Below are 57671 nucleotides of genomic sequence, written 5' to 3' on the forward strand. Positions count from 1 at the left end.
GGCTATCGCGCCGCGTGGCGCCGGCCGGGCTATCGCGCCGCGTGGCGCCGGCCGCAGCGTCGCGAYGATTTCGGGCCTGCGGTCCGAAGCAGCCGTCGCGACTATGGCGACGGCGACAGCCAGGGGCAGGCCGGCTTCGGCGACAGCACCGCGGGCAATGATGGCGGCCTGGCCGGTGGCGGCAGCCGCGACCTGGATGACGATGTGCCTTTCTGAGCCGCATCGACATGGACCGGGGGAGCCTGCTCTCCCGGTCCTTTTTTCATTCCCCCGTATCAGGAGGCTGTCATGACCCGTGCCCAGCAGCGCCGGGCGCGACAGGGGCGCCTGTGAGATCGCGCCGCTCGGGCACATCACGAGGGCAATCCTTATTATGCCTATGCTGATCGTTGGCGGGGTTGGCTGGCGACGTGACGCACCGGCGGAGCACCACTTGCTCGCGCCCGGCGAGGAAGGCGGCGAACTCTGCCTCGCGCCAGGCATTGCATTGCATATGGCGGCTGTCCGGGCCTTCGTTGGTCCACCATTGGGGGGCAGCCCTTCCGGGCAGCAGGGCGTTGATCACCCGCTCGATCTCGTGGAACGCCATCGGCCACTGAGCCACGTCGCGCCGCTTCATATCGGCGCCCATTCTCATCCAGGTAGAGCTGGACATCGTATTACCCCGCACCAGCAAGCCCGGGCTCCAGGCTTGCTGGCCCGGGAGCAGGTCGTCGAGTTTGACGACCAGCTCTCTGCGCTCAGCCGTGGTCAAGTCTGATCGTGTCTCGCACGTCCCGCGGGAGATGAATTGCCGGTACGCCTTCGATCAGCGCTGCGCTCGGCGGAAGCGGCTCCAGTTCGAATTGCCCGACTGCCACGAAGATCGTCCAATCGGGAGGCGAAACGATCCAGATGATGTGGTTAATATGCGGTGCCCGCAATGGTAATAGCGGGCAAGTCCGCCGATTAGTGGCAGCGCCGTGGCACCGCCGCAAGGCAGCCTGATCGGGCGCGAGATGAGCCTGTGGGGCTCGGTCGGTTCTTCAAAATATTCTCTCTCAACAATGCCGAGTCTGGCACGGGTACGCATCGGCCTCAAGGACGACGGGGCCCCACCATTTTCTTCGGCGAACGGCGGCAGCACGTTCCAACTGGCGTGTGCGCGCGCCGAAGAAAATCGTGACCCCCATCGCCGCTGACGCGGTCGCTGACGCGATCCTTGACCCCGAGGCTCGGAGCCCGTGCCGTGAAAAAGGTCTCTTCAATTCAGAAGAAGAAGGAGACCGTCATGACCAAGCCCGCCCGTTCCATCGCCCGCTTCGCCGACATTGCCGCTTTCCTTGCCGAGGAAACCGCCCAGCCCGCTGACAGCTTCGCCGAGGCTTTTGTCGAGACGATCGACCAGGTCAGGATCGACTGCGGGGAGGATCCGGTTTCAGTAGACATGCCTGATCCCCACCAGGTCCAACTCGGGGTGGAGATGCTGGTGACGACCTTGTTCGACCTCCTGCGCGACACGCGACTGGACCGGGTCGTGGACAGGTTGGCCTGGGGGGTGGTGCACACCTTCCACAAGGTCGCCGAGCAGGTGGCGGGTGAGGCCGATCGCGCCGCTGTCCAGGTCCAGGGGCTTATCCGCGGCGCCGATGGCAGCGAGGTCGCGGCAACCGAACTCGAAGAAGCGCAACTGCTCTGCCAGTCGCTCGACGAGGTGCAGGATGCACTCGCCTGCATGCGCGATCATGCGGCGGCCATGTTCCATGCCGAGACCGGACGTCCCTGGTCGGCGGTTCGGGCAACTTTGGTATCGAGCAAACGCACCGCTTCGGTCATCGCTGCGACCGACTTCCTCGCGGCGCGACGCGACCGGCGGATCGACGCGCATGCGCCCAAGGGGCCGGTGGTGGTGTTTTCGGGAGGTCAGGCCTGGCAGGATTACCGTCAGATCTGGGACCGGCTCGACCAGATCAGAGCGCGCGTGCCGGCGATGGTGCTGGCGACGACGGCGCAGGACAAGGGGTGTGACGCGATTGCCGCTGCCTGGGCTGCGAGCCGCGGTGCCAAGGTGATTGCATTCGGGCTCGACCGCCGGCTTGGGAATCGGGCGGGATTTGCGCGTAACGAGCAACTCCTGCGACTCCAACCGGTGGAAGCGGTAGTCTGCGAAGGGTCGGGCTTGCAGTCGCATCTCGCGCGGGCGCTGAAAAGTGCTAGGGTGCCGTCACACTTCCTGACGCTTGCGGGACAGGCACGGGCCGTGTGACTATTAGGGCCGGTCCGGGGGCAGCCTCGGACCGGCCCTTTTTTTGTCGAGAGGGAAGATTCGCCCGGCTCGGGAACCCGGCTTTGGCCGGGTCCGTCGCCGGGCGAGGCAATACCCGAAAAGGGTATTGGCCTCCTGCGCGTGGCTCCGCCATGCTCGCCGCTGGGGCGCCCTGCGGGCGACACTTTGAGTCAGGCAGGGGCAGCGGGCAGGGGTTTCAGCGCGGCCAGCGCGGCGGGGCCGCCGGCGCGGATGGCCTGGGTCAACAGGTCGCGAAACTCGCGCTCGGTCAGGCGTTCGATGCCGAGTTCGGGGACGATGGCGGCATAGCGGGCGCGCAGCGCCTGGCGGGCATTGGCGAGTTCCTGCGCCAGCTTGCGCTGGCGGGATTCGAGGTCGGCGAGCTTTTCGCGTTCGGTGAGTTTGGGCATGGACCAGTTCCTTTCGAAAAGGTCTGCCCGCCGATCCTCTTTTCCTGCCGACCGCACGTCACGTCAACCGGGATCGAAAGAAGAGCCCCCTGCCGGGGAGCCCCGCGCCTTCCGGCACGAGGCTGGGCTGCGACCTTGGTCGCAGCTTTGAGGGGACGCACGGCCTTGGCCGTTTGTAATGCACCGTACGCACAGGTGCTGCTCAAAAATGGTGGAATATCAAACATTTACGAGGCGTTCTTAAAAACGCCCAGGGCACATTTTGAATCGCTTCGGCTCGTAGATCAACCCCTAAGTTGATGATCGGGCTCAATAATCCGTATCTAACATGGAGCGGCGAAAACATAAATCCCAGCGGGCAAGTTTTGAGAGATTCGCTCCGGTGCCCACTATCGTATGTGACGTGGCTGGCCGGCGATCTCGTCGCGCAGAGACTCTCGTCTAGCAGTATCCGGTGAGCACTTCAGATCTCCCACTGGTCGATCTTTAACGGAGAAAATCGCCCAGCAGACACGCCCGCTCTTCGCTGTTGAATGCTCCGGCGCGTCTCTCGAAAGCCGAAAGAATCTGGCAACAGCCGTCGACGGCGGAATGACGACATCTGGGACAAACCAGTCGTTCCGGAGCGATAGGTCGAACGACAGCTATCGTCAGGAGCGGCCGGTCACCTCCAACTGAATGCAACTGACCCCGGGGCGCTCAATAGCGGACCGAGACCGAGAGTTCCAATCGCCGCCCTCTCGGGTCGCCATAAGTGCTGTAACCAACGCCATCCGGATTCGCGACGATCGGCGGTCGATGATCGGCAAGATTCACTACTCCTAACGCTATCTCCCCCGACCTGCGTGACCTTGACCCGCCGGCCAATGAGAAGCGCCATCGCGCATCAAGATCGAGATAGAACTGCGCAGGAATCTTCGAGGCGCCCTGATAGGCGACGACCTGCGGATTGGCGGCGGTGGCATTGTATCCGGAATTCGCGACGAGGTAGCTGCTGAAATACTGGCCATTGAGCCCGACCGAAATGGGACCTCGTTGCCAGTCGAAACCGACATTGCCCCGCCATTCGAGAGGGCCATCCATGAACCCGACCAGATTGACGGCAGGGAGATCGGGAGCCTTTCGTCGCCACAATTGCGGTTCCCAGGTCAGCTTCGCATGCGATCCAAAGCTGCTTGTAGCGCCAACAGGCACTTGCCAGTCCCATTGAGCATCGATGGCTTCCACGACCGTGCGGCCACTGTTGAACGAGCGGGTATCGATTTCGGTAATGCGGCCCGCCGTGAAGCCGAGCGAGGCGTCCTCTGGGGTCAACGGCGCTCTCAGAACACGATCGGGGTATTTGGCCTCGTTTGCCAGGAAGTAGTTCAGATTGCCCGAGTAAACGGTCGAAATCTCCGCCCGCTTATCGATCCGCGTGAAGTCGAGGGAAAAGCGCGGCCCACTTCCGCTCGGGTTGATCACGAAACCGAGCGAAATGCTTCGGGCCCGTTCGGGACGAAGGGTCGGTGAACCGCCCGAAAACAGGATGACCGAGCCTTCCTCGCCGATCTGCCGGCCTCCGCGCTTGGGATCGCTCAAACCGATATCGAAACTGGCCTGAAATTGCGCGAAACCGACTTGATCGACGGTTGGCGGCAGTTGGCCCGTCGCCAAGCTACCGCGCACCATCAACCATGGTCGCGGGAAGGCGCGAATGCCTGCCGTGAAAACGGTAGCGTTCTGGCGAAATGTAAAGGCGCTATTGCTGGTGAGGTCAGATCCCGAGCCGCCAAGCGGCACCCGTGTCGCTTGTGCGTCGAACCTTCCTGCGAGCTGCAGTTCGAGCCCACGGAGCGGCGACAGCCCAGAGTCCAACGGCACGAGTGGCGCTCGCAGCTCCGCATAGGCGTAGCGATCGTCTTGCGTGAATCTCGGAGCTGGGTTCGAAATCAAAATCGAGCCAGACTGAAATTGATAGTTGGATCCAGGGACCTGTTCTCGCCACGCGCCGACCAGCCCGGTAAGGGTCAGCCTTCCGCCGGGGAGCGATAGGAGAGGCCCCGAGACGCGTAGCGATCCCTCGGACCGCCGGTCGGCCCGGTGGATAATCAATGCGGTGGTCTCAAGATATTGGGGCAAAGCCTGGATGAAGCCGTTCCAATCTCCTATTGGATCGAGCGGCGGCTGTCCGTTCGGGCCCGGATTTCCGGTGCCGATCACGCTGTAGAAATCGCCACTGACGCCGGTGAAGCTCGCGCGGAAGTCGAGGTTCGTTTGGGCGTAGCTATAGTCGAGATTCGCGCGCCATCGGTCGAACAACGGAATGATCAGCCCGGTCGTCACCCGAAATTCAGTGATATCGGTATGCGACGCTGGACCGACCGTCGGAATGGGAAAGGTCAGGATTATCGGTTGAGCAAACGGATTGCCCGCCGCGTCGGCGTCAAGCGGCGCAGAAGTCGCTATCGCGCGGCCGGTGACTGTACTGGCGTTTCGCAGATATAATCCGTCGACATACGCCTCGATCCCTCCACCAAACTGATGCCTGACATTCAGGAAGCCCGACGTGAGCGTCGGCCGGGTCAGCAGATCACCCCCGGCACCGCTTGCGTTTGCCGGCAATGCCGTAACGATCTGACCGGCACGGTTGACAAAGGAAGCGAGGCGATCCGATGCCGATGCAAAAGATGCTGCTGTCGCAGAAGTGATGGGAGAGCCAAGCGAGGCGCCGCCCAGTCCCGGATCGAGCGCAAGATTCCCCGCCTGGCTGAAGACATTCAGGCCGTTGCCGGCTGGATAGCGTCCGAGATAGGCAGCTGGTGAATTTGCGAGCGCCCGCAGCTCCGCTCGTTCAGCGAAGTCGCGGTCGCCGACATGGATCGGTCCCGACTGTGTGCGACTTACGAACAACATGACGTCGGTGCGCCCGCCGTCCGGCGTGAAGCCGATGCGCGCCTCGGCACGCAAGCGCTTTGCGTCGCCGCGCTCGGTGATCCCTCCGACAAGATTGCCCTCGGCACCCCGGTAGGTGCGACGGAGCACAACGTTGATGATGCCGCCGGTCGCGCCTGGTCCGTAAATGCCGCCAGCGGTCGACGGCAGTGTCTCGATGCGTTCGATCATCCCGATGGGAATGGCGTTGAGATCGGGCTGTTGCAGGCCCTGAAATGCGTTCGGTATCGATGGCATTCGATGTCCGTCGATCAAGACCAGGGTCTGTTGGGAGCCTAGCCCCCTGAGGTCGATCTCGGATTGGTTCGACCCGGTGCGCGTGAAGGGATCCTGGCTTGCCGAGAGGATTTGATCGTTCTGGGTCTCACGGGCACGAAGGACATCGTCGATACCATCGCGGTGGGTCTCTTCGGCGTCACGCTGGCTCACGACCCGATAGGGCTGGATGTCGTTTTCCGTACGGCGGATGTCCGTATTCTGTGTCAGTCGTCCGACCACGAGTATGTCGGCAACGGCTTCGTCCTCGGGCGCCTTCGTGACAGCGGACTGGGCAAAAAGCAGGATGACGTTGTCCGAGCTGTGCCGATACCCGATTCCCGTTCCGCCGAGCAGACGCCGCAATGCTTCGTCGATCGTCATGCGACCGCGAATTGCGACAGTCGTACGTTTGGCGAGAAGGCGTTCGTCGAAGATGAGGTCGAGGCGCTGAGACTGCGCGAGCTCGGAAAGCGCCGTCGAGAGCGGGCCAGCGCGAATACGGATCTCGGTCGGCCCAGCCTGCTGCGCACCGGCCGGGGCGACCGACCAGAGCGAGCAGTACAGGGCGATTACGGATCGCCTTGCGAAATCCCTCCCTGTCCGCATCGGAAAACACCCCCGCCGCGCATCGCTTTCCTTACCATTTCGGATGCGATCTGTCTGTACGGGGATGGTGCAATGCTCCGGTGCGTGCCCTCGGTTCAGCGGGGCGGCCTTCCCCTCGAAACCAGTTCGATGACGCTCGCGCTCTCGACGGTGCGGACGGGATAGATTTCCGCGATCGTGCGCGCGAACCGCCGGAGGTCGCCGGTATGGAACGATCCGCTGATCCGTATCGCCGCGACCTTGGGATCCCGGATAAGCAGGTGCTTGCCGGTGGAATAGCGATTGAGTTCCAGCACGGCTTGCGAAAGCGGCGTGTCGTGGAAGGAAACCAGTCCGTTCTGCCATTCGCTCACGCTGGCTAGATCCGCCTTTCCGACCGTCACGCCGGACCGGCTCGCAAGAAGTTGCTGGCCTGGCAAAAGATCGATCGGTTTCGCCTTGCCGGCCCAGGGCGCGACGACTTGGACGCGGCCTTCAACGAGGATCACGCGCATGCTCTCGTCCCCAGTCTCGACCTCGAAATGGGTGCCGGTCGCGGTTATCGTGCTGCCGGCGCTCTCGACGACAAAGGGCTTCGCCGCATCATGCGCGACGTCGAAATAGACCTGGCCGCGAACGAGCGTAATCCTTCGTTCCACTGGTCCGAACCGCACCAGCAGCGTGCTGCCGGTATTGAGGGTCACGACGCTCCTGTCCTCGAGGGTGAAGGAGCGACGCTCTCCCGTCAGTGTAGTGAGCTTTCGCAAGCGCGAGCCAGGGTCGTTCAGGGATGCGATCTGAGTGTGGGGCTGCTCGACGACATACGGTGTCCAGAGGAGGGCGCCGCAGCCGATCGCAATGGCTGCGATCGATGCTGCGGCAGCGCTGCGCCAATCGCGCCACCAGCCACTTCGCGACGATGATTTGTGCAGCTCGTCCATCTCTTCGGCGTCGAGCGCCGCGACACCCTCCCAAGCCTCGCACGCGTGGGCCCACTCCCGACCATGCGCGGGATCGGCTTGCAGCCATTGCTCAAAGACCAGGTCGTCATGCTCGCTCTCGCCACCATCCTGCCGGACCAACCAGAAGGCGGCGGCGTCGGCAGGCGATTTGGCGAGCACCTCCTCGAGTGTGATCACTGCCCGTACCATCACCACACCTCCGGCTTGAAGGACAGCAGATGGCGCGTCGCGCGCAGCATGTGCTTTTCGACCGCGCTCACCGAAAGACCCATTTGGACGGCGATGTCGGCATAGGGTTGCCCGTCAAGACGGCGAAGCAGGAAGATGGTGCGCGTCCGTTCGGGCAAAGCGTGCAGTAAAGCGATGACGGCGCGAAGGTCTTGCCGCCCCTCCACGATCCGCGAGGCGTCCAGATCGGCCTCATCATGCCGGGCGCTGTCGAAGGCGATGTGATCATCGGCGTGCCGCACGGTTCGCCGGCGGTGGCGATCGCTGAGCACGCTGGCCGCGGTCTGGAACACATAAGCACCGACATTGGCGACTCGCTCTGTCGACTGCCTGCCGGCGATCCGCACGAATACCTCCTGAGCGAGATCTTCGAGCTCGGTTGTATCAGCATGTTTTCGCCTGAAATAATGAACGAGCGCGGCCCGGAACTGGAAAGCCTCTACGAGGAGGGCGTCATCGCCGTGATCTCCGGGCTGGTTCATCGACGGAGAATGACCCATTGCCGGGAGCTGATCTAGTTTGGGAACGGGATACCGCTCCAATGGCATCGATGCTCGGCCTGTTCTGAGTGCACTCGTTGGGGAAAGACGCAAAGATCAGTCCAACCCACACGCGCCGAAGGAATTTTTCTTCCGCTGTAATCCAGCGTGCGGCTTTGCGGCGAGCGTGCGTCCCTGCAACTGAGCACCTGATCGGCATGCGGCCACCGCTCGCACGGGCCTAAGGTGATGCACGGATGCATTCTCGCAAGGGGGCTTCGATCATGCTTGAGCAACAGCACGAAGATGTCGTCGCGGATGACACGATTGATGTCGCGCCGCGCATGGCCGTACTTGCCCGCACGCCAAATGCGGCGGCAATAGGCGACGAGGTTCTCAGCTTTCGAGCCTACACACTATTGCCCGCTTCGCGCACGCTGCTGCGAAACGGCGAGCCGGTCTGCATCGGCGGCCGCGCTTTCGATCTACTGGTGATCCTACTGCGGAATCGGGGAACCGTGACGCCCAAGAACAAGATAACCGACTATGTCTGGCCGGCGACGTATCTGGAGGAAAGCAATCTGCGCTTCCAGGTAGCGGCATTGCGCCGCGCCCTGGGTCCAGACGCAGATCTGATTAAGACGGTGCCCGGCCGCGGCTATCTCCTCGCGGCGGACGCGAGCACGAACCCGGTGCGGTTGAACAACGACGGGGCCATTGAGACGCCGCTCGCCACTGGGATCGATTCCGCGAGAGCCGAGCCGGCTGCGCCCGGCACGCCCGCGGCGTTGCTCGAGGAACTCTTGCACTCGGTTGCCCTGCTGGTTGCGTCCTACGGCTCGCTCGAAGGGTTTCTGAGCGCGTTGGGATCGCACCAGGTGCCGGTAGCGAACCGACTCCCGCCCGGTCTGCGCGTGCTATCCTTTTCCCGTTCGCAGGCGGAAGCCGACGGAACCGGATGACGCGCGAGAGTGACGTCGCGAGTACGCGAGCGATCCCCTATCCGCTCTGCTCATTTCGCGGCGGCCGCCTGCTCTATGAGATTGGCGACCGCGCGGTGATGCGAGATCATAACCACGTGTGATGCGCCGGGCATTTCGATTGCCACGCGAGCTCCGGCGCGCTTCGCCATGAAGGCGTGGAGCGCGGCTGGAATGTTGCGATCGAGCGAGCCCCAGATGAACCAGGACGGCAAAGTCCGCCACGACTGCGAGGCGGCAGGCTCGCCAAGCGCAGTGCCGGAGACGGGACGTTGAGTCGATGCCATCTGACTGGCCTCTTGCTCCGGAACGTCGGCGGCGAACTGTTTCCAGTAGCGTGACTGGAGGATGTAGAGGTCGGTGGTGCCGTCCGCGAGCGGTACCGGCGGTGCGAGTGCCGTACCGAGCGTACCTGTTGGAAACCGAGCGCCAAGGCTCGCCGCGCTTTCCCCGATGTCGGGTGCCAATCCCGAGACGAACACCAAAGCCTTGACGTTAGGCCGCCCGGCCGCGGCGGCCGAGATGACTTCACCACCATAGGAATGGCCGACCAGCACGACAGGCCCGGGGATGCTCGCCGCCAAGCTCGCGACATAAGCGGCATCGCTTTTCAGGCTGCGCAGCGGCACCGCAGCGGCGATCACCGAATAGCCGTCGGCGTGGAGATCGGTGATGACGCGGTTCCAGCTCGATGAACCCGCGAACGCGCCGTGAACAAGCACGATCGTCGTCGGCTTGGGCGCGGGCGCGGGTGCAGTCTGCGCGAACGCCGCCGTGAGGTTCAGCAATCCAAACGCGGCGGCGACAAGTTTCAATTTGCGCATCGTCGTTCTCCAGAGTTTTGCAGCGAAAGGGAGCGGTCGATCGCGCGCATGAGACCCCGGATCGCTGCGAAAATCGCGTGATTGATTGCGAGAAACCGTGATCAAGCGTGGGCTAGTGATCGCGGCCCGGCCGCCGGAAGCCGCAAAGTCACCGTTGTGCCTTTGCCGATCTCGCTCTCGATGTGGGCGGATCCGCCCAGCCGATGAACGAAGCGGCTCACCATAGCCAGCCCGATCCCTGTCCCACCGTCGCCTTCGCGCGTCGTGAAAAAGGGCTCGAACACCCGCGCCAAGGTATCGGCCGACATGCCGCAGCCGGTGTCGGAGACCCGCAGGATCGCCGAATTTTGCGCGGACGGAATCTCCGCTGCGGTCAAATCTTCCTCACACGATATTGCGATCGTGAGACGCCCTCCCTCTGGCATCGCGTTCCTGGCGTTGGCGACCAAGTTGAGTACGACGCTCTTCAAATCACGCTCGTCGCACGCCACTGCCACGCCGCTATCGTCGGCGAAGAAGTCGACGAGGATATCGTTCCCGGCAGTGAGCATGACGAGGTTGCTGAAGCCGGCGAGCGCGGACCTGAGCTCGACGGTTTCCGGCGGCGCACCCGGCGGCCTGGTGAACTCGAGGAGCTGGTGGCGAAGCTCGGTCGCCTGGTCGAGGGCGAGGAGGGCGCCCGCGCAGCAATAGCCGATATCGAGGCCGGTCGGCTCCTTCAAGCTTCGGTCGATCAGCCGCAGCGCGCTCCCGATCACCTGGATGAGGTTGCCCAGATCGTGCGCGACCTCCACCGACATCAGGCCGAGATTTGCCAAACGCCTCATCTCCTCCGCCTCGTCGGTGGGGGTAGCGCCGCCGAGGTTCCGCATCATCGGGCCATCCGCGATTCTATCGGGTTCGACGCGGCGTTCCGCGCCGCCAGAACTGGGATTTACGATCGGCATGGACGTCCCCTCCTGCTGCTGGCGTGATCGTGAAGCGTCGCCGTGGCGCGCTGCCTCCCTCCGGAGAGACAAGTCTGCATAAGTCTCAGGGTTCGCACGGGCGCGTGAGGCACGGCAAAGCGCCGTGAGATGTGATGAGACGACGCTCAACAATTGGGCGCCGCGCCGCGACCGGTTCGGAGCGACTTGCAGCTTCTCACTCAGGTTCACGGCAACTTGCTCGGAGTGTCTCGGCGGCAAGCCTATTCTCGGCAGGACAAGGCCCAGGATCGCTGACGATCCTCGGCGCTCATCCGATCCCGAAGGACTAGCGAATGTGCCAGGACCAGACCGATCCCATGCTGACACGACGCCGCGTGCTGGGGTCCGCGATGGCCGTCGGGCTTGTCGCTGCTTCCGGCTTCAATCTTCCGGCGAGCGCCTCGCCGGTCATCCACGCGGCGACGCCGCGTCCCCTCCCGCGGAAAGGCAAGAGCATGAGCTTCATCACGACCAAGGACGGCGCCGAGATCTTCTACAAGGACTGGGGAACCGGCCCCGTCGTCATGTTCTCACATGGGTGGCCGCTCAACGCCGACGCCTGGGAGGACCAGCTCTTCGCGCTTGCCTCGAACGGATACCGGGCGATCGCGCACGACCGCCGTGGCCATGGTCGTTCCAGCCAGACCTGGAACGGCAATGACATGGACACTTATGCCGACGATCTCGCAGCACTTGTCCAGGCTCTCGATGTCCACGATGTGACGCATGTCGGGCATTCGACGGGCGGGGGTGAGGTGACCCGGTATATCGGTCGTCACGGCTGCTCCCGCGTCAAGCGCGCGGTGTTGGTATCGGCGATCCCGCCGACCATGCTCAAGACGGCGGCCAATCCCGACGGCCTGCCGATCGAGGTGTTCGACGGCTTGCGCCGGGATCTGCTCGCCGACCGATCGCAATTCTATCGCGACCTCGCCGAGCCCTTCTACGGCGCCAACCGACCCGGCGCCAAGGTCTCGCAAGGCGTGAAGGATGCCTTCTGGCAGCAATCGATGATGGCGGGCCTCAAGGGCGCGCACGACTGCATCAAGCAATTCTCCGAAACTCTCTTTCACGAGGACCTCAAGAAGTTCCAGATTCCCACGCTACTGATCCATGGCGACGACGATCAGATCGTCCCGATCGACGATGCCGCACGCAAATCCGTCAAGCTGATCAAGGACGCGACGCTCAAGGTCTACCCGGGTGCCCCGCACGGCCTCCCCGCGACCCACCGGGAGGAAGTCATCAGCGACTTGCTCGCCTTCCTCAGGACCTGACGTCGTCTGCGCCGCACCGGATCTGCCCCCGTCCGGTGCGGCGCCACAACTCCATCCAGCATCGTTTAATTGGGGCACGCGCATGCCCTGAGGAGGAAGTAGATGACGATCCGTCACTGGTCTCGCGTCGCCATTGCCATTGCGGCCGTCGGCTCACTCGCGGCAGCGCCCGCCGGCGCGAGCCCCTATTCGGACATCAACGCTGCCGCCGCCGCCAGCCCGGTGACGGTTCACCATGTTCGCGGGAACGTATCCATGCTCGACGGCTCGGGCGGAGAGATCACGGTTCTGTCCGGTCCAGCGGGCCTGCTGATGGTCGACGCAGGCATTGCGGTGTCCCAGCCCAAGATCGCGGCGGCGCTGCGTAACATCGGCCCGGGCAAGCTGCGCTATGTCGTCAATACGCACTGGCATTGGGATCACACGGACGGAAATGGCTGGGTTCGCCGCGCCGGCGCCACCTTAATTGCCAGCCGCAGAGCCTATGCCCGGCTAACCCAGACCAATCACATCGCGGAATGGGAGCACACCTTCACGCCCGTTCCGAAGGAAGCTCTCCCCAATGAGATCCTCGCGGGCGACAAGACGATGCGCTTCGCGGGCGAGACGCTTAGGATACGTCACTACCGAGCTGGGCACACCGATGGCGACGTGTCGGTCTATTTTGTCAACGCGAACATCCTCTCCACCGGCGATACCTTCTGGAATGGCGTCTATCCGTTCATCGACTATGTTACCGGCGGCAGCATTGACGGTGCGATCCGCGCCGCCAACGCCAACCTCGCTATGTCGAACGCGCGTACCTTGTTCGTGCCTGGTCACGGCCCGGTCGGCAATCGCACCGATCTCACGCAATGGCGCGACATGCTGATGGCGATCCGCAGCAGAGTCTCGGCGCTCAAGGCGCAGGGCAAGTCGATCGACCAAGTGGTAGCGGCGCATCCAACGGCGGCGTTCGACGCTCGATGGGGACGGGGCGTGATCAGCGGCGCGCTTTTTACGCGTCTGGTCTATCGCGGAGTCTGATCTTCAGCAGGTTTTTGGGAGAAGCGGCTTGCGCACGTCATCGGCGCCGGCGGCGGCGCACGTTCCAGTCGCCTTCTTCGGGATCGTGCTTGGTCTCGGAGGCCTGGCCAACTGCTGGCGGGCGGCACATGCGGTCTGGCGCCTGCCTGCTGCGTTCGGCGAGGTCCTGTTCGCTTGCGCCGCGCTGGTGTGGGCAACCGTCACGACGCTCTACGCACGCAAATGGATCGTCGCGCCCGATCAGGCTCGCGAGGAAGCCGACCATCCTGTCCAGTGCTGCTTCATCGGCCTCGCGGGTGTCGCAACCCTGCTGATCGCTCAAGGCGCGCTACCCCACTCGCGCGCTCTGGCGCTCTTGTTGTTTTTGGCCGGCGCAACTTTCGCGCTCTCCTTTGGTCTGTGGCGAACCGGTCTGCTCTGGCGTGGCGGCCGCGAACCCGGCACTTCGACACCGATCCTGTATCTGCCGATCGTCGCGGCCGGCTTCGTCGGCGGTACCACGGCTGCCGCGCTCGGCTGGGCCGATTGGGGTCAGCTCGCCTTCGGCGCGGCGTTCTTCTCCTGGCTCGCGATCGAGTCCGTGTTACTCCACCGGCTCTACACGGGTCCGGTCATGCCACCTTCACTGCGGCCAGCGCTCGGGATCCAGCTCGCCCCGCCGGCAGTCGGTGCGGCGTGCTATCTCGCGGTCGGCGGCACCAACGTCCTAGCGGCGCATGCGCTGCTCGGCTACGCGCTGCTTCAGGCGCTTCTGTTGCTGCGCCTGGCGCCTTGGATCGTCGAGCAACCTTTCGCCGCCTCCTATTGGGCGTTTTCGTTCGGGGCGACCGCGCTTGCCGGCGCTGCGGTGCGCCTGTCACGAGTGGAAGGCAGCGCCGCAGTCGCCACGATCGCGCCTGTCCTCTTCGTCGGCGCCAACCTGCTGGTCGCCGGGGTCGCTGTTGGTACGCTCTACCTCTTGGCGCGCGGCCGCCTGCTCCCTCCGATGGAGCAGGCGGCACCTGTCAGTCGCTGAGCGGCCAGGGTCAGATTTGCGCCGCCCCGCCATCCACGAAGAGTTCGCTGCCGTTCACATAGCTGCTCTCGCTCGAGGCTAGGAAAAGCGCCGCGGCGGCGATCTCGACAGCTTCGCCCAGTCGGCCGAGCGGAGTCGCCTCGCGGGTCAGGCGCTGCATCGTCAGATTCTCCTTTTCGGACGAGGCGAGCCCATGCCAGCCCGCGGTCGACGTCGAACCAGGCGAGAGGACGTTGACCCGGATGGCGCGGGGCGCGAGTTCAAGCACCCAGCTCCGCGCAAAGTTGCGCACCGCTGCCTTGCTCGCGCTGTAGACGCTGAATGCGGGCGTCCCCTTGCTGCCAGCGGTCGACCCCGTCAGGATCACCGAGGCGCCGTCGCAGAGCAAAGGCAGCGCCTTCTGCACGGTGAACACCATGCCCTTCACGTTGCTGTCGAAGGTGCGGTCGAAATGATCTTCCGTGACTTCTTCCAGCCGGCGGAACTCGCCGCCGCCAGCGTTGGCGCACAGGATGTCGATCCTTCCTGCGTGACGCGCGACGTCGCCATAGAGCCGGTCGAGATCGTCCAGGTTCGAAACGTCCCCTTGGATGCCAACTGCGTTCCCGCCGACCGCGCGCACCGCGTCGTCGAGGTTCGTTTGCCGCCTGCCGGTCATGAAAACCTGGGCGCCTTCCTGAGAAAAGCGTTGGGCGATCGCCAGCCCGATTCCGCTGTTGGCGCCCGTGATGACCGCGACCTTGCCCTGCAATTGTTGCATGACCTGTTCCTTCTCTGAGATTTGGTGGGAGTTCGAGCGCCGCTGGTCGTCAGCGGCGCGCGAGCGTGCGATCAAGGAAGTCGTGGATCAGCGGCTCGGCGACCTCGAACTGGTCCTCGAGCACAAAGTGGCCGCTATCCAGAATGTGGAACTCGGCGTGCGGGAGATCCCGCTTGTAGGGGTAAGCGCCGTCGGCCGGGAAAATCTTGTCGTTCTTGCCCCAGACGATGATCGTCGGGGGCTGGTATTTGCGGAAGAACGCCTGAAACTGAGGGTAAAGCGGGACGTTTGTTCCGTAGTCCAGGAACAGGTCGAGCTGGATATCGCGATTGCCTGGACGATCCAGCAGCGCCTGATCGTGATGCCAGTTGTCCGGGTCGATCCGGGCGACATCGCTCATGCCATCGGTATACTGGAACTTCGTGGTCTCAGGTGCGACCAGCACGCTTATTGCCTGACGGTGAGCCTCCGAACCGTCGGCCCAATAGGCCTTGATTGGATCCCAGAAGGCTTTCAACCCTTCCTCATAGGCGTTGCCGTTCTGGATGATGAGCGCGCTCACCTTTTCCGGATGCTTGAGCGCGAGCCTGAACCCGACGGGCGCGCCATAATCCATGACGTACATCGCGTAGTGTGTCGCGCCGAGTTGGTTCATCAGCCTGTCCATCAGGTCGGCATAGTGACCGAAGCTATATTTGAAGGCGGTGTGATCGGGCGCGCCGCTTTCGCCGAACCCTGGATAATCGGGCGCGATGACATGATAACGGTCCGCTAGAGCCGGGATCAGTCGCCGGAACATGTGCGACGATGTCGGGAACCCATGGAGGAGCAGCACGACGGGTGCGTCGGCTGGCCCGGCCTCCCGATAGAAGATATCGACTCCATCCAAGTTGACTGTGCGATAGTGAATGACGGGCGGAATCGCGGCTCTCGCTTGAAGTCCGGGCGATGCGACCGCAGGCATTTGGGGAGCGAGTAAGAGCAGCGCGCTTGCCAGTTTCATACCGGCGCCGCGGGTCGCGTGATAGGACATCCGACATCTCCTTGCAGGACTTGGCCCGGGCCTGGCGGCGGCCGGAAGGTGCGCTCACGACAGTGCGGCGCCGCGGGGCGCGGGGACAGTGAGACGCTGTGAAGCGGCGAGAGCAGGTGTGAGGCGAGCGGGGGAGCGCCGCCCGCGCTCACGGATCCTCACGATTCCTCGCGACGACTGTCTCGCGCGGCGGCCGGATTGCGCGCAGCAGAAACGACATGCGATCCTTCGCCGAAGCGAGGACAATGATGCGCTCGATCTCGCTCGCCCTTTCCGGAGCTTTGATCATGACGGCAACCAGCGCTTCCGCCCAGTCCGCGCGCGATGTGCGCGGGCCGGCGGCCGTCGTTCCGATCAAAAATGAGCCGCCCGCGCGCCTGATCGTCGATCCGCCGATACCGGAGGCCCTCGCCAAAGGGCGCGTGTTCATCCAGTACCGTGCCGAGAACCTGCGCATCGTCCAGGTGTTCGGGCCGGCGGCGCTAGCCGTCTCTCCCCGCATCGGTCACATCCATGTGACCGTGGACGATCTACCGTGGCATTGGGCCGACGCGAGTGGGGAGCAGATCATCCTCACCGGATTGCCGGTAGGTCCGCACAAGGTCCTGGTCGAGCTGGTCAACGCCAATCACCAGCCCCTCGACCAGCAAACAGTCAGCTTCGTAGTGCCTGTCCTGGCGACTCCCGCGGGTCATCAGTAAAGGGGCCGCACGGTTTGGTCGTAGTGCCCCAAGCGCTGTATTACTCTCGGCCTGCTGAGCCGGCGACGGCAACGAACGAGCGGCCGGTTTCGTGGCCAGCGTAACTAGCTGGAACCGCCGACTACGAGGCGCGCTGCCGCCGAAAAGTTCGCGCCACGTCGCGGCAAGTTTCGGTGGAAGCGGTCATTCAACAAACCGCCGTCGAACGGTTGAACCTGGTCGATTCCGGTCAATCACGCCTCTGACATTCTCGTCGCCGAGGCTGGTGGTTCAGGTTTCAGTGACAGCGCCGAGTGCCGGTTCAGCGTCGGAGACCTCGCCGGGCTCAGGGCGACGATGCCGCTTGCCCGTTATCCAGGGTATCTCTGCGGTGAGGCCATCGGATTCTGATGAATCGCAGGCGCCATGTCGCGCGTCGTCTAACATCGACCCCCCGGCGGCCCCTGTGACAGCGGGTCTGGCGCAAGACGGACTTTCGCGCGCAACGGCTTCGCCAACCTTCTTCCCCGCGTGTTCCACGCTCCTCGCGAGACAAGAAGCCTGGCTCTCGCCGTCCTCCGCATTGCTACGGCCGAAGGTGCGAGCAGTCCGTCCAGCGCCGGTCGACCGCCATCGAGGCAGCACAGGGCGGCTTCGAAGGTTAGAAAGGACTTCGACATGGCACAGATCGGCATCTTCACTAAAAATCCCGATGGCTCGTTCACCGGTGAGATCGTCACCCTCTCGCTCCAGGCAAAGAATGTTCGGCTCGTGCCTGACGCCAATCGGCCAAGCGACGCGTCGCCAAGCCACCGAGTCCTCGTCGGGAGGATCGAGATTGGCGCGGCCTGGGCTAAGACTTCTGGCGAAGGGCGAGATTATCTTGGTCTCAAGCTGGATGATCCCAGCTTTCTCGCACCGATCTACGCAAACCTCTTCGAGGATAGCGACGGGAAGTCCCACTCGCTGATCTGGTCTCGCCCGAGCAGGAGGGAGTGACCGGCAAAGCCGCGCCCGGTGCACCCGGGTGCGGCTCCGAGTGCAATCGCGGCTCGGAAACGACAATCAGCCGCGATACATATCCGCGATTGGGCATATCATGCCGTCGACGATGAGGGGCTCAAATGAAAAGCGCAGCTGAAAAGATCACCGCCGGGCTTAAAGACGCCATCGCTTATGCAAATGGTGACAAGGGCAGGGGCCGTTAACGCACTTCGCGAGCGGCTGGCGACGGTAATGCACCTGCCGGACTAAGCGCAGAATCCGGATCGCCAGAGCGCGCCTAAAGGACCTGCCAGTCCATATTGCCCGACGCTGGTCAGCTGCCGCGCGGTGGCGATGAAGCGCTCGGCTCCGATTGATTTTAGGCGATTGGAGGGTCGTTGGGGGCGGAAGATCAGACGCCGTCAGCAAGTCACCGTACGCACGGGTGCTGCTCATAAATGAGCTTATTTCAACGGCTTGTAAGGCGATCTTAAAAGCCGTCAGGGCACATTGTGGGGTGGCGGGGATTATAGGTCAACAGCAAAAATTGAGCTTGTGGGGTTGGATTCCTTTCCGGCTTTCAGTCGTTGAGGCCACGAGGGAGGTCGCTCTTAATGCGTGGCAACTTAGGTTGTTGGCACGCCGCTCTCGACCGAATCTCAAACTGGAGTAGTCTCAGAAGAGCGGGCCAGAGAGCGAGAAAGAGAGAGATTCAAAAATCGCTCATACCATGAATTCCGCGTGCGCCATTAGCCGCTGGCATGTGACGCAGTTATCTAGGAGAAAACCCCAATGGCCGGCCTCTTTACAGCGCACCACGCAAAAATTTGGCAGGTACAGTTCTACCGTTCTGAATATGGCGACGCTGGTTATGCACCGGTTCCCTTGTTTGAGAAGTTGGACGAGGAGGAGATGAAGGCGCTCCTGATCGACCGGTTCACTGATCCCAGGAAGGGCTACCTTCCCGCCACGCAAGCTGACGTTTTGGACGATAATGGGGAGCTTGTAATGCGCGTTCGCCGCACCTTCGGCGACAAGGTAGAGGTGGTGCCCCATCCTGCACCGCCCTCTTGTTAGAATGCATCAAGCTTCGCGCCGTGCCGCGATGTCATCAGCGTTCCCACGGGTGGCTGTAGAAAGTGCGATGGTAAGTTGTGGGATCAGGGCGCTCGATAAAGAAAGCCATCGGCACGCTGTCGGTGTGGTGTTCGACGCTCGTCATGAGCAGTAGGCGATCGACGGTGTTGTCACGGATTCCCGCAGGGGGAACGATGCATTTTATTCGTGCAGGAAGTGCTTCGGGATCGAGTGCAAGGATCGCTCCTCGCAACTCATCATTAGCGCGCTTTAGCCGACCGGGGAGTTGCGCCTCCCAATTTGGCTTGCTGCCCGCACTTCCGCGAGCGACGTACCTAACGATATCGCTTATTAGGCTGCGGTAACTGCCGTCCTTCGCCTTCTGCCGAAGGAGCATGATTTTTCGGGCATCGCCGAGATAGACATGCTCTTCGCGCTCGATCGCCGCAACTAGGCGCTGTAGCAACTGACTGCTTCTCCCCGACCCCCGCGAAGAGGCAAGCTTCATCTCGCGCCATCGATGTGGGCAATCTGTCACGATCACCGCTCCAGTCGCCTGTGCGAGATAAAGCGACAGTTCGAAATTAGGAGCCAGGTTCATCGCGATGAGAAGACTTCCCTTCTCACTAGCCTGAAACATCTCGAAATTGAGCGGGGCGAGGGGATCGAGATGGCGTGAATCGCGAACAAGCCTGAGTGTTCTCTCCAGATCAGCATCGGTTATGTTCGGGTTCGCCTCCCGCATTGACGCGCGGTGAAAATCCTCCGGCATGAAAAGGAGGGCGCGATGCGCGTCGTCATCGCTGATCCATTTTGATCGAATGTCGGCTTTCGCACTGCCATGCATGAGTTGAGATCGTTCGGTCGCCATCTGCATCATTTGACCGCGCAAATGGGGATCGAAGCTGCACGGGTCGGGAAAAAGGTTGACCATCCCAGCGTCGATCAGGGGCATTAGTTCCGTCATCAGGGCGACATGCTTGATAGCCTCCAAATGGTATTGGGCAGGGTTTTTGATCGGGCTGTACTCGGGCGGCATATGCGCATCGCGAATGAAGGGGTTCTGGATCAAAACTTCGCCGAACTGATTGGCAGCTCCAAAGGCATATTCGACCAACGCCCTTGGATCGATGATGCCGGTGAATAGCGCGCGCAGGCGCCCATCCGGCTTGGGCAACAGCGAAATGAGGTCAGTGTCTTCGGGCCAGAGTGCTCGGAACACGCGATATAGTTCAGCTATCTTCTCTGCCGTTAGACTCCGACGCACCTCTGTCCAGTCAAGACCATCCGCAAGCCCGACGATCTGCGTGATCGCATTGAAGTGGATCATGTTGCGCTCGCGGATGCTTAACTCCGACCACGACGGACGAAGTTCGGCGGGGCGCTTGGCGCAGCATATTCCGAAAGGGTGCCCAGAGCCGCAGCCGCAGGGGTCGGACTTCGTCTTCGGTGGCGGCACGCGTCGAGTGGACAAGAAATCGGGGCGGCCTTCGCTCCTGCCGAAGGCATCACGATATTCGACGCTGCCGTCTTCGAATCCGATGAAAGTCTCGCCGCCAAACTTGCTGACCTCGCCCGCAGGCGGCAGTAGCGTGTGGCGAATGGCCGCCCAGTCAAGTGTCGCGCCCGTCTCGGGATAAAGCCACTCCGTGCGACCGGCTGCGATGTAACGTTTCGCTCGAGATTTGAGGACGAGATTGATTTGTTCGACCTGCTCGGAGGTCAGCGAGCGTGCGCGAATAAAGTCATCCGCACGAACCAGAGCAGGTCGAAAGTTACGAGCGTTTGTTCGTTTCGCGCAGGGGTCGGCTAGGTCCGGGTTTTCGGCGTACTCATAGTTGGTGAGGATCAGGCACAAATCTCGGCTAAGCGGGAAGATAGTCTGGGTTGCCTTCCACGCAATCGGCGGATCGTTAGGATAAGCGGATCGCGGGTCGGTGGGGGGAACGGCATGGTTGTAGCTCGTCACCGGGTGGTCGGTCAGGATAAATTTCACCTCTGCATGTTCAGCCGAGACGATCTCCCGAACACACTCCGACCAGAGCGTGATGTTCATCATGCGAACGCCCTGCATCTCGTACATTAGCTGATTCTGGTCGAGCGCTGGATAGTGGCGCTGGAGCCAGTCGAGACCCTTGGGTGTTCGCAGCTTCTGCGCGTCCAGATACTCGAATAAGTCGTTGAAGTGTTCGACCCAGGCGCTCACATCCGTGTTCTGGAAGGCACGGACCGCGTTTGAACCCCGCCCGTCAATGTCGCCGAACAGTCGGCGCTCAATTTCGTCGTCGACGTGAAACAAAAAGTGAGTGGAATAAAGGTCGGTCTTATAGAAGCACTTCCTCGGTGGCCAGTTGAACAAGCAGCGGCCGGGTTTCATCGATCCATCGCGCTGCCGGAACATCTCGGGCTTAAGGTCGAGGAATTGTAACGTATCAGCCCCGTCGGGAAAAAAGCCGCGCTGATACCACTGCGGCACGTAGTGATTATCTCTTGTTTTAGGCATTCGCGGTGTGACGTAGCTCGCAGCGGCGCCGAGCGATACGCTTACTTTTCATCGTGATAGCGAACTTGGCTTGGCAAGGTTTCCTTGCAGCAAGCATGTCGCGACGAATATCGTCGAACTTCCCGTCTCGACCCTCTGAATGAAAAGCCCATCTTCGGCGGGAAAGGGCACGGCTCGTTTGGGGCTGCAGTCCAAGACGCAGAGGATAGCAAGGCGGCGCCCGGTCCCAACCGCGTAGCTCGCAGTCTGCTGCGCAAACTGCACGCAGTCCGCAGGCAGCAGCTTCTTCTTTCGTTCTGACTTGAGCTCCAGTCTGACCCCGTGAAAGGAAAGATCAGTGCGGCCACCGCCCGAATGAGCCTGTTCCTCAAGAGCTACACCGATTGTTGGGTGCATTCTCAAAAACTGGCGAACCTCGCGTTGGAAGGTCGCTTCGTCGATCACATCGGGAAACCGCGCGTCTTGGACTGATTGCCCCATCAAATTTGCGAGCGGCGCGAGAATCGTAAGCGCATCCCGCAGGTCCGCCTCCGCAATTGCCGGATCGAGTCTGAGGGTTTCTCGAATCTCTAGCAGCTTCCTATCGAGGCCTGGATATCCCGTTATTGCTCTCTGCGCCGGGTCGGTGCCGTCGAGCCTGAGACTACGTTGTCCAGCCACCAAAACGGGTTGCTCGCTCGAAACAGGTCGGAATTCAGCGGCGTAGATGAACTCCAACGGCCTAGCGTTTAGCGCCTGTCTCGCATGAACTATCATTCGCGCCTCATCACGAAATTCATACGGGCCTGAGCCCGTCGGCCGCAGAAATTCGAAGTCTGGCAGATCCCAAGTGCGATCCGGCTCCACTGAAACGGGCGTCAGCTGAAGAGATTGCGCTTCATTCGGCCAGCGCGAGACTCGAACACTCAAGGCCAAATCGTACAACTCGCCGGGACGGAGATGATGCACCGATGCAGCGGGCTCCCCATTTATCGCAAACTCGAGAAAGGCGACGCTGAGATCGTCTGGCTTCGTTGAGGTTTCGACAAACGGTCGCCTGTCGGGCTGCGGGTCGGAGAAAATTGCGATAGGTAGCGGGGCGGCAGATATGAGACCGCCGATCGTTGTGGCGGTCGTCAATCCAATCTCGCCGCGCACGAGCGCCAACCTCTCAATGAGCGCCGCTTTGTAAGGGCGCTCGGAGGGCTTCGCCTCGAGTACTTCGAGCTGAAGCCTCGCTGCTCTCAGGAAGCGGTCTGCCTCGGCTTCACCCTTCAGAGCAGCGGCGCTCCAGTCGTGTAACAGGGCTATGATTTCGACCGCATCAGCAAGCGCAGCCCAATCCTCTGCTGCCGGCGAGCGGCCGAGCGCTTCCGATGAGGCCCGGAGTTTCCCGGCGCAGGCGCGCAAGCCGCTAGCGGAGGCGAGTCCTTGTGACCCCCGCAGCAATTCGACCGCATCAAGACGAGAAGGGTATATTTGATCTAGAATCGCGTGCACGCCGTTCCTCTTTGTCATGATCGCGTGTCGCCTCGTTTTCTCTCCACTCCTTGGCGAGCGTGGCAATGTCGCCCGCATCCTGGCGCTCGATCGCGCTCTCTATTTTGAGTGCGATTTCGGGGAAACGCGCGGCTATCCGCCTCGGGCGGTCACGCACGGTGTCGTTAAACGCTGCCACCATCGCTCCTGCGAGCGACAGCGCCTCAGTGCGCGCGCCTGCCTGGTCGAGAGTTTCGAGCAAGCATAGAGCCAGCCATTGATCCCTGCCAGCGATCTCGGCCGCAGCCGAACTTAGTTCGGCGCGGCAGGCGTGCACGGTTTCAGCCCGGAGACCGCGGATCAAAGTCGCCTCTCGATCGCGGCTGTTGTACCGGTCAACCATGATTGGAAGAAGGCGCGCGACAAGCGCGGCGAAGCGGTCGCTGCCCCCGAGTGAACGAGAAAGGCCGGCCAGATCTGACTTCATATAGAGCGGTTCGACACCCATCGCGGCTTCCACCAGATAGTTACGTACTTGGCTCGCGCGGTCGCCAAACTGATCAAGTCTCTGCGCAGTTGATCGGATGACATCGGCCAGAAAGGAGTCTTCTCCGCTTTGAGTGCGGTAGTGGTATACCAAGTTCAACAGGGCATCCGCAGCACCTCTACGATATGCCTCGGGCAGGCGAACGCGCCGCGCCGCGCGCGCCGCAGACTTATGGACTATCAAATAAGGGTCGTTGAGCAGAACGCAGAACGCTTCATACACCAGGTTGGGCACGTTGACGCGCGCGCGACTGGGTAGTTCCCCGAGCGCAGTGGCGGCCCGCGCCCGCACGAGCGAGGAAGGGCCGACAAGTCCATGGTAAAGGTGAGGCAAGACGAGCTTGAAAGATGCTACGTCATTCGCAAGTTGCTCGACCATTCCCAGAGCCAAGCCACGCAGGTCGTCCCGTCCCTCCGGAATTTTTTCTAGGAGTCCAACCAGTTGCTCAACATTATGTCTGACGCCGACTGCGGAGGCGGCGGCCAGATCGATGTAGGCGGATATGAGGCTGGTCAGCGAAGATCGCCGATTTGATCTTTCCATCGAAGCGATGAAAGTCTCGTTCGCCGGTTTTGGAGCGGAATCGTGCGCCGCAAGGCGATCGTCGAGAAGAAGGATTGCTCCAATCAAGGAGTCGAATATTTCTCGCCCGCTCGTGATCAACTCATCTGGCGTGGGCCGAAGAGCTTCGAGGACAGCTTGCATGGATTCGTCAGATGCTTGGGCTGTCGTGGGTGCCCAGATCAAACGGCGCAAAGAAATCGTACGTGCGCGTGCTGCTGCCTCAGTCTGCCCCTCATCGCCTAAAACCCTTGCATAAAGGTGCAATGCGCGGAGGGCGGTTTGCCGGTCAGACCCAGTCGCATATTCCTGTACTAGCGCATCCATCTCCTCGGGCGCGCTTACGAAGACTGCGGTGATCGCATCTCCAAATTGGGGAAGGGTGTCATTCTCGTCGTCGAGCCCCTTCAGGAGGAGGTGCGCGCGGGTATAGGTCGCGACGAGGGTGCGCTTGAGCGGGGCGGGGACGTAGCCTCCGACGTTGAGAATTACTCGGAGGCCGCGCCCGACAAGTTCTACGGACCACCGCTGGCCAGTTTCCAGCAGGCGCAGAACGGCAGAAAACACTGTAGCAGGCGACGATTGCCAGAGGGACAAAAGCAATCCCGGTTTAGGCTCAGCCGCCCGGAACATCGGCGTCGTTTGGTCCGGTGCGGCCAAGTCCATCGCGGCCGGAACCGCTCGCTCAGCTGCTTCGGGATCAAGCAAATTGACTCTCGGCGCGAGAACGGTGGCGGCCTCCTCCCTCGTGCCGTCCCGATAGAGCGCCTTTAGCGCCAATCGAGCAAGACGATCGGGACCGGCCTCGATCGCGTCGAGCATCGACAGGGCGGCGCGCTCAAACCAGACAGCCTCTTCGGCGAGATCGAATATATAGGACACCAACTCCTGTCCAAAGTGCTCTGGCGCAAGGCGAGCACTCTGGGTCAGCCGCTCGAAGTTCTCCGCGTTCCGCTCCAGGTCATAGCGATCGATGTCGTCAAGAATGGCTTGGCCGACTGGTCCAAGTCCGGCTCGCAGGCTCGCGCGGTTTGCGCGTCTGCCTTTCAGTGCGATTTCTTGCTCTCGTCTATTGCGCGCGGCCTCGTCCTCCGCTGCGGCGCGCGCTTGATTACGCTCAGCAACGAGAGAGGAGATATTCGGCAGGCCGACTGGCCGACGATGCTCGCAGGCAACACAGTTTCTGTCGTAAAAGTCCAACGCCGCATCCCGCAGATCCCACGAGGCCATGCCGTTCGCAGGCGCAAAATCACATGCGATGGAGTGATGACCGATGGGCAGGCCCGTCGCCTGCTCTATCATGCCAATACCGCCAAATTTTTCTATTCTAGCGTTTGCACACCAATTTCCGACCAATCGCATAACGTCCTTGTTACGCTGGCCAGCTGCGATCGCTTCGTCAAAATCACGCTTTCCCGGCATCGTAACGTGCACATTATCAGATTGGCCAGCCGCGCCTATCCATTCGTTGATGCAGCGATGGGGCACTCCGCATTCTCGTGTGCATCATGATGGGATAAACGAAGGTAGCTGAGTCCGCCGAGGACGGAGTGAACCTTGCCGATGGCTGACTTCAATTCTAGTACCGCAACATGGCAACTGCACCCGAGATCCCACTAGATATCCGGGATGCGATGCATGACTGCATTTTGTCAGTCTTCTGGCCAAAAGCGAAGATTGTAGAATTTCTTCTCAGCGTCGGTTGCCCGGGAAATCTGGTCGCTCCCTCTGACACCCAGATGTCTCGTCACATGATAGTTGTGGACGCATTCTCTCGGTTGTCAGCAAGGCCTGATCGCGGGCACGGCGTATTCCAGACGATGATCGACCGCTTGTCGAACTGGAGTTACTTCGACCCCTATTATTTTGAAAAACTGGCTAAGCTCGACAGGGCCGCCGCAGAGGCGAACATTGCGCGTCTCAAGCGAGCGATCGAGCAACGGAATTCAGCGACAACAAGCCGGCGAGCCGCTTCGGGCGGCGCGCAAAAGCGCCAGAGGACCACGGTCGATCTCGGCGCCCTCAATCAGGCATTTGGGAAGTTGTTCGGGACTGGGATGACGGTGCAGGCCCGAGGACGTTTGTTCGAACGATTTCTCAAGGAGCTATTCGATCGGCAAGCGATTGGGATGGGCGACCCGTTCCGGCTCGTCGGCGAGCAGATCGACGGAACTTTCAAATTTGAAGGCGAGAATTACATCGTTGAAGCGAAGTGGCAGGACCCAAGTACCAGCACGAGCGATCTCTACACCTTCGCACACAAGGTTGACGGTAAAATGCACGGGCGCGGCCTCTTCATCTCCGTCAATGGATTCTCAAATGAGGCGATCAAGGCCATCGTCCACGGCAAGCACATACAGACAATGCTTATGGACGGAGAAGACTTGTCTTACGTGCTCGAAGAGCGCCTGACGCTGGAAACCTTGCTGGATTACAAGATTCGCGCAGCCCAAACTCGAGGCGAGGTTTATGTTTGCGCTCTCCGCGAGGCAGCTAAAGTCTGACGATCGAGTTGCATCCCACCCTGGCGGGTGGCCGCGCTCTATTCCGCTTTGCTCCACCGAGCCACCTGTGGTGTCTCGTCCCTGCGGGCGACGATCGCTGACGCTGGCCGGATCGTTGATCCGGCATGATGGCATCGCGCGAGCGCGATGGCGTTGGCCTCCGGCTTCTGAATAGCGGGGTGGGCGTCGCTGCCCTCTAGTCCCGCCGCGGCGGGTCGCAACCTGGCCTGTGGCCAGGTCCTCCTCTTCGTTCCGGTCCTTCGGATGCAGCCCGCCGCTCAAGCGTGACTGCCGGTCCGCTCCTGCCGCCCACCCCGCCATTCCGGCGCCGGTTGCGGTGGTTTGGAAGGAGCAGAGAAGATGACCACCGATCGTTCGCCGCGTCCGATCAACAGCCTTTACGCCGAGGTGACGGACCGCATCATTGCCGAGCTGGAGGCCGGGCGCCTGCCATGGGTTCAGCCATGGGAAGGAGCAAAGGCGGGGGCGGGGATGCCGTGCAATGCAGGGACGGGGCGGCGCTATTCCGGGATCAATGTTTTGATCCTGTGGGCGACCCTGTTCGAGCGGGGCTACTCGTCGCAGCGTTGGCTTACCTACAAGCAGGCGCAAAACCTTGGCGGCAATGTTCGGAAAGGCGAGCGCGGGACGACCGTTTGCTATGCCGACCGGTTCACGCCGCGCGAGGCGGAGGGCGGACAGCTCTCCTTGCTGGAGGGGCAGGAGCAGCGGCAGGTTGCGTTCCTCAAGCGCTTCACCGTCTTCAATGTCGACCAGTGCCAGGGATTGCCGGACGAGCTGGTCGCCGATGCTTTCCAGCCCATGGACGCGCAGGAGCTTATCCCGGAGGTCGCGGCGCTGATCGATGCGACCGGGGCGGATTTCCGAATCGGCGGGGATTGTGCCTTCTATGCGCCATCGCGGGATTTCGTCTGTGTCCCGCCACAGTCGGTCTTTCACGAGCCGCTCAACTGGTACCGCACCGCCTTGCATGAGCTTGGCCATTGGACCGGGCATGTGTCGCGCCTTGGCCGGTTCGGGACCGGGGAGATCGGGCGCGAAGAATATGCCCGCGAGGAACTGGTGGCCGAGATGTGCAGCGCCTTTGCCTGCGCCGAACTCGGGATCATTCCGACCGTGCGGCACGCCGACTATATGGGGTCGTGGCTTGAGGTGTTGAAGAACGACAACCGGGCCATATTCCGCGCCGCGTCGAAGGCCAGCAAGGCCGCCGACTATCTCCTGTCGTTCCGCCCCGCCGATACCGAGGTTCCGGTGGCGGAGGCCCGCGTGCTGGAGCTGGTGGCATGAAGGCCGCGTGGCCATCGCCGGTTGAGATCGCGCGCCTTCGGGCGGCGGTCGAGGCAATGCCGAGCCACGCCGATCGGTCTATCTGCTCTGCGCGCGCGATCGGCTCGATTATCAGGCTGTAGCGGGGCGGCTCGGGCTTACCGTGCGGGAAGTTGAGCGGTCCCTGGCCGAGGCCTTGGTCGATCTGGTGACCGCCGCCGATGACGAGGGCGAGCCCACGCCGTCGCTTCAATGAACCATATTGGCGCGATGCCCGGTTTTGACTGGGCATCGCGCCTAAGCCTTTGGTAGGGTGATTGCAGATGCGTAGCGACCTTGACCACCTGCCAGCCGCGAAACAGCGCGAACTCGACCGGGTGGTGCAAATCCTGTTCGAGGAATTTGGCGACGCGCTCGGCAATCCGACCGGCGACAAGAAGGCGGGGCGCGTCCTCAAGATAATACTTTACGGCAGCTACGCGCGTGGCGGGTGGGTCGACGAGCCGCATACGGCCAAGGGGTATCGTTCCGACTTCGATCTGCTGATCATCGTCAATCAGGATGCACTGACTGACCGCCTCGATTACTGGTCGAAGGCCGAGGAGCGGCTTACCCGTGAACTCGCGATCACCGGGACGCTCAGGACGCCGGTCAACTTCATCGTTCACACCTTGCAGGAGGTGAATGACGGCCTCGCGCATGGGCGCTACTTTTTCATGGACGTCGCGCGAGAGGGGATCGCGCTTTACCAGTCTGACGATACCGAGCTTCACCAGCCCAAGCCCAAAACGCCGGTACAGGCGCTGGCCATGGCGCGGGAATATTTCGAAGAGTGGTTTCCCGGGGCGATGCGCAAATACAAGCTTGCCCAGGACGCAATGGTACAGTCGTTCCCAAAAGAAGCCGCGTTCATGCTGCACCAGACAACAGAAAGCCTGTACCATACCGTTCTATTGGTTCGGACTTTCTACACGCCGCACGTCCACAATTTGGGCTTCCTCCGCACGCAAGCCGAACGCCTTGATCGCCGGCTTTTCGATGCGTGGCCCCGTGACAATCGCAGAAACCGCGCCGCATTCGAGAAGCTCAAGGACGCCTATGTGAAGGCGCGATATTCGAAGCACTACCGGGTCAGCGACGAAGAGTTGGTTTGGTTGAGCGAACGGATCGAGGAGCTTGGCCGCGTCGTTCACACCATCTGCACCGAGCAGATTGCAGCCTTGGAAATCGAAGCTGCCGCCAAAGCATAACGGCGCGCCTGCGCGGTCAACAACAGCAGAATTCGAGCGCGGCGCCTTACGGCGCCGCGTTTCCGTGCGCTGATTTGCTGCGCCCATCGTGTTCGGCGCGCGCTGCATGGACCACATGCGCGAGTGCAGATGGTCGCGGCTAGCCCTTCATCAACAAGATAAGTGCGACGACTAACGACCCGATGCCGGAGATATTATTGAGAAGCTGCAAAATATCACGGATGACGTCCGCAGGTGGTTCGGGGGCATCGGCCAAAATCTTCATGGCCGTGACGAGAGCCATCACCTGTTGGCGTTGGCTGTTGCTCGGGAGATCAAGGGCGTCGACCTGTCGCTCGACGTCCGCCAGCTGCGACCGCAGCAGCTGCAGTTTCTCGCCCTCAACAACTTCCGGTTTTGAAACGCCGGTCCATGCCGAACTGTCGACAACGTGAATATCCTCTGCAGCAACGGCTGTGCCGTCCCTAGGACCCGTCCTATAGCCCGAGCCATCAGAGAAGAACGTGCCATCGCTGTGAGGTTGGGCGTCGCGTTCCTCGTCGCGAGCGAATACGCGGAGGCCAGCAGCGGACAGTTCACGCGCTTTGCGTACTCCCGCAGCGGTCAAGTGTACGAATTGGTCTTCGCCGCCACCGTCCCGCTGATAGGGAGCCAAAAGGCCCAGCGAGCCGAGGTTTTCGGTCACCTCGAAGAGCCAGTCTGCCGAGTCTTGCCCAAAATCGAAACGCTTGGTGACAGCTCGAGCCTCCATGCGGCGATCGGTGTCTTCTTCGGCAACGCGCGCGGCAGCTAGCAGAAAGAGCTTATGCATGACGGGCAAGTCTAGGCTCGCCTTAGTCGCCGCCTTGAGATTCCCCGCGGCTAGGAAATCGCCATAATCGCCATCGGCGGCCACCCAAGCGTCTTTGGCACCAACTCGACCACCAAATTTCCGCACGTGCGCTTCAATCTCGTTGCGCATCGAGCCGAGCAGAGCAGTTGAGGTGGCGACTGTAGCAAGATACATCGCGATTTCGTGATCGTCCTCGCCCAAAATGCGGGCGCTCGCGATTGCTCCCCAACGTGTAAAATCTGCGCGAGCTGCATCCCTAGCAGTCTTTGGAATTGTTACTGCAATCCGGGGCGCGTTTGGTGCGTCGGGCATCTTCTTTTCCTGATCGAATCGCGCGGGGAGGCAAAGGCTTTGCAAGGTATTCGGGCGGCCTTAAGCGGTCGAGCGCTAGCAGGTACCGGCGAGCTGACAGCGGTTAGGCTATTACCGTGCCAGCGATCGAACCCATTGGAGTAGGGCCGGGCTGGTACCGTAGGCGATCTCGCCCCCCGAAGATCGAGCGTAGGCATGGTTATATCCGTCGTTTGGTAGCTCCCGCAACAAACCAACGACTGATCCACTGTGTCGGGGCTCAATACGCATTGGCAAGCTGCCGCTAACAAGGCTGGCTGGCGGTATCATTGCCCGCCTGGGCAAGCGGCCGCGAGGCTTACCCACGGTAAGACCAACCTCCTCGATGGTGACGGTGAATGAACTCAGATTTGTAATATCTATCGACAAGCAGGTCGGTGCGTCACCTCCAAGCCCAATTGCCTGCGTTACTCGCACCTTAAACCTGACGGACCGGTCGCGCCCGGCCTGCCATGTGTTCCACACGCCCAGCGCAGCACCCAATAGCGCAACGCCTAAGGTGATCCAGTCGGTCCATTTCATCGCACTCAGATACCCTATCCGCGCTCTGCTACAAATCTGCCGACACACGCTCGCGCGCGGAATATCGCCACCCCCTAGTTAGGGGGTATGCTTTTTCGAAGGAGCGCCAAACACCGTCGATGGCTCACCGGTGACGATCTCCCAAATCGAGGGTGAGCGGGGGAGGGCGGCACCGAGCGTACGAGGTTTGCAGTACCGCCAAGGCTGACCCCGCCGCGCTCGGGCCACTCCAATCAAAGCCGGGCGGTGGTCGTTCCCCCGGCTTGCATCATCAGCAGCGCGCCGATCTGTTCGGCTGTCGCTAGCAGCGTCTCGTCTGCCAAATGTGCGTACCGGAACGTCGTCTGTAGCCGCTCATGGCCGAGCAAGAGTGAGGTCGTCAGGAGGGTTTCGCCTGACATGACCGCGTGGCTGGCGAAGCTGTGCCGGAGGTCGTGTATCCGCAGCTTTCCGGGGAGATCGGCAGCACGGCGAACGGCAAACCAGATCGTTCGCACCGTCTCGTATTCCTGCCCCATCGGGAGCGGAAATACCGCATCGCCATCCCTTGTCCCGCAGCCCGCGCCCATCCTTCCGCGATGCGCCTTGAAGAACCGCCGGACAGGGGCGCCGATGACGACATCGCGCGCGCCGGTCTTGCTGTCCCGCAGCCGCAGCCGGTCTGGCAACACGTCGCGCCACTCAAGGTTGATTGCTTCGCCAACCCGGCAACCGCTGAGCGTCAGGAACCGGAGCAGGGCCGCGACCACGCAGCCTTGCTCCCTGATTCGGAAATTCAGGATCGCGCCGAGCCTGGCCATCTGGGCTTCGGAAAGGAACGAGCCGACAACCTTGCGGCGGTTGTGCCGGACGCCGGTCGTGGGGTTGATCCAGCCTGCCGGGAGGCGTCCCCAGTCCTGCGCGGTGCCGAGCATCTGGTGCAGGATGCCGAGCGCCCGATTGGCGCCGCCGGGGCTGGTCGCGCTGTAGCGCTCGAACCAGCGGACCACGTCTGGCCGGGTGATCTGGTCGAGCCGGCTGGTGCCGAACGCGGGCAGCAATTGCAGCCGGACATAGCTGCGATAGGCCTTCAGGCCGGACGGCTTGTAGAGCCGCCCGTGCTTCGCTTCATGCTCGCCCTGGAAAACCGCGAACAGCGGCGTGGTCGGCAGGTCGGCCGGGGCGGGGGCAGGCGTGCCGGCCGCGAGTAGTGCAGCGGCGGCGCGGCGCGCGGCCTTCACCTTCGTTTCCGGGAACGAGCCGAGCGACCACTTCATTTGCTTGCCGCCGGCGCGCCCGCGCAGAACCCAGCTTCGCGCGCCCGAGGGCTGTACCCGCAGGCTCAACCCGGGCTGGCCGGTATCGCGCAGGCTGAACTCGGTGGGCTCAGGCCGCGCGCGCGCGCAAAGCGCGTCCGTCAGGGACAGGAGGAGGTTAGGCATGACGGGCCTCCCCATTGGACCCGGCGACGGCGCGGTGCTGGCGGGAGGTTGCGGGTTGGGATCGGTGCCGGGACTTTGGCGCAGGCCCTGCATTCATCGAGCGATCGATGATCGAGGACACCCGGCTGGCCGACTTGGTCAGCGCGCCGGTGGCGAGGTGGGCATAGCCCAGCGTGCTGTCGATATCCCGGTGACCGAGCAACTGCCCGACCAGCCGGATATCGATCCCGTTGGACACCGCGACCGAAGCAAAATGGTGCCGCAGGTCATGCACCCGAAGGCCCGACAATCCCGCTTCCTTGAGGATGGCGCGCCACGGCGCATCCATCGCCGTAAGCGGGCCGTCGATGTGCGGGGAGGGGAACACATAGGGGCTGGCCGAAGCCTCGCGCCGCGCGGCGAGGATTTCGCGGGCGGGAGCATTCAGCCAGATCGTCCGAGGGCCGCTCTTGGAGTCTTCCAGCACGGCGCGCGGTCCTGCGATCAGGTCCCACTGGAGGCCGAGGATTTCACTGCGCCGCGCGCCCGTCAGCAAGAGCAGCCGGACCGCGTCGCAATAGTCCGACATCCTGCCTTGCACCCGATCGAGCGCCTCCCAGAGCCGTTTCACGCTGCCCGGCGGGAGATGGCGGCCGCGATGGCCCTTGGCCTTCTTGCGCAGGCCCCGGCAGGGATTGGAGCCGCACGGACGGACGCCATGATCCTCCGCGAACAGCATCAAGCCTGACAGGGTGGAGAGCGCCATGCGCGCGGAACTGGTTTGCGCGGCGACGTCCCGATGCCAGCAGGCCACGTCCTGCGGGGTGATGTCGCGCACCTTGCGGTCCCCCAATAGCGGGAGGATGCAGGTACGGCTGACGCTCTCCATCTGGCGCCCGGTCGATGGTTTCCATCGACCCTTGGCACCGAAGGCGAGAAAGCGGGGCAGCATGTCCGCGACGGAAGTGGTCGGCTTGAACGGGGCTTCGCCCGGCTCGGCGATTTCCGCTGTAGCGGGTGCGGTGATGACCGGGCGGGAGGCCAGCAGCCGCGCCGATGCCAAAGGCACGGACGCGGCATCGCCCAGCGTCTCGCGGACGGTCTTTCCGTCCTTCGTGCGCAGGACGACCCATGTGCGAGCGCCACCAGAACGGAGGCGCAGCGCGAGGGCAGGAACCACCGAGTCGCGCAGGCTACGCTCCCCCGTGGCGGGCGGATCGATGGTCGAGATATCAAGATCGGCGAGGTCGAAACGGTCGATGTTTCTCATGACCGGCACTCCATAAATCCCGGCTCAGAGCCGGCGAGCGCGCGCCTTGGGGATGATCCCCAGGGCACGCTGGGATTTATGAGAAGCACCTTCGCGTACGGTCTTTCGGGTCGCTCCGAGGAGCATTCCCGGCTGGCTCAGCGTCAAAGAATTATGACGCTGAACCAGCTATTTGCCGCCCAAACGGGCATCGATTGAGTCGCATGGCGCAAGGCCATGCGGTTGTCTCGACGCACGCCTGAAAGGCGTAATTTGTAATGCACCGTACGCACGGGTGCTGCGGGCGCAAAACCGCCGGAAATCCGCGGGATTTGCGCGTCACGCGGTGGCGGACGACATGTCACCGGATGGCGGACAGTGTCCGCCACGAGCCGGCTCGCCGGTCGCGATAGCTAAGGGGATCGGCCAGCTTATGTGGCTGACGGTTTTGACGGCGGCGGGATGTTCTCGGCGAGATAAACGCCATTGTCGGCGAACGCCGCATAGGCGCGGGTATAATCCCGGGTGAACTGGAGCCATGAGAATTCGGCGCTCCGCCTGGCTTCCCGGACTTCTTCCAGGGCACGGCCCAGAACGACCTCATGGCTATCTGCGGAACCGGATTCGTGGGCGAGTTGGAGATAGCGCGCGACCTCCCGGATCGCGTGCCCCAGATCATGGTCATATTTGTGGTCTCGGCTGAAATACGCCACATAGGATCGCATCGTAGTCCGCACGGTATCGATGATGGCTTGAGGCACCGTCTTGTAGACGCGCGTGTCGTTGATGAAGGTCTCCTCCGCATAGACCTTCGCCTCCTGATAGCGGGCGAGGCGCATCTGCCTTCCTTCGCGACGGCGTCGCTCGATAAGGGCAACCTCCGCAAGAGGGTCGGCATTGTTGCCGGCGCCGTGATGCCTGGCGCGCTGCACTATATCGAGCAATTCATCCAGGCTGCGCATGAACTCCTCGTGCGTCACCTGAAGTTCCTGAAATTTGACGTTGCAAAGCCGAAGCAGGTCGCGTTGGCGATCCTTTGTCAGAGACAGCCACTCCTTGAGCAACGTCATAAAGAGTTCTACGAAAGTACCCTCAGCCACGCTCATCCCCTATTCGGCACATGGCCCGAGGCCATATATTTGCCAGACTCTTATCCCGCGAGTGGCGGCGCGCCAATCAAGATTGAACCAAGGGCGTCGGTAGAGTATAAGAGCGCCGCTTCATCATGCGCCAGTGTGCCGGACAGGATCCGTGTGCATGGCCAGAATTACCATCCGTCTCGACGATACGCTCTACGACCGGCTGCTCGACCAGGCGCGTCGTACCGGAACGACGCCCTCAGCCTATTTCCGGGATGTGCTGGAACGCTATGAGGGGCAGGATCCGGCCGGCTATCACGCCCGGTTCGACGAGCTCCATGCGACCGCCATCCAGACGCTCGCGATTCTTGCCGCGTCGGTCGGTCGGCGAGCGCCTGACCTTCTCGAACAGGGGATGGCGGATGCGCGACGATTGATCGCGGAAAGGGGGCTGCTCGATCCCGCGCAGGACCGGCCATGAGCATCTTTCGCAACGACACCTTGGGGTCCTGGACCCGGGGTGGTCAGGCGATCGTCCATAATGTCCGGATGACGACTCAGGTGTTCGTTCAGACGGTGATGGCCGGGGTGGTGATCTGGATTGGCGGGACGATCTGGTACGCGCTTGAGCAGGCGAGTGCCTATGAGCGCTTCGTCACCATGAAACTCATCGAGGCGAGTTTCCGGGGTGACGCCATCCCCGGAGCCGCGGCAGCACCGATCCTGTTCCGCACGCCTGCCGGGCGCCAATATTGGACCTCGCCGGCTGCGCTGGTTGCGTCGCCATTGGCGCATGCCACACTCGCCCATGTCGAGACCTATCTGATCCATGGCGCGGCCATCGCCGGTGCGTTTGCGGGCCTGATGCTGGCCTGGGCGTGGTTCTATTTCACGCGCACCGGAAAGGGTCTCGGCTCAAACCAGTTCGTCCGCGGGGCACGATTCGGGACGGTGCGTCAGGTCCGTCGTGCGTTGTGGAGAAGCGCGCCGGGCAGCCTCGAAATTGGGGGCGTGCGCGTACCGGACAGCTTCGAACCCGAGCATATCCTGCTCTGTGGCGCCCCCGGCACGGGCAAGACAAACATCATCATCAAGATGCTCGCCGGGATTCGCGCGGCCGGAAAACGCGCGATCGTCTATGATACCGCTGGGACCTTCGTGGAAAAATTCTACCGCCCCGGAATCGACGTCCTGCTCAACCCGCTGGATGCCCGTTCGGACTGCTGGTCGCCCTGGGTCGATGTCCCGCGCGACTATCACTCTGACCAGATCGCTGAGTCGACGATCCCCGACAAATCGGGCGACCCTTTCTGGGCCAAGGCCGCGCGTGGGACGCTGGTGGCGGTTTTGCGCAAGCTCGCGCGGCAGGAACGGACTCTTGTCTCGATCCTCCTCGATACGCTGCTGCGCTCCAAACTGAAGGACCTGGCGGCGTTCGCGCAAGGCACAGACGCTGCCGCCTTTATCAGCCTCGAGGGTGACCGGACTTCTGCCGGTATCCAGGCCGAGCTCGCCTCGGTGATGCGGAGCTTCTCCTATCTTGACGATACGCGAGACGGCTTCTCCATCCGCGACTGGGTCGCCAATGAGAGGGACGACAGCTGGTTGTTCGTCACGGTGAAGGCGGATCAGCTACCCTCGTTGCGCCCCTTGATCACGGTCTGGCTCGACATCGCGATCAGCGCAATCATGAGCCTGTCAGCGGACCGTAATCGGCGCCTCTATTGTGTGATCGACGAACTGCCCTCCCTGCAGAAACTCCCGTCGCTCTCCGATTTTCTCGCCCGGGCCCGCAAATATGGCGGCTGCGGCGTGCTGGGGTTCCAGTCCTATCCGCAGCTTGAGGCCACCTATGGCATTCAGGATGCGGCGGCGATCACCGGCTATTGCTCGACCTGGGTCGCGTTGCGCGCGAACGACACCCCGACCGCCAAGCATGTCAGCGAGAATCTGGGGCAGGTCGAGCAGGTCGAGGCCAATGAGGGCATGTCGTACGGTGTGAATGACATGCGCGACGGCGTGAACCTGTCGCGGATGCAGGTAACGCGTCCGCTGGTCATGCACACCGAGGTGACGAACCTTCCCAATCTGCAGGGGTTCCTGCGGTTCGGGCGCAACCTGCCGGTCGTCCGGTTTCAGGATAGCTACAACAGCGCGCCATCGATCTGCGTTGCGTTCGAGGAGCGGACCAGCCCTCCGGTCCGGATTCAGGCCATAGCACCGTCGGCAACGACACCGTCCGCGCCGCCGGGACGGGTTGCCCCGAAACAGCCCCGGCACAGACGGTCGAAATCGATCGATCGGGCCCCCGAGCTTCCCTTCGACTCGGCCGAACCGCCATCTGCGCCTCAGGTGGCGATCACAGGCATCAGGGAGGCATCGATTCCTGGAAATGCTTGTGCCGGGGACATTGCGAAACCGGACGCACCGACCGGGCTCGTCCTCATCTCGCCGTCGAGTGGCTTCAGGCTCAGCCAGCATGACCGGAGGGCGGGCGCCCGCAACCCGGCGACGCCGGCATGATCCATCCTCGCCGCCTCAAGGGCACTGCTGCCAATGTCGCCCGCTATTATACGATCGGGGACTATTACACGAAGGGCCCCGACGAGCATTCCCGATGGGGCGGCCGGATCGCCGACGAACTGGGGCTTGCCGGTAAGGTCGACCCGGGCGTGTTTCGCGAACTGCTTGACGGCAAGGTCGCCGGCCAGCAGCTCGGGCGGCATCGCGGCGATGGCGAGATCGAGCACCATCCGGGATGGGATTTTGCCGTCAACGCACCCAAATCGGTATCAATCATGGCGTTGGTCAGCGGCGACGAGCGAATCATTGCTGCCCATGAAGACGCAGTCGGAACGGCCCTTGGCTATCTCGAGGAGCATGCCGCGCTCCGCCACCGCGTTGACGGTGAGATCGTGCATGAGACCACCAGCCGCCTGATCTTCGCACGGTTCACCGAGCATGCCTCGCGCGAACTCGATCCGCATCTCCACACCCATGTCGTCGTCATGAACATCACCAACCGGGAGGCCGGTAGTGTGATGGCGAGCCTGGAAACGCGGGCTCTGTTTGCCGAACAGATGGTGGCGGGGCAAATCTACCGGAACGGCCTCGCGCATCGCCTTCGTGAGGTCGGATACGAGATCGACTCGAACCCCCGCACCGGTCTGTTCGAGATTCGCGGCGTGCCCCAGGATCTGATCCAGGCGATGTCACGGCGTTCAGAGCAGATCGATGCCCATGCCAGGGAACATGGTCTGGAGGGGCAGGCCGCCCGACGCAGGTCCTTTTACGAGACTCGCGGCCCCAAGGAGAAGATCGGGATCGAGCAATTGCACAAGGGCTGGGCAGCACGCGCCGGGGAGCACCTTCCGGCGCTGGCTGCGGTGCGGACGGCGGGCGACGTCACCGGTGAGCGCGATCTCCCGCCACATCCCGCCGACGCGGCTCGAGCGATGCTCTTCGGCATCCGTCAGGCGGAGACCGGTGAAGCGGTCAACAATCTCGGTCGGATGCTCCGGCTCGGTCTCGCATCGCATGTCGGCGAGGTGCGGCTCGCCGATGTCAGGCCATTGGTGGAAGCTCATGAAGCTCGCAGGCGATTGCTCGCAACGACCGCGCAGACAGGCGATGCGGTTCTCACGCGCGGGCGGACGACCCGACATACTGCCCGTCTCGAAATCGCCCTGTCGGAGCATTTGTCGCTGGGCCTGAGCGACGCCAGGCCGGTAACGTCAGAGGCGAGGTTAGGGGCCGTCCTGGTGGGCGCAGGGCTCTCCCGGGCGCAGGAGGCGGCGCTCCGCCACATCGGCTTGTCGCAGGACCGGGTGCTCGGTGTCCACGGCGTTGCGGGCGCCGGCAAATCGATGCTGGTACGTTCGCTCGTGGCCGCGGCAGACGCCGACATACGCTTCACCGCGCTCGCCCCGACCTCATCGGCGGCCGCCAATCTCGGTCAGTCTGCCGGCATCGATGCAAGGACGGTAGCGAGCCTGGTTGCCGGTGGAGGCCGGACCCTCGACGACCGGGACGTGCTGGTGCTCGACGAAGCTGGACAACTTGGCAACCGGCAGGCGCTGCGCGTGCTCGACATCAGCCGCCGGAGCGGCGCCCGGCTGATCCTTCTCGGCGACAACAAGCAGACCGGCGCGATCGAGCAGGGCAAGGCCTTCTGGCTCCTGCAGCGTCTCGGCCTGCCGACAGCGCAGCTGACCGAATCGGTGCGACAGGAAACCCGTTCGATGAAGGCTGCCGTTACCCAGGCCCGGGCCGGCGACTACGCCGCCTCGCTGGCAAATCTCGACAAGGTCGTGAGCGGCGACAATGCCGGGAATCTGGCGCGGCAGCTGGTGGCTGAATGGACCCGCCTCAAACCAGAGAATCGCGCCACGACGAATATCCTCGTGCTTGAGAATGCGACCCGACTGATCGTCAATGCGCGCGTCCGCGACGCGCTTAAGGTCGAGGGCGCGATCGCTGCCGAGGAGACGCGTCTTTCAGTGCTCACGCCAGCTGGGATGAGCGACCAGGAGAAACGGTTCGCCCGCTTCTATTCTGGCGGTCAGGTGGTGAAGTTCTCGGTCGACAATGCCGGGCTGGGGATCGCGCGCGATACTGAATATCGCGTCGTGGGCACGGGGCGCAACGCGAACGGGCGACAGGTCGTGCGGCTCGTCGACGAGCATGGCCGGACGATCCGCTGGGATCCCCGGCTCGGCCGCGCGTCGCAGATCAATGTGTTCAGGAGCGAGGAACGGGATCTCGCGCGCGGGGACCGGATCCAGTGGCGGCTGGTAGACCATGGCCTCGAGCTCAAGAATGCGGAGCGGGGTACCGTCGAGGCGCTACGGGGGACTGTCGCGACGATCAGATGGGACAAGGGAACGACCCAGGACATCGACCTCGCGGCGCACCGGACCTGGGATCACGGCTATGCCGAAACGGTGTATTCTGCACAATCAAAGACCTACGCCCGGGCCTATGTGCTGGCGCCCGTCAACTCGCCGCTGGTCACGGGCCAGAATTACTACACGGCGATCACCCGGGCCCGCTTCGGCGTGAAGCTCTGGACTGAAGATGAGAAACGGCTGGTCGATCGACTGACGCGGCGATCCGGCGAAAAAACGTCGTCGCTTGAGGGGCTGGGCCGTCTCGACCGGGACGCACGCGCCGCACGCGAGGCGCGGCACGTGGCTCGGCTGGACCTCCGCAGAGCCCAGACCCGCGAGGAACGGGCGGCGCGAAAGGCTCAGCTTGGGGCTGCCAGGAATGGCGGGCCAGCCCATCCCTTGCAGGCTCTGGCGGATCGACTGGCGGGTCGCGCGCAGTCCTTTGCCGAGACGATCGATCGCTACCTCGGCGCGGTACTCGGTGCCGGCCGTGCCGAGGAGGCGAGGGGGAGCGGGGAAGGCAAGAGCGGTCACCCGCCAACACCACAGCCCTACAGAGGGCAGGATCGCTGACATGCGCACTTTGCCCTCTCTCCTCGCCGCTACGGGCCTGCTGATTGCGCCGTCCTCACTGGCATCGGTTCGTTCAATGACAATCCAGCCGGCTGCGCAGGAAAAGCAACTCGAACGCTGCATCGAACGGTCTGCGCACGGCAGGATCTGGTTAGCCAGGACGCTCTGGGCCTTGCGAGATCAGGAGGGCGGCTGGGTCGGCGCGGCCGTGCGAAACAGAGACGGGACGTATGATCTGGGGCCGCTCCAGATCAACAGCTGGTGGACCGGCAGGATCGCGGCGCTGCTCGATCGAAAGCCGATTGAGATCAGATGGTGGCTGCAGCACGACGCTTGCTTCAATGTCGATGCGGCGAGATGGATATTCCTGTCGGCGCTTGTCGTTACGCGAGACTATTGGACGGCGATCGGCGTGTATCACAGCCCGGTCGCGTGGCGCCAACGACGCTACACCCAAGGTGTGGTGAACCAGCTTTCAGCTAGGTTTGGCAGGTCTGTTTTTCGAAAAGGCCAGGCACGGTAGATGCCGTTATAGTTCTACCAAGCGCTGCCGCTCCCAGGAACGACGACATTGGGATTTCGCCGTCGTTCCGGCTTGCGCCAGCGAACGACGGTTTCCGGCTGAACATCGGATGATTTTCGAAAATCGGCAGGCGATGGCGGGGGCAGGAGTGGGTAAGGCTGGCCGTGAGCGGCCTGAATTGAATGACGTTCTAAAAAGTAGATACGCCTTGGTACCTTCCTGGAATTCGCGGCTTGTCTAATGATCAACTCTAGCCAACCGCTTTCTCGCCGGCCGCTAGGAGCCGGTGCGAAATCCTTCCAAGCTTGCACATTTGTGCCCGAATTGTGCCCTTGAACGAAAAACGAAGGGGAGGTAGGGTCTAGAAATCGGCAGATTTCTGCCGTTTTCGCCGTTCGGATGTTGATTGATTGTTTGCTTTGGAGACCGACGCTCTAACCAACTGAGCTACACCCCTGTGCGGATGCGGGCTTTAGCGTGACGTTGGGCGGGGGGCAAGCGCTCAGGCGGCCGCTGACGCGCCCCAGTCGCGATCGGCAACCGCGCGCGCTTCCTCGACCGGCAGCGGGCGTCCGAAATAATAACCCTGGACCCTGGTGCAGCCGAGATCCTGCACCATGCGGTGTTCCTGTTCGGTCTCGACGCCTTCCGCGGTGGTTGCCATGCCCAGGCTTTGCGCGAGCGCGACGACGGCACGGATGATCGCGATCGCCTCGGGCACTTTCCGCGAGGCGCCCTGCACGAAGCTGCGGTCGATCTTGATCGAGGAGAATTTGGTGCGGCTGAGATAGCCGAGCGAGGAATAGCCCGTCCCGAAATCGTCGAGGCTGAGCCGCACGCCCAGATCCATGATGCGTTCCAGCACCTTGGTCGCGCCAGTGCCCTCGCGCATGAACACGCTTTCGGTCACCTCCAGCTCGAGCCGTTCCGGCGTCAGGCCGCTATTGGCCAGCGCCGAGGCGACGATCGAGACGAAGGCGGGGTTGTGGAGCTGGTCGGGCGAGACGTTCACCGCCACGCGCACCGGCGATTTCCAGCGCGCTGCTTCCTCGCAGGCGGTGCGCAGCACCCACTCGCCGATCGGGGCGATCAGCCGGGCGTCTTCAGCGAGCGGGATGAACTTCACGGGCGAGACCGTGCCGAACTGCGGATGAGTCCAGCGCAACAGAGCCTCGAATCCGGTCAGCGCGCCCGTTATGGCATCGACCACCGGCTGGTAGTTCAGGTGCATCTCGTCATTCTGCACGGCCTTGCGCAGTGCCACTTCGAGGACCCGGCGTTCCTCCGCCTCGACATGCAGTTGCGGCTCGTAGATGCGCACGACTCCGCCGCCGGCATCCTTGGAGCGGTACAGCGCGAGGTCGGCGGAACGGATCAGCATTTCGGCGTTGCGACCATCGCGCGGACCGGTCGCCACACCAACGCTGGCGCCCGTGTACAGCGTATGCTGGTCGAGCTCATAGGGGCGCGACAATACTTCGATGATGGTGTGGGCCAGCTGCTCGATGCGGGCCGAATCGCCGGCGTCGCGCACGACGACGGCGAATTCGTCGCCACCCAGGCGCCCGACCACCTCGTTGTCGGTCATCAACTGGCTCAGCCGTTCGGAGACCCGGCCGAGCAGGCGGTCGCCGATCGGATGGCCGAGTGTGTCGTTGACGGCCTTGAAGCGATCGAGATCGATCATCATGAAGGCGCAGCGGCTGCCCCATTTCTCCGCATCGGCCAGGGCGTGGACGAGAGCCTCGTTGACCAGCAGGCGATTGGGCAGGCCGGTCAGCGTGTCGAAACGCGCCATGCGGTTGATCTTGTCGGCCGAGGCGCGCTGCTCGGTGACGTCGGAGCCGACGCCGCGGAAGCCGATAAAGGCGCCGTGATCGTCCAGCCGGGGATTGGCGGCGATCTCCCACCAGCGTTCCTCGCCATTGACCTCGACCGGCAGCAGCAGGTCGCGGAAGCTTTCGCGACCCTTCAGCTTCGCTGCCAGCGTGCGCAGGCCGGCGGAGAAATTGCCGGACTCCCAGGCGGAGCCGGCCAGCACCTGGAGGAACGGCATCCCGTTGACCGAGAGGGGATCAAGCCCGACCGAATGCGCGAAGCGGGGCGAGGCGCGGACGATGCGGCGATTGGCGTCGGTCTCCCATAGCCAGTCGGCGCTATGCTCGGCGAACTCGCGGAGCAGCAGGCTGACGGTCTCGTCGCGCTCGGCCAGCGCGATCTCGCCCGCGCGGATCACGACCAGCGCCTTGCCGCGCCCGAAACAGACCAGCATCAGCAGCACGGTAAAGACGATCGCGGTCGAGGCGAACAGCGATCCGCCGACGAAATAGAGCATCACCGCGACGGCGGCGCCGAGGATGCCGAGGAAGCTGAGCGTCGCCATGGGCAGGGCCGCCATGGCCACGGCCGATGCGGTCATCAGCAGCGCGACGACGATCCACAGGCCGAAGGCGGTCGTCGGGTCAGCGCTGATGCCGAAGGCCAAAGGCGGCACTGACCAGACCGTGGCCAGCGCGATCCCTTCGATCACGGTATGGCGGACGTCGCGCAACGTCGCGGTCTGCGCGGTGCGATGACGGAAGGAAAGGCGGCGGAACGTGATGGTCACGGCGACCGTCGCCACCGCGGCGCCCCAGCTCGCCAGCGCCCAGAGCGGCGCGATCGGCTGGAGCACCATGGCGACCAGCATCGCGCCGACCACATTGGCCGCCAGCAGGAACAGGGCGAGCTTGCTGCCCGCATTGACCTGGGCGGCACGAATCGGCGCCCAATCAGTGGTGTCGGCCGGGTCGTACAGGCCGAGCAGCGCGCGGCCATCGATACGCGGGCGGGCGAATTGGGAGGCGGGACGAGTGCTCACGCCGCTATCGCTACACCAGCGTTGGTTAGCGGATGGTTAGACGAGGAACCGATTCGGAGGTTTTATTTTCGTACGATGTCGTGTCCATATGCGGGCCACTGCCGCAACACCTGCCGAAGGGCGGTCACGATTACTTCTACAGGTCCGGCGTACGGTTCTAGCGCGGGCATAGCGGGACTGTGTTGCACAATTGTAACACGGTGGCTGGAAAGCTCCGCACCGGACCTTATCCAATTTACAAAAATTGCTCTGCAAGACACGTAGGCTCCATCGGGCGTCCAAAGCGCCCGGCTCGGCTCATTCGGCCGATGCACATAACCATAAATATCGGGGGCTTCATCAATGCGTTCATTTCATCGCCTTAACGCCACGCGTCTGTGTGCCAGTGCCGCGCCGCTCGCCCTTCTGCTGGGCCTGAGCAGCCCTGCCTTCGCGCAGGACGCGCCGGCCAGCGCCACGCCGGCCGACCAGGCGGCCGAAGGTGAATCGGCGGACATCGTCGTCACCGGCTCGCTGTTCCGCCGCACCGATACCGAAACGCCGTCGCCGGTCACCGTGCTGACCGCGGACAGCCTGGCCAAGGCGGGCATCACCACGGCCGCCGAAGCGATTCGCTCGGTCTCGGCCGATAGCGGCGGCTCGATCGGCGTCGGCTTTCAGAGCGGCTTCTCGGCCGGCGGCGTCGCCGTCTCGCTGCGCGGCCTCGGCGTCTCGTCGACCCTGGTTCTGGTCGATGGTCTGCGTTCGACCAACTTCCCGATCAACGACGATGGGCATAACGCCTATGTCGATCTCAATTCGATTCCGTTCAGCCTGATCGACCGTATCGAAGTGTTGAAGGACGGTGCGTCCTCCACTTACGGTGCCGATGCGATCGGCGGCGTGGTCAACCTGATCATGAAGAAGCAGTTTGTCGGCGTCGCCGGCACGGTCGAGGCCGGCGCCAGTGAGAAGGGCGACGCGGGTCACCAACGCGCCAACCTGACGGTCGGTTATGGCGATTATGCGGAAAAGGGCTTCAACGTCTATCTGAACGGCGAATTCCAGCAGGACGGTCGCGTCACCGCGCACAGCCGCGGCTTCCCGTACAATAACCGCGATCTGACTTCGATCGGCGGCGCGGACAATAACGGTGCCGACAACTCGCTGACCACCGCGACGCCGAACGCGGTCGTCGTGCGCACGACTCAGAGCAATCTGAACAATCCGCTGAGCGGCGGCACGGCGGTGCTGACGACCCAGTATCAGTCGCTCAACCTCAACTGCGCGGCCGGCACCTACACGCAGGTCAGCGCGGCGGTGAACGGCGTGGGCTGCAAGCACAATATCGAAGACGAATATTTCCAGCTTGCTCCGCTGCAGCGCAAATATTCGGTCAACGGTCGCATCAGCCTCCGTCTGGCCGACAATGTCGAAGCCTATGTCACTGGCAGCTATTCGAACAGCTATGTCAGCATTCTCAACGCCCCGCGCGCCCTGCGCAACACCCAGCCTTATGGCGGCGCACCGTCGCTGGCGTCGAGCAACCCCGGCATCGTCCTGCCGGTCTATATCTGCACCTCTGGCGTCAATTGCGCGACGCCGGGCACGCCCGGGCGCGCGCTCAACCCGAACAATCCCTATGCGGCTGCCTTTGCCGCCGATCCTGCCAATGGCGCAGCGCGCATCTACTATCTGTTCGGCGACATCAAAGCCGGCAGCGACCGCACCAACGAAGTCTATCGCTTCGCCGCGGGCCTGAACGGCAGCTTCGGCGACGACTGGACCTGGAAGATCGACGGCGTCTATGCCCGCGACAATCTCGAGATCGTCCAGCACGGCTATCTGAACATCGCCGCCACGCTCAACGCGATCAACACCGGCAGCTATAATTTCGTCAATCCGTCGCTGAACTCGCAGGCGGTGCGCGATGCCATCGCACCGGACAAGATCACGCCGTCGCATTCGGAAATGTATTCGGTCGACGCCGCGATCACCAAGCGGCTGATCGAGCTGCCCGGTGGCCCGCTCATGGTGGCCATCGGTGGCCAGGTGCGCCGCGAATCGCTGGAGAACAACAACCAGAATGCCGCGCTCGATACCTATAGCCTGACGACCTCGTCGGCGTTCGGCCAGCACACGGTCTCGGCCGGCTATTTCGAAATCGCGGCACCGGTGCTCGATATCCTCGAGATCAACGGTTCGGGTCGCTACGACCATTATTCGGAAGGTTTTGGCCGCTTCTCGCCCAAGATCGGCTTCAAGTTCACCCCGATCAAGCAGCTGGCGGTCCGTGGTACCTATTCGCAAGGCTTCCGCGCGCCGACCTTCGCTGAATCCGGACCGCGCTCGCAATATGCCGGCTTCGTCACCACCACGCCGTCGTGCCTCTTCATTCTGGCGCACAACGGCACCGGCAACACCACGACCTGCTCGGCCAATGGCAATCCGTACAACCTGGCCTATTCGGTGGGCCGCGGCTTCGTCGGCAACCCGAACCTGAAGCCGGAAACGTCGCGCAGCTTCACCGCCGGCGCGATCTTCGAGCCGGTGCCGTGGCTCAGCATGACGGTCGACTATTATAACGTGAAGAAGTCGAACCTGATCGCCAACGGTCCGGATGCAGGTAAGGCCATCACTGCCTATTATTCGCAGTCGACACTGGCAGCCGCCACGGCGGCCGTTGCGGCGGTAGGCCCGGGCTATTCGGTCAACACGATCGACGGTGTCGATCCGGCGGCGCCCAACGCACTGCCGCGGTTGCTGATCATCAACGCGCCGTTCGTCAACGTGAACTACGATCTGACCTCGGGTCTCGACTTCTCGGCGACCGCTCGTATCCCGCTCGGCGACGGCATCCGCTTCACCAGCCGCGCCGAGGCGACTTATGTCATTCAGTATGACCGCCACACCGCGTCGGGTGTGCAGAAGTTTGCCGGTACGCTCGGGCCGTACGATCTGTCCTCGGGCAACGGCACGCCGAGCATTCGCGGCAACTGGCAGAACACGCTGGAAGTCGGGAAGTTCTCGCTGAGCGCAACCGCCTATTATGTCGGCAGGATCAAGGAGGTCGCGACCGACCAGGGCAATCTGTCCACGGCGTGCGCGGCGAACCTGTACAAGACGCCGACTGACGGCACCGGCAACAGCTTCTGCTATGTGAACAGCTTCATCACCGTCGACATGAACGCGACGGTCCGCGTGAACGACCAGTTCAGCTTCTTCGCGAATGTCGGAAACGTGCTCGGTGCCCGCGCACCGATCGCGCCGGCGTCCTATGCGAGCTCGCCGAACTTCCTGACCACCTGGCACTATGCCGGTCTGATCGGGCGCACGTTCAAGGCAGGCGCAAGCTTCAAGTTCTGATCGTACCACCGTCGAAAAACTGGGGCGGCTCCGCAAGGAGCCGCCCATTTTTCATCACCTAGAGTAGCTTGCATTACATCAGAGCCACCACCACCCGTTCGTCCTGAGTAGCCATCGAGTAGCCGCGCAGCGGCGTATCGAGAGGGCGTATCGAAGGACAGGTTCCGCGTGACAACCTGTCCTTCGATACGGGCTCTCGATACGCCTTCGGCACCTCGATCCCTACTCAGGACGAACGGATCAGATTTAACGCTCGCCGCTCTAGTCGAGCTTGGTCTCGAGCGTCGTCCAGGTGTTGAGCTGCGTCCCCAGGCCTTTGCGCGCTTCGTTGGCCTGGCCGACCAGCGCGCCGATCGGCGCGGCCGCGCCACCGGTGGCGAGGGTGAAGCCGATCGCCGCCACCAGAACGAACAGGCTGACGCCGAGCGCGATGCCCGACGCCGTCGTCCTGGGTGCTCGCCACTCTGACCTCGGCCTGGCTCAGATTGCCGCCCCAGCCCGTTCATGAGCTCAGGGCTTCGCCAGTTTTCGATCAAGAAAGTCGTTGATGAGCGGTGCCATCTCGTCGAGCTTGTCCTCGAGCGCGAAATGACCTGAGTCGAGGAGGTGGAATTCGGCATCCGGCAAATCGCGGCGATAAGGATAGGCGCCTTCCGCGGGGAAGATCGTGTCGTTCTTGCCCCAGACGATGAGCGTCGGCGGACGGCGCGTCCGGAAGAAGTTCTGGAATTGGGGATAGAGCGGAACATTGGTGCGATAGTCGTAGAGCATGTCGAGCTGGATCTCCCTGTTCCCCGGCCGATCCAGCAGCGCCTGGTCCTGCACCCAATTATCAGGCGCGATCCGCGCGACATCGCTCATGCCGTCGGTGTACTGGAACTTGGTGATGTCGAGGGTCACGAGGCGACCCAGGGCGTCGCGGTGCTGCGTTGATCCGTCGGCCCAATAGGCCTTGATCGGATCCCAGAAGGCGCGAAGCCCCTCCTCATAGGCATTGCCGTTCTGGACAATGAGCGCGCTGACCCGTTCGGGATGCTTGAGCGCGAGGCGATAGCCGACGGGTGCGCCGTAATCCATCACGTACATCGCGTATTTCCGCGCGCCGAGCTGCCCGAGCAGCGAGTCCATCATGTCGGCATAATGGGCAAAGCTGTAGGTGAAATGCGCGCGATCCGGCGCATCGCTCTGGCCGTAACCCGGATAGTCCGGCGCAATGACGCGATACCGGTCGGCGAGCAGAGGGATCAGGTTGCGGAACATGTGCGACGAGGTCGGGAAGCCGTGCAGCAGCARCACGACCGGTGCGTCCGCCGGCCCGGCCTCGCGATAAAAGACCTTCACGCCGTCGATCGTCGCATATCGATGGAAGATCGGGACCGGGGCGCGGGGCTCAACCGCCGCGGGGGCGCCGGAGGCAGCGAATGCCTGGGGCGCGGACGCCGTGCCGGCGATGGCAAGCAACAGGGGCAAGGTCAGTCGGTTGATCTTGGGGATTTTTACATTGCTCATGACGTCCTCCATTGCTTCGCCGTGTTGGGTGAGCGGCGGATCGACTTCTACAGTCCTGGAAAATCGATGGGCGTTAGCACTGGTGAATTCCGGTAATTTATCCTTGCGGCAGCGGCCGCCCGGGCCGGCGCGCCCTGCCCTGGGACAGCCGCGATCGAAGGATTGCGTCAGGGGCGGGTATCGTCGCCCGCGACCAGCATGCCGAATGTCTCGATCGTCATGCGCAGGTCGAACGCGGTGCCGGAGCGGCACCTGCGCGCCGTCATCCGGATTCCGGCTGCGCGCGCCAGCTCGGCAATGATCGCCGTCCCGGCCCGCGGCGTCACGCTCGTCGGCTGCATGCCGATGCCGTCATCGCGCACGGCACAGTGGATTTCGCCGTCGTGGCTCGCCAGGTCGACATGGATCAAACCGCCCGGGCCCTGAAAGGCGTGCCGCGCCGCGTTCGTCAGGAGTTCGGCGACGATCATCAGCAATGGCCAGCCGCGCGCGGCATCGATGCGGATCTCGGCCGAGCGACAATGCACGAACGCGGCCTGTCCGGCGAACCGCGCCTGAGCCTGATAACGACAAAGCGCGCAGAGCTTGTCGGCAAGATCCATCACGTCCTCGCGCGGTGGCTGGAGGAGGCGCTGGATCGCCGCCAGGGCATGCAGCCGCTCGATCGCCGTCGTCAGCTGGTCCCGGACTCGGTCGAGCGTCGTTCCGCCTGCGGCGATACGCACCTCGGCGCAGGCAACGGTGAAGTCATTCGCCGAGCGGTGGATGAATTCCGCCAGAAGCAACGTGCTTGCGAGCTCTACGTCGCTCGGGTCCGTTGCATGACGGGACCAACTGGTGTCCGGTTGCATATCGGCCTTCCCCTGAAGGGCATCGGCGCAGTGCGCCGTCTTGCGCTGCGGCCGCTCGGGGCCCGCAACAGGACTTATCGGACAAGCCAGGCGACTGCCCGTAAATTGAGGTTAAGCTGCGCGGGGCCGAGCGCTGGGGCAGGGGCGGGCGACCGTCAACTTCCTTGCGTGCCGTCCCGAATACCCAGCGCGTCCGCCATCCTCACCAGCTTGGGGACCGAGTCCGCCCCCATCTTGCGCATCACATGGCCGCGATGGAGTTTGACCGTCGCTTCGGTGAGATCCACCTCGGCTGCGACCTGCTTGTTGAGCCTTCCGGTCGCGACGAGCGCCATGATCTGGCGCTCCCGCTCGGTAAGCGTCGCATATCTCGACTGCAGCTCCAGGCGTTCGCGCGCCTCGCTGCGGTGCAGCCTGTCCTGCGCGATGCCGCGATTGACTGCCTCGAGCAGGTCCTGCTCGTGAACGGGCTTGGTCAGCACATCGACCGCGCCAGCCTTCATCGCCCGCACCGCCATGGGAACGTCGACATGGGCGCTGATCAGCACGGTCGGCCAGGACGCGCCGCCCTTTGCCATCGCTTCCTGGAATTCGAGGCCGCTTTGGCCGGGCAAGCGGATGTCGAGCACGATACAGCATGGTCCGCCGGGCGCCTCGGCGCTTTGAAACGCCTGAACTGAACCATAGGTCGCAGTAAGGAGCCCGACAGACTCGAATAGACCGCGCAATGCCTCGCGCACGCTTGCGTCGTCGTCGATCACGACGACGATCGGCTCTTCATCGTCACCGCGCTCGACCGTCACTGGCTTCTCCCCGGCGCCATGGGCACGGTGAAGCTGAAGGCACTGCCCCGCGGCGCATTGTTCGACGCCGAGATCGAGCCGCCATGCGCTTCGATGATCGACCGGCAAATCGACAGGCCCATCCCGATTCCGTCAGGCTTGGTGCTGAAAAAGGCCTCGAAGATCTGGTCCACTAGCTCGGCCTTGAGGCCCAAGCCCGTATCCGTGACGCTGATCCTGGCGAACCCATCGCCATCGGCAGCAGTGCATATCGTCAGACGCCGTCGCGCACCGTCGGTTTCCGCCATCGCTTCCACGCCGTTCATCACCAGATTCAGCACGACCTGCTGCAACTGGGTGCGATCGCCCAGCACGATCAGCGGCTTTCGCGCGGCATCGAAGCTCGCGGTGACGCCGCGGCGCCGGAACTCGCCGTTCAACACCAGCAACACGTCGCGGATCGCCTCCTGTACGTCCATCGGCTCCATGCGGACGGGCGCCTTGCGCGCCAGCGCCCGAATACTCGCGATGATCTCCCCGGCGCGATGTCCGTCCCGGATGACGCGTTCGGCTGCCTGCCGCGCCTGGACGGGGTCGAATTGCGTCTCATCGAGCCACCGGAGGCACGTCCCGGCGTTGGTGACGATCGCCATCAACGGCTGGTTGACTTCATGCGCGATCGAGACCGCCAGTTCACCCAGGGTCGTCATGCGTGCGACGCGCGCGAGTTCGCTCTGACTCTGTCGCAACTCCTCCTCGGCGCGCTTGCGATCCTCAATTTCGATGAGCGCGCCGTACCATTTGGCCACATCGCCATTGTCGTCGAGCAGGGGAGCCTGTCGCAAGTTGAACCATCGATATTCGCCATCCGCACGGCGAATGCGTCCATCGACTTCCTCGCCGCGCTTTGCCGCTCGCACCCGGTCCCAGCTGCACCGCATCGTTTCCAGGTCATCGGGGTGGAAGATGCGATAAAAGCCTTCTTCCATGATGTCCTCGAACCGAAGACCGCAGAAGTCGAGCAGGTTCTTGTTCCAGAAATCGACCTTTCCATCGGCGTTGGCTGACCAGGCCATGGCGGGTATCGTATCGATGATCAGTTTCAGCCGCTGCTCGCTCGCCTTGAGCGCATCCTCCGCACGCTGCAGATCTTCGAAGTCGATATTGGCGCCGACCCATCGAACCACGCCGTTCGCGTCCGTTATCTTCTGCCCGGCGAAGTAGAACCAGCGATATTCTCCATCGAACCGTCGGATTCGCCCTTTCAGGCTCATCCGGTCTTTCGTGGCGAGGCAATCCTTCCAGGTCTCCACCATGTCGGCCACGTCGTCCGGATGGTAGAAATTGAGGAAGCCCCATTCCAGAATCGTCTCGGCGTCGACGCCGGCATATTCCGCCCATCGCTGGTTGACGAAATCTGCGCCCCCGTCCGGGCGGGCGACCCAGGCGAGAACCGGGAGTGAATCGATGATGAGACGGAGATTCTGCTCGCTCGCCGCAAGAGCGGACTTGGTGTCCTTCAAGGCATTTTCGGCGCGCTTGCGATCCTCGATATCGAGGACCACCCCATACCATTTGATGACGTTTCCCTTCGTGTCCAACAACGGCTTCTGCCGCAGCGTGCACCACCGATAGTCGCCGTCGGCACGCCTGATTCTGCCATCTACCTCGCGACTGCGCTTCGACGCCATGATCTCCTGCCAGGCGGATAGAAGATGAGGCGTGTCGTCGGGGTGGAAGATGCGGTAGAAATTGAGCCCGCCGATCTCCTCGAACGGCCCTCCGATAAAATCCAGGAAATGCTGATTGCCGAAGTCGAGCATTCCGTCCGGCGTCGCCGACCAGGCCATGGCCGGGATGGTATTGATGATGAGGTTCAGCCGCCACTCGCTTTCCGCCAGCGCCTCTCCTGTCGGCTTTTCCGGGCGCATGTCGGTGGGGGGCGCGCGGTCGCTGAGCTCGCGTACCTCGCGGATGGCGAGGCTTGCCTCGCTTGCCGCGATCCGCAACTTCAGCAATTCGTCGGGCCGGGGAAACCCGTCCCGTCGCGACACCGCGATGAGCTGCCCCATACTGGAGATGGCGCCGAGCGGAAGCGACACGGCGAACAGTTGATCGCCCCCGATCGAGAGCATGGCCGCCGACGATTGCGGATCGCTCTCGAGCCAGGTTTGCACGGCGGCGAGCATGGGCTCGAGCCCATTGGCATCGGCGGCGCGCCGGAAGATGTGCGGGGTTTCGCTGAAGCGAAGGCCGACGAAATCCAGCCCGAGCATGTCGAGCAGCGTTTCCAGAACGTGCTCGGCGATGAAGGTAGGATCGACGCCTTTCCACGCCGCCGGCAGCCGGCTCAACCGGTCGATATCGTCGCGGCATTGCTGCAACTCTCTTGCCTCGCCTGGCGCGACAGACCTCGTGTGTCCGCTCACTACAGCTCCCGCCCAACATCATTCACCGCGGGCCGTGGGGGCGTTCACGGCAACCGAAATCCGACGTTCACCCTAGCGCACGCGAAAGGCCGCTGCCACTCGACTAACGTCGATCGCGACACGACCATGCGCTAGGCATTCAAGAAATAATGGGGGTTCCGGCCCCTTTTGTGGGCGCGATGCCGCACCTTGGTTGATAGGACGGCGGCGCTTCACGCTTGTGTGATCCGGCCTCGACCAAAGTCGAGCGAAGCAGGACTCACATCCAATGATCGACGACCAAGTTGAATTTGAGGGCTCGTTACGAGCGAGCTACGATCCGATCGACAGCAGCGGAGACATGATCGCATTTCCAGCAATTCGTTTGAACGCGGCTGTTGTTCAGGCGAGCCAAAACAGGGGTGGATCACATGAGCGAAGCAAGGATTTTCTATTTTGGACCGTTCCTGCTCGTGCCCGAGCGCCAATTGCTCACGCGCGGCGACGCCCGGGTGCAGATCGGTGGACGTGCCCTCGATCTGTTGACCGCGCTCGTGGAGCGGCCAGGAGAACTCCTGTCCAAGAAAGATCTCATGGTCCGGGTCTGGCCCACGACGACGGTCGATGAAAGCAACCTCAAGGTCAACATCGCCGCGCTGCGGCGCGCGCTGGGCGACGATGTGGGCGCCGTCAAATATATCGCGACCATGCCGGGGCGAGGGTATCGCTTCATTGCTCCGGTCGAAACGCGGGCGGCTTTTGGCCAACCCCGGGAAGCGCCCGCGGGCGAAGGGAGCCTACAACCGCCCGAGAGGGAGAGTGTCGGCTGGACCGAGCATGATGGCGATCTATGCGTTCCGACAGATGCCTCGATGCTTGATGTTTCGGATCAATGGACAGGCATGCGAGTGGTCAATGTCCCCTCGATCCAACAACCCAGGGCTGGCCTGTCGCCCCTGCACGACCTGTTTGAGCGTGCCGGATACGGGATTGTCATCGATGGGGAGATGACGCTCTGGTTCGATGAAACCGTGGTGTTGCTCAAGCCCGGCAGCGTGGTGACACGACGCGGCTCCAATCATCCGATCGAGACCCTTTCGGCCGGGCCCTGTCGCATGCTCTGTGTCCTGGTCCCCCGCGACCGCGACGTCTCCATTGTTTCGGAGCTGTGCAGCGATATTTAATCAAGTAGTTGATTAATAAAATAATTGCCAAAGGCGCATCATTTAGAATGTCAGTGAACTGCATGACATTCTGAGCAACCCGCCTCGATTCAAACTATCCGTCGCTGCCGCTATTTCCGGCACCGTGATTTATGAACCCGACTTCGCCGATCAGGCCCACCATGAGCCGTTGAGAGCGACCGACGAAGAGTGGCCCAGCCGAGCCGCGCCTTACGCCGCGATGTCGTAGGGCTTGATCTCGCCATTGAGATACAGATTGCGCGCCTTGGCGCGGCTGAGCTTGCCCGAGCTGGTGCGGGGCAGGGTGCGCGGCGGGATCAGCTCGATCACGCAGTTCATGCCGGTCACCGACCGGACGCGCTCGCGGATTTCCTCGCGCAGCCGCACGCGCTCGGCATCGTCCGAGCTGCGGCATTGCACCAGCACGGCGGGGGTCTCTTCACCGCCCGGCGTGGTGATGGCGAAGGCGGCGATGTCGCCCGCCTTGAAACCGGGCAGCTGCTCGACTGCCCATTCGATGTCCTGCGGCCAGTGATTGCGGCCGTTGATGATGATCATGTCCTTCGCCCGGCCGACGATATAGACATAGCCATCCGACATGTACCCCATGTCGCCGGTGTCGAGCCAGCCATCGACCATGCAGGCGTCGGTCGAGGCCTGGTCGCGGAAGTATCCGACCATCACCGACGGGCCCGAGCACCAGACCTTGCCGATCGCACGCTCGGGAAGCGGCGTGCCGTCTTCCTCGCGGATCTCTACCTTCATGTCGCGCACCGGCTTGCCGCAATTGACGATCGCACGGTAGCGCTGCGGCCGGTCCTGCCCCGCGGCGACGCCGGAGAGCTGGGTTTCCTCGACCAGCTCGACCCGAATGCCCTGGCCCGGCGGCATGATCGATACGGCCAGCGTCGCTTCGGCGAGACCATAGCTCGGCAGGAAGGCGGAAGCCTTGAAGCCGGCATCGGCGAATGCGTCGACGAAGCTCTGCATCACGTCCGGGCGGATCATGTCCGCGCCATTGCCCGCGACGCGCCAGCGCGACAGGTCGAAGCGGTCGCTCGCCTTGGTCTGGCTCGACATGCGGCGTGCGCAGATGTCGTAGCCGAAGGTCGGCGAATAGGAGAGGGTGGTGCCCTTGTTGCGGCTGATCATGTCGAGCCAGGCGAGCGGGCGCCGCGCGAAATCCTCGGTCTTGATGTAATCGGTCGAAACCTGGTTCGCGACCGGCGACAGGAAGCAGCCGACCAGGCCCATGTCGTGATACCAGGGCAGCCACGAGACGCAGCGGTCGCTCGGCTGCAATTCCATGCCGTGGCCGTGCGCCGCGAGATTGTTGAGCAGTGCGTGGTGGGTGATCGCCACGCCGTGCGGAAAGCGGGTCGATCCGCTGGAATATTGCAGATAGGCGATATCGTCGCCCTTGGCCGAAGGCAAAGCGACGTCGGGTACGGGACGCGCGACCAGCTCCGACCAGTCGACGCCCTCGAGCCTGGCGAGGCGGGCCGCTTCGCCGGCCATCTGGGCCAGTTCGGGCGGGTAGATCAGCATGGTCGGATCGCAGCTCGAAAGCTGGACGCGGAGCTGCTCGATATAGGAATCGCGGCCGCCGAACGAGGTCGGCAGCGGCAGCGGCACCGGCCAGGCGCCGGCATAGACCACGCCGAAGAACAGCGCAGCGAAATCCGGGCTGGTCTCGGCGACCAGTGCGATACGATCCTCCGGCTTGACGCCGGCCGCGATCAGCCGGCGCGCCATCGCCAGCGCATCCTCGCGCAGCTCGGCGAACGGATAGGGCCGGACGAGGCCACCACGGGCATCGTGGAAGTTGAGGCCGCGAACGCCGCTAGCCGCGAAATCGAGCGCTTCCCCAAGCGTTTCGAAATCCGCGAAGCGCCGCGCGAGCGAATCTTCGGTGGGCGTCGAGGTCACCGTGGCGCGCTCCGCCAACAGCTCTTCCGATCCCGGAACGTCACTAACCATTATTCCTTGCGCCCTTGAATGCGGCCTTTCCCCAAAAGCCGCTCCACTATGAAAGCCTGCATCTCTGCCGCTTCCAAGCGTTCAAAATCCGTTCCGAGTGTGGCACAATGATGGCGTGATGCCGCAAGCCCGCCCCAGCCGAGAGCGCCGCCCGCCGCCGCCGCTCGATGCGGGAGCGCTGGAAAGGCTGGCCTTGCGCTATGTCGAACGCTTCGCGACGACCCGGGGGCGCCTGACATCCTATCTGACGCGCAAGATCCGCGAACGGGGCTGGGAAGGCGAGCGCGGCGACCCGGCGGCCCTCGCCGAGAAGCTCGCCCAGCTGGGCTATATCGATGACCGGGCGTTCGGCGAGGCGCGCGCCAGCGCGATGGCGCGGCGCGGGCTGGGCAAGCGCCGCGTGGGCGGTGTGCTGCGCCAGGCCGGGATCGGTGAGGAGGATGCCGAGGCGCTGGCCCCGGCGATCGAGGCGCGACGTGTCGAGGCAGCGCTGACCTTTGCCCGCAAGCGTCGGATCGGGCCGTTCGCTGCGGTTGCGCCGGATCGGCCGCAGCGCGAGAAGCAGATCGCGGCGATGATCCGCGGCGGTCACGACTTCGCGCTGGCGCGCCGGATCGTCTCGATGGCGCCCGGTGAGGATATCGATCAATTCGAGTGAATTCGGTTGAATTGTCGTTTTTGTCCTAGCGATGATCCGTGCTAATATAGGATCCGGGGGATTAGTTGGTCATGCGTAACGATCCGCAACCGGCGTTCGGGGGCCGGGCCTGGGATGAGTCGATCGACGAGGCGTCGCCCGTCGCGTTTTCGGCTGCGCCGCTGGTATCGGGCACGCTCAAATGGTTCGACGTCACCCGGGGCTTCGGCTTTATCGTCGCCGACGATCCTTCGATCGGGGATGTCCTGATCCACTTTTCCGTCCTTCAGCCGCACGGTCGCCGCAGCTTGCCCGAGGGCGCGCGCGTCGATTGCCATGCGGTACGGCGCGAGCGCGGCTTCCAGGCGAGCGAGATCATCTCGATCGACCTGACCAACGCGATCGAGCCGCCGGTCAGGCTCAGGCAGGGCGAGGACCGGATCGATCCCGCGGCGCTGGTCGAGGATGCGGGGCCGTTCGAGGCAGTAACGGTCAAGTGGTTCAATCGCCTGAAAGGCTATGGATTCCTCGTGCGCGATGCGGATTCAGCCGATATATTCGTCCATATGGAAACGCTGCGGCGTGCCGGCATCGCCGAAGTCGAGCCCGATCGGCGCCTTCGGGCGCGCATCGTCGAGGGCCGCAAGGGCCCGCTCGCGGTAGTGGTCGAAGAGGAAGGCTGAGTCTGTCATGATGCTGAAGAATTTCGCGGCGGCGTTTGCGCTGGCCGCGCTGACGCTTACCGCCTGTTCCAGCGATGGCGCGACGGCTTCCTCCGGCGCCGCGGAAACGCCCGCGACGACGATCGCGCTGACCATCGCCAGCGCCAACGGCACGCACGACTTCACCGTCGAGACGGCGAAGACCGAGCAGGAACAGCAGCACGGCCTGATGTTCCGCACCGGCATCGCGCCCAACGCCGGCATGCTGTTCGCACCCTATCCGCCCAATGGCGGCGGGCCGAAGGAAGCGAGCTTCTGGATGAAGAACACGCCGAGCCCGCTCGACATCATCTTCATCCGCGCCGACGGCACGATCGCGACGATCGCCGAGAACACCGTGCCCTTTTCCGAAACGCCGATCCCTTCGGGCGAGCCGGTCGCGGCGGTGCTGGAGATCAACGGCGGTCGCTCGGCGGAGCTTGGCATCGCCGAGGGTGACAAGGTGACCTGGGCCGGTCACGGCAAGTGATGAGGCGGACCTGCGAGAGGGCAGTTGCCCGCGTGGCGAGCAACGGGTAAGCGGCGGCGCATGGGCATCAACCTCAATCCATTCACCTGGTGGAACGGCGCCTCCTGGGGCACCATGATCGGCCTGCGCGGCAAGACGCAGGTCGGCGAGGACCATCTCGGCAACGTCTATTATCAGGGCGGCACCGACCCCAACGGCATTCCGCGCCGCTGGGTGATCTATGCCGGCGCCAATGATGCGAGCCGCGTCTCGCCCGAATGGTTCGGCTGGCTGCACCACCAGGTCGACGACCTGCCCGATCGTGCGCTGCCCGCGCCGCGCATGTGGGAGAAGCCCGCGGTGCCGAACATGACCGGCACCGCGCTTGCCTATCGCCCGCCCGGGGCGCTGGAAAAGGGCGGTCATCGCGCCGCCGCCACCGGCGATTACGAAGCCTGGACTCCGGAGTGATGCGTCGACTGCTGGGCGGCGCGGCGATCCTTGCGCTGCTCGCGACCGGCGCGTGCGACCGGAAAGCCGCCACGTCCGGCTCCAAGGCGACGACGAAGACGGCGCTCGACGAGGATCAGCCGCCGTCCGGCGTGGTGACGGTCGATGTGCCGGCCGGCGCGGATCCGTCGTTCGGCGCCACGCCGATGGCGCAGCGC

Annotated in this window: 44 protein-coding genes and 2 pseudogenes (1 of these 46 running past the window's edge); 23 read left to right on the forward strand and 23 right to left on the reverse strand. The window is 63.1% G+C overall.

What is annotated here, in order from left to right; translation table 11 throughout:
- A pseudogene (locus AC1DX5_RS18645) lies at positions 1–216 on the forward strand (hypothetical protein); the annotation flags it as partial.
- A gap of 70 nt (positions 217–286) precedes the next feature.
- Here AC1DX5_RS18645 and AC1DX5_RS18650 read toward each other — a convergent pair.
- A complete protein-coding gene (locus AC1DX5_RS18650; protein WP_478016657.1) occupies positions 287–754 on the reverse strand; it encodes a hypothetical protein in 468 nt (155 codons plus the stop codon).
- A 516-nt stretch (positions 755–1270) separates the two neighbouring features.
- Between AC1DX5_RS18650 and AC1DX5_RS18655 the strand changes: the two genes are divergently transcribed.
- On the forward strand, positions 1271–2245 hold the full coding sequence (locus AC1DX5_RS18655; RefSeq protein WP_478016658.1) for a DUF2493 domain-containing protein: 975 nt from the start codon (positions 1271–1273) through the stop codon (positions 2243–2245).
- A 191-nt stretch (positions 2246–2436) separates the two neighbouring features.
- Here the strand turns inward: AC1DX5_RS18655 and AC1DX5_RS18660 are convergent, their stop codons facing one another.
- The 4 genes from AC1DX5_RS18660 to AC1DX5_RS18675 all read right to left on the reverse strand — a co-directional run bounded on the left by AC1DX5_RS18660 (position 2437) and on the right by AC1DX5_RS18675 (position 8125).
- Positions 2437–2676, reverse strand: a complete 240-nt coding sequence (locus AC1DX5_RS18660; protein ID WP_478016659.1) for a hypothetical protein — start codon at positions 2674–2676, stop codon at positions 2437–2439.
- Between the two features lie 699 nt (positions 2677–3375).
- Positions 3376–6474, reverse strand: coding sequence for a TonB-dependent receptor (locus AC1DX5_RS18665; RefSeq protein WP_478016660.1), 3099 nt, complete (start codon positions 6472–6474; stop codon positions 3376–3378).
- 95 nt (positions 6475–6569) lie between these two features.
- A complete protein-coding gene (locus AC1DX5_RS18670) occupies positions 6570–7592 on the reverse strand; it encodes a FecR family protein (protein ID WP_478016661.1) in 1023 nt (340 codons plus the stop codon).
- Between the two features lie 11 nt (positions 7593–7603).
- The gene (locus AC1DX5_RS18675; protein WP_478016662.1) at positions 7604–8125 is read right to left on the reverse strand and encodes an RNA polymerase sigma factor; all 522 of its coding nucleotides are present in this window, start codon (positions 8123–8125) and stop codon (positions 7604–7606) included.
- 281 nt (positions 8126–8406) lie between these two features.
- On the opposite strand from AC1DX5_RS18675, the gene AC1DX5_RS18680 reads away from it, so the two are divergent.
- Positions 8407–9084, forward strand: a complete 678-nt coding sequence (locus AC1DX5_RS18680) for a winged helix-turn-helix domain-containing protein (RefSeq protein ID WP_478016663.1) — start codon at positions 8407–8409, stop codon at positions 9082–9084.
- A gap of 50 nt (positions 9085–9134) precedes the next feature.
- On the opposite strand, the gene AC1DX5_RS18685 is transcribed toward AC1DX5_RS18680, so the two are convergent.
- Positions 9135–10031 (reverse strand): alpha/beta fold hydrolase, encoded by an 897-nt coding sequence (locus AC1DX5_RS18685; protein WP_478016664.1) that lies wholly within the window; start codon positions 10029–10031, stop codon positions 9135–9137.
- Complete coding sequence (locus AC1DX5_RS18690) at positions 10028–10873, reverse strand: sensor histidine kinase (RefSeq protein WP_478016665.1); 846 nt, start codon at positions 10871–10873, stop codon at positions 10028–10030. The genes AC1DX5_RS18685 and AC1DX5_RS18690 overlap by 4 nt, the downstream gene beginning before the upstream one ends.
- Before the next feature lie 476 nt (positions 10874–11349).
- Here AC1DX5_RS18690 and AC1DX5_RS18695 point away from each other — a divergent pair, with 476 nt between their 5' ends.
- The 3 genes from AC1DX5_RS18695 to tehA all read left to right on the forward strand — a co-directional run bounded on the left by AC1DX5_RS18695 (position 11350) and on the right by tehA (position 14212).
- Positions 11350–12171 carry an alpha/beta fold hydrolase gene (locus AC1DX5_RS18695; protein WP_478016810.1) on the forward strand — a complete coding sequence of 274 codons (822 nt, stop codon included), beginning with the start codon at positions 11350–11352 and terminating at the stop codon, positions 12169–12171.
- A 102-nt stretch (positions 12172–12273) separates the two neighbouring features.
- A complete protein-coding gene (locus tag AC1DX5_RS18700) occupies positions 12274–13197 on the forward strand; it encodes an MBL fold metallo-hydrolase (RefSeq protein ID WP_478016666.1) in 924 nt (307 codons plus the stop codon).
- A 28-nt stretch (positions 13198–13225) separates the two neighbouring features.
- Complete coding sequence (gene tehA / locus AC1DX5_RS18705) at positions 13226–14212, forward strand: dicarboxylate transporter/tellurite-resistance protein TehA (RefSeq protein ID WP_478016667.1); 987 nt, start codon at positions 13226–13228, stop codon at positions 14210–14212.
- 10 nt (positions 14213–14222) lie between these two features.
- Here the strand turns inward: tehA and AC1DX5_RS18710 are convergent, their stop codons facing one another.
- Positions 14223–14972 carry an SDR family NAD(P)-dependent oxidoreductase gene (locus AC1DX5_RS18710; RefSeq protein WP_478016812.1) on the reverse strand — a complete coding sequence of 250 codons (750 nt, stop codon included), beginning with the start codon at positions 14970–14972 and terminating at the stop codon, positions 14223–14225.
- Positions 14973–15021: 49 nt separating this feature from the next.
- Entirely contained in the window at positions 15022–15936 is a 915-nt protein-coding gene (locus AC1DX5_RS18715) for an alpha/beta fold hydrolase (protein ID WP_478016813.1), read from the reverse strand.
- 314 nt (positions 15937–16250) lie between these two features.
- Here AC1DX5_RS18715 and AC1DX5_RS18720 point away from each other — a divergent pair, with 314 nt between their 5' ends.
- From AC1DX5_RS18720 to AC1DX5_RS18730, 3 genes are all read left to right on the forward strand, one after another.
- Positions 16251–16706 carry a DUF6130 family protein gene (locus tag AC1DX5_RS18720; protein ID WP_478016668.1) on the forward strand — a complete coding sequence of 152 codons (456 nt, stop codon included), beginning with the start codon at positions 16251–16253 and terminating at the stop codon, positions 16704–16706.
- A gap of 657 nt (positions 16707–17363) precedes the next feature.
- Positions 17364–17684 (forward strand): DUF736 domain-containing protein, encoded by a 321-nt coding sequence (locus AC1DX5_RS18725; RefSeq protein WP_478016670.1) that lies wholly within the window; start codon positions 17364–17366, stop codon positions 17682–17684.
- A gap of 777 nt (positions 17685–18461) precedes the next feature.
- Positions 18462–18746, forward strand: coding sequence for a hypothetical protein (locus AC1DX5_RS18730; RefSeq protein ID WP_478016672.1), 285 nt, complete (start codon positions 18462–18464; stop codon positions 18744–18746).
- Between the two features lie 34 nt (positions 18747–18780).
- On the opposite strand, the gene AC1DX5_RS18735 is transcribed toward AC1DX5_RS18730, so the two are convergent.
- The 3 genes from AC1DX5_RS18735 to AC1DX5_RS18745 all read right to left on the reverse strand — a co-directional run bounded on the left by AC1DX5_RS18735 (position 18781) and on the right by AC1DX5_RS18745 (position 25117).
- Positions 18781–21222 carry a DUF4238 domain-containing protein gene (locus AC1DX5_RS18735; protein WP_478016674.1) on the reverse strand — a complete coding sequence of 814 codons (2442 nt, stop codon included), beginning with the start codon at positions 21220–21222 and terminating at the stop codon, positions 18781–18783.
- Positions 21223–21297: 75 nt separating this feature from the next.
- Entirely contained in the window at positions 21298–22728 is a 1431-nt protein-coding gene (locus AC1DX5_RS18740) for a hypothetical protein (RefSeq protein ID WP_478016675.1), read from the reverse strand.
- Complete coding sequence (locus AC1DX5_RS18745) at positions 22688–25117, reverse strand: hypothetical protein (RefSeq protein ID WP_478016677.1); 2430 nt, start codon at positions 25115–25117, stop codon at positions 22688–22690. Before AC1DX5_RS18745 ends, AC1DX5_RS18740 begins: the two co-directional genes overlap by 41 nt.
- A gap of 290 nt (positions 25118–25407) precedes the next feature.
- On the opposite strand from AC1DX5_RS18745, the gene AC1DX5_RS18750 reads away from it, so the two are divergent.
- From AC1DX5_RS18750 to AC1DX5_RS18760, 3 genes are all read left to right on the forward strand, one after another.
- Positions 25408–26319, forward strand: a complete 912-nt coding sequence (locus AC1DX5_RS18750) for a restriction endonuclease (RefSeq protein WP_478016679.1) — start codon at positions 25408–25410, stop codon at positions 26317–26319.
- A gap of 360 nt (positions 26320–26679) precedes the next feature.
- On the forward strand, positions 26680–27630 hold the full coding sequence (locus AC1DX5_RS18755) for an ArdC family protein (RefSeq protein ID WP_478016681.1): 951 nt from the start codon (positions 26680–26682) through the stop codon (positions 27628–27630).
- 302 nt (positions 27631–27932) lie between these two features.
- Positions 27933–28859, forward strand: a complete 927-nt coding sequence (locus AC1DX5_RS18760; protein ID WP_478016683.1) for a nucleotidyltransferase and HEPN domain-containing protein — start codon at positions 27933–27935, stop codon at positions 28857–28859.
- 139 nt (positions 28860–28998) lie between these two features.
- Here the strand turns inward: AC1DX5_RS18760 and AC1DX5_RS18765 are convergent, their stop codons facing one another.
- From AC1DX5_RS18765 to AC1DX5_RS18780, 4 genes are all read right to left on the reverse strand, one after another.
- On the reverse strand, positions 28999–30003 hold the full coding sequence (locus AC1DX5_RS18765) for a hypothetical protein (protein ID WP_478016685.1): 1005 nt from the start codon (positions 30001–30003) through the stop codon (positions 28999–29001).
- A gap of 794 nt (positions 30004–30797) precedes the next feature.
- A complete protein-coding gene (locus AC1DX5_RS18770; RefSeq protein ID WP_478016687.1) occupies positions 30798–31985 on the reverse strand; it encodes a tyrosine-type recombinase/integrase in 1188 nt (395 codons plus the stop codon).
- Positions 31978–33234, reverse strand: a complete 1257-nt coding sequence (locus AC1DX5_RS18775) for a tyrosine-type recombinase/integrase (RefSeq protein WP_478016689.1) — start codon at positions 33232–33234, stop codon at positions 31978–31980. Before AC1DX5_RS18775 ends, AC1DX5_RS18770 begins: the two co-directional genes overlap by 8 nt.
- Positions 33235–33644: 410 nt before the next feature.
- The gene (locus tag AC1DX5_RS18780) at positions 33645–34283 is read right to left on the reverse strand and encodes a hypothetical protein (RefSeq protein ID WP_478016690.1); all 639 of its coding nucleotides are present in this window, start codon (positions 34281–34283) and stop codon (positions 33645–33647) included.
- 187 nt (positions 34284–34470) lie between these two features.
- Between AC1DX5_RS18780 and AC1DX5_RS18785 the strand changes: the two genes are divergently transcribed.
- From AC1DX5_RS18785 to AC1DX5_RS18800, 4 genes are read left to right on the forward strand one after another with little or no spacing between them, the layout of a single operon-like run.
- Positions 34471–34773 (forward strand): hypothetical protein, encoded by a 303-nt coding sequence (locus AC1DX5_RS18785; RefSeq protein WP_478016692.1) that lies wholly within the window; start codon positions 34471–34473, stop codon positions 34771–34773.
- Complete coding sequence (locus tag AC1DX5_RS18790; protein ID WP_478016695.1) at positions 34770–36815, forward strand: type IV secretion system DNA-binding domain-containing protein; 2046 nt, start codon at positions 34770–34772, stop codon at positions 36813–36815. The genes AC1DX5_RS18785 and AC1DX5_RS18790 overlap by 4 nt, the downstream gene beginning before the upstream one ends.
- Positions 36812–39754, forward strand: coding sequence for a MobF family relaxase (mobF, locus tag AC1DX5_RS18795; RefSeq protein WP_478016697.1), 2943 nt, complete (start codon positions 36812–36814; stop codon positions 39752–39754). The genes AC1DX5_RS18790 and mobF overlap by 4 nt, the downstream gene beginning before the upstream one ends.
- Before the next feature lies 1 nt (position 39755).
- Positions 39756–40277 (forward strand): lytic transglycosylase domain-containing protein, encoded by a 522-nt coding sequence (locus AC1DX5_RS18800; protein WP_478016699.1) that lies wholly within the window; start codon positions 39756–39758, stop codon positions 40275–40277.
- A 502-nt stretch (positions 40278–40779) separates the two neighbouring features.
- Here AC1DX5_RS18800 and AC1DX5_RS18805 read toward each other — a convergent pair.
- On the reverse strand, positions 40780–43137 hold the full coding sequence (locus AC1DX5_RS18805) for a putative bifunctional diguanylate cyclase/phosphodiesterase (RefSeq protein WP_478016701.1): 2358 nt from the start codon (positions 43135–43137) through the stop codon (positions 40780–40782).
- A gap of 342 nt (positions 43138–43479) precedes the next feature.
- Here AC1DX5_RS18805 and AC1DX5_RS18810 point away from each other — a divergent pair, with 342 nt between their 5' ends.
- A complete protein-coding gene (locus AC1DX5_RS18810; protein ID WP_465174088.1) occupies positions 43480–46482 on the forward strand; it encodes a TonB-dependent receptor plug domain-containing protein in 3003 nt (1000 codons plus the stop codon).
- Positions 46483–46743: 261 nt separating this feature from the next.
- Here the strand turns inward: AC1DX5_RS18810 and AC1DX5_RS18815 are convergent, their stop codons facing one another.
- The 5 genes from AC1DX5_RS18815 to AC1DX5_RS18835 all read right to left on the reverse strand — a co-directional run bounded on the left by AC1DX5_RS18815 (position 46744) and on the right by AC1DX5_RS18835 (position 52053).
- Positions 46744–46884: a hypothetical protein gene (locus tag AC1DX5_RS18815; protein ID WP_465169556.1), complete on the reverse strand. Its 141-nt coding sequence runs from the start codon at positions 46882–46884 to the stop codon at positions 46744–46746.
- A 108-nt stretch (positions 46885–46992) separates the two neighbouring features.
- Positions 46993–47991: an alpha/beta fold hydrolase gene (locus tag AC1DX5_RS18820; protein WP_465169555.1), complete on the reverse strand. Its 999-nt coding sequence runs from the start codon at positions 47989–47991 to the stop codon at positions 46993–46995.
- A gap of 167 nt (positions 47992–48158) precedes the next feature.
- Positions 48159–48842, reverse strand: a complete 684-nt coding sequence (locus AC1DX5_RS18825) for an ATP-binding protein (RefSeq protein WP_478016703.1) — start codon at positions 48840–48842, stop codon at positions 48159–48161.
- A 155-nt stretch (positions 48843–48997) separates the two neighbouring features.
- Positions 48998–49645 carry a response regulator transcription factor gene (locus AC1DX5_RS18830; RefSeq protein ID WP_478016705.1) on the reverse strand — a complete coding sequence of 216 codons (648 nt, stop codon included), beginning with the start codon at positions 49643–49645 and terminating at the stop codon, positions 48998–49000.
- Positions 49642–52053 (reverse strand): PAS domain-containing sensor histidine kinase, encoded by a 2412-nt coding sequence (locus tag AC1DX5_RS18835; protein WP_478016707.1) that lies wholly within the window; start codon positions 52051–52053, stop codon positions 49642–49644. Before AC1DX5_RS18835 ends, AC1DX5_RS18830 begins: the two co-directional genes overlap by 4 nt.
- 410 nt (positions 52054–52463) lie before the next feature.
- Here AC1DX5_RS18835 and AC1DX5_RS18840 point away from each other — a divergent pair, with 410 nt between their 5' ends.
- Positions 52464–53216 carry a winged helix-turn-helix domain-containing protein gene (locus tag AC1DX5_RS18840; RefSeq protein ID WP_478016710.1) on the forward strand — a complete coding sequence of 251 codons (753 nt, stop codon included), beginning with the start codon at positions 52464–52466 and terminating at the stop codon, positions 53214–53216.
- A 210-nt stretch (positions 53217–53426) separates the two neighbouring features.
- On the opposite strand, the gene AC1DX5_RS18845 is transcribed toward AC1DX5_RS18840, so the two are convergent.
- The gene (locus AC1DX5_RS18845; RefSeq protein WP_478016712.1) at positions 53427–55196 is read right to left on the reverse strand and encodes a fatty acyl-AMP ligase; all 1770 of its coding nucleotides are present in this window, start codon (positions 55194–55196) and stop codon (positions 53427–53429) included.
- A gap of 118 nt (positions 55197–55314) precedes the next feature.
- Between AC1DX5_RS18845 and AC1DX5_RS18850 the strand changes: the two genes are divergently transcribed.
- The 5 genes and pseudogenes from AC1DX5_RS18850 to AC1DX5_RS18870 all read left to right on the forward strand — a co-directional run.
- Positions 55315–55854, forward strand: coding sequence for a regulatory protein RecX (locus AC1DX5_RS18850; RefSeq protein WP_478016715.1), 540 nt, complete (start codon positions 55315–55317; stop codon positions 55852–55854).
- Between the two features lie 71 nt (positions 55855–55925).
- Positions 55926–56516: a cold-shock protein gene (locus AC1DX5_RS18855; protein ID WP_465169548.1), complete on the forward strand. Its 591-nt coding sequence runs from the start codon at positions 55926–55928 to the stop codon at positions 56514–56516.
- 10 nt (positions 56517–56526) lie between these two features.
- Positions 56527–57024 carry a DUF192 domain-containing protein gene (locus AC1DX5_RS18860; protein ID WP_478016814.1) on the forward strand — a complete coding sequence of 166 codons (498 nt, stop codon included), beginning with the start codon at positions 56527–56529 and terminating at the stop codon, positions 57022–57024.
- A gap of 60 nt (positions 57025–57084) precedes the next feature.
- Positions 57085–57474, forward strand: coding sequence for an NADH:ubiquinone oxidoreductase subunit NDUFA12 (locus AC1DX5_RS18865; RefSeq protein WP_465169547.1), 390 nt, complete (start codon positions 57085–57087; stop codon positions 57472–57474).
- A 185-nt stretch (positions 57475–57659) separates the two neighbouring features.
- Positions 57660–57671 (forward strand): annotated as a pseudogene (locus AC1DX5_RS18870) (DUF2155 domain-containing protein) (its annotated part continues 222 nt past the right edge of the window); the annotation flags it as partial.

It is taken from the genome of Sphingomonas sp. P2_B6, from assembly GCF_056404755.1.

Bases quoted from the DNA above. Each gene is read 5' to 3' on its own strand.
- AC1DX5_RS18655 (WP_478016658.1), top strand. From the start codon at position 1,271: ATGACCAAGCCCGCCCGTTCCATCGCCCGCTTCGCCGACATTGCCGCT.
- AC1DX5_RS18660 (WP_478016659.1), bottom strand. From the start codon at position 2,676: ATGCCCAAACTCACCGAACGCGAAAAGCTCGCCGACCTCGAATCCCGC.
- AC1DX5_RS18665 (WP_478016660.1), bottom strand. From the start codon at position 6,474: ATGCGGACAGGGAGGGATTTCGCAAGGCGATCCGTAATCGCCCTGTAC.
- AC1DX5_RS18675 (WP_478016662.1), bottom strand. From the start codon at position 8,125: ATGAACCAGCCCGGAGATCACGGCGATGACGCCCTCCTCGTAGAGGCT.
- AC1DX5_RS18680 (WP_478016663.1), top strand. From the start codon at position 8,407: ATGCTTGAGCAACAGCACGAAGATGTCGTCGCGGATGACACGATTGAT.
- AC1DX5_RS18690 (WP_478016665.1), bottom strand. From the start codon at position 10,873: ATGCCGATCGTAAATCCCAGTTCTGGCGGCGCGGAACGCCGCGTCGAA.
- AC1DX5_RS18695 (WP_478016810.1), top strand. From the start codon at position 11,350: ATGAGCTTCATCACGACCAAGGACGGCGCCGAGATCTTCTACAAGGAC.
- AC1DX5_RS18700 (WP_478016666.1), top strand. From the start codon at position 12,274: ATGACGATCCGTCACTGGTCTCGCGTCGCCATTGCCATTGCGGCCGTC.
- AC1DX5_RS18710 (WP_478016812.1), bottom strand. From the start codon at position 14,972: ATGCAACAATTGCAGGGCAAGGTCGCGGTCATCACGGGCGCCAACAGC.
- AC1DX5_RS18715 (WP_478016813.1), bottom strand. From the start codon at position 15,936: ATGCCTGCGGTCGCATCGCCCGGACTTCAAGCGAGAGCCGCGATTCCG.
- AC1DX5_RS18720 (WP_478016668.1), top strand. From the start codon at position 16,251: ATGATGCGCTCGATCTCGCTCGCCCTTTCCGGAGCTTTGATCATGACG.
- AC1DX5_RS18725 (WP_478016670.1), top strand. From the start codon at position 17,364: ATGGCACAGATCGGCATCTTCACTAAAAATCCCGATGGCTCGTTCACC.
- AC1DX5_RS18730 (WP_478016672.1), top strand. From the start codon at position 18,462: ATGGCCGGCCTCTTTACAGCGCACCACGCAAAAATTTGGCAGGTACAG.
- AC1DX5_RS18745 (WP_478016677.1), bottom strand. From the start codon at position 25,117: ATGATAGAGCAGGCGACGGGCCTGCCCATCGGTCATCACTCCATCGCA.
- AC1DX5_RS18750 (WP_478016679.1), top strand. From the start codon at position 25,408: ATGGCAACTGCACCCGAGATCCCACTAGATATCCGGGATGCGATGCAT.
- AC1DX5_RS18755 (WP_478016681.1), top strand. From the start codon at position 26,680: ATGACCACCGATCGTTCGCCGCGTCCGATCAACAGCCTTTACGCCGAG.
- AC1DX5_RS18760 (WP_478016683.1), top strand. From the start codon at position 27,933: ATGCGTAGCGACCTTGACCACCTGCCAGCCGCGAAACAGCGCGAACTC.
- AC1DX5_RS18765 (WP_478016685.1), bottom strand. From the start codon at position 30,003: ATGCCCGACGCACCAAACGCGCCCCGGATTGCAGTAACAATTCCAAAG.
- AC1DX5_RS18770 (WP_478016687.1), bottom strand. From the start codon at position 31,985: ATGCCTAACCTCCTCCTGTCCCTGACGGACGCGCTTTGCGCGCGCGCG.
- AC1DX5_RS18775 (WP_478016689.1), bottom strand. From the start codon at position 33,234: ATGAGAAACATCGACCGTTTCGACCTCGCCGATCTTGATATCTCGACC.
- AC1DX5_RS18780 (WP_478016690.1), bottom strand. From the start codon at position 34,283: ATGACGTTGCTCAAGGAGTGGCTGTCTCTGACAAAGGATCGCCAACGC.
- AC1DX5_RS18785 (WP_478016692.1), top strand. From the start codon at position 34,471: ATGGCCAGAATTACCATCCGTCTCGACGATACGCTCTACGACCGGCTG.
- AC1DX5_RS18790 (WP_478016695.1), top strand. From the start codon at position 34,770: ATGAGCATCTTTCGCAACGACACCTTGGGGTCCTGGACCCGGGGTGGT.
- mobF (WP_478016697.1), top strand. From the start codon at position 36,812: ATGATCCATCCTCGCCGCCTCAAGGGCACTGCTGCCAATGTCGCCCGC.
- AC1DX5_RS18800 (WP_478016699.1), top strand. From the start codon at position 39,756: ATGCGCACTTTGCCCTCTCTCCTCGCCGCTACGGGCCTGCTGATTGCG.
- AC1DX5_RS18810 (WP_465174088.1), top strand. From the start codon at position 43,480: ATGCGTTCATTTCATCGCCTTAACGCCACGCGTCTGTGTGCCAGTGCC.
- AC1DX5_RS18825 (WP_478016703.1), bottom strand. From the start codon at position 48,842: ATGCAACCGGACACCAGTTGGTCCCGTCATGCAACGGACCCGAGCGAC.
- AC1DX5_RS18840 (WP_478016710.1), top strand. From the start codon at position 52,464: ATGAGCGAAGCAAGGATTTTCTATTTTGGACCGTTCCTGCTCGTGCCC.
- AC1DX5_RS18845 (WP_478016712.1), bottom strand. From the start codon at position 55,196: ATGGTTAGTGACGTTCCGGGATCGGAAGAGCTGTTGGCGGAGCGCGCC.
- AC1DX5_RS18850 (WP_478016715.1), top strand. From the start codon at position 55,315: ATGCCGCAAGCCCGCCCCAGCCGAGAGCGCCGCCCGCCGCCGCCGCTC.
- AC1DX5_RS18855 (WP_465169548.1), top strand. From the start codon at position 55,926: ATGCGTAACGATCCGCAACCGGCGTTCGGGGGCCGGGCCTGGGATGAG.
- AC1DX5_RS18860 (WP_478016814.1), top strand. From the start codon at position 56,527: ATGCTGAAGAATTTCGCGGCGGCGTTTGCGCTGGCCGCGCTGACGCTT.
- AC1DX5_RS18865 (WP_465169547.1), top strand. From the start codon at position 57,085: ATGGGCATCAACCTCAATCCATTCACCTGGTGGAACGGCGCCTCCTGG.